Annotated in this window: 48 protein-coding genes and 1 tRNA gene (2 of these 49 running past the window's edge); 28 read left to right on the top strand and 21 right to left on the bottom strand. The window is 59.9% G+C overall.

Annotation, left to right across the window (positions count from 1 at the left end; all coding sequences use genetic code 11):
• The 4 genes from G6M89_RS11070 to G6M89_RS11055 all read right to left on the bottom strand — a co-directional run.
• Nucleotides 1-250 carry the 5' end (the start) of a DUF1508 domain-containing protein gene (locus tag G6M89_RS11070; RefSeq protein ID WP_165161834.1) on the bottom strand. Its footprint begins 2,708 nt before the window's first position, so only the first 250 of its 2,958 coding nucleotides appear in the window; its start codon is at nt 248-250; its stop codon lies beyond the left edge, outside the window.
• Nucleotides 251-672: 422 nt separating this feature from the next.
• On the bottom strand, nt 673-1,869 hold the full coding sequence (locus G6M89_RS11065) for a Cdc6/Cdc18 family protein (protein WP_165161833.1): 1,197 nt from the start codon (nt 1,867-1,869) through the stop codon (nt 673-675).
• Between the two features lie 647 nt (nt 1,870-2,516).
• Nucleotides 2,517-5,300: an RND family transporter gene (locus G6M89_RS11060; RefSeq protein ID WP_241175293.1), complete on the bottom strand. Its 2,784-nt coding sequence runs from the start codon at nt 5,298-5,300 to the stop codon at nt 2,517-2,519.
• Between the two features lie 67 nt (nt 5,301-5,367).
• Nucleotides 5,368-7,047, bottom strand: a complete 1,680-nt coding sequence (locus G6M89_RS11055) for a hypothetical protein (RefSeq protein WP_343162637.1) — start codon at nt 7,045-7,047, stop codon at nt 5,368-5,370.
• 301 nt (nt 7,048-7,348) lie between these two features.
• On the opposite strand from G6M89_RS11055, the gene G6M89_RS11050 reads away from it, so the two are divergent.
• The 3 genes from G6M89_RS11050 (at nt 7,349) to G6M89_RS11035 (ending at nt 13,658) form a co-directional block, all read left to right on the top strand.
• Nucleotides 7,349-7,939 (top strand): TetR/AcrR family transcriptional regulator, encoded by a 591-nt coding sequence (locus G6M89_RS11050; protein ID WP_165161832.1) that lies wholly within the window; start codon nt 7,349-7,351, stop codon nt 7,937-7,939.
• Between the two features lie 486 nt (nt 7,940-8,425).
• Nucleotides 8,426-10,858, top strand: a complete 2,433-nt coding sequence (locus G6M89_RS22130) for a PGF-CTERM sorting domain-containing protein (RefSeq protein ID WP_206335521.1) — start codon at nt 8,426-8,428, stop codon at nt 10,856-10,858.
• A 472-nt stretch (nt 10,859-11,330) separates the two neighbouring features.
• Nucleotides 11,331-13,658: a BGTF surface domain-containing protein gene (locus tag G6M89_RS11035; RefSeq protein WP_165161831.1), complete on the top strand. Its 2,328-nt coding sequence runs from the start codon at nt 11,331-11,333 to the stop codon at nt 13,656-13,658.
• Between the two features lie 211 nt (nt 13,659-13,869).
• Here the strand turns inward: G6M89_RS11035 and G6M89_RS11030 are convergent, their stop codons facing one another.
• Nucleotides 13,870-15,189, bottom strand: coding sequence for an FAD-dependent oxidoreductase (locus G6M89_RS11030; RefSeq protein ID WP_165161830.1), 1,320 nt, complete (start codon nt 15,187-15,189; stop codon nt 13,870-13,872).
• 179 nt (nt 15,190-15,368) lie between these two features.
• Here G6M89_RS11030 and G6M89_RS11025 point away from each other — a divergent pair, with 179 nt between their 5' ends.
• Entirely contained in the window at nt 15,369-15,656 is a 288-nt protein-coding gene (locus G6M89_RS11025; RefSeq protein WP_165161829.1) for a DUF357 domain-containing protein, read from the top strand.
• Between the two features lie 23 nt (nt 15,657-15,679).
• Here G6M89_RS11025 and G6M89_RS11020 read toward each other — a convergent pair whose 3' ends face one another.
• Complete coding sequence (locus tag G6M89_RS11020) at nt 15,680-16,417, bottom strand: fumarylacetoacetate hydrolase family protein (RefSeq protein ID WP_165161828.1); 738 nt, start codon at nt 16,415-16,417, stop codon at nt 15,680-15,682.
• Between the two features lie 300 nt (nt 16,418-16,717).
• Between G6M89_RS11020 and G6M89_RS11015 the strand changes: the two genes are divergently transcribed.
• Nucleotides 16,718-16,792 (top strand) — tRNA-Glu (locus tag G6M89_RS11015).
• 523 nt (nt 16,793-17,315) lie between these two features.
• Nucleotides 17,316-17,606 (top strand): PadR family transcriptional regulator, encoded by a 291-nt coding sequence (locus tag G6M89_RS11010; RefSeq protein ID WP_165161827.1) that lies wholly within the window; start codon nt 17,316-17,318, stop codon nt 17,604-17,606.
• Nucleotides 17,607-17,693: 87 nt separating this feature from the next.
• On the opposite strand, the gene G6M89_RS11005 is transcribed toward G6M89_RS11010, so the two are convergent.
• On the bottom strand, nt 17,694-18,437 hold the full coding sequence (locus tag G6M89_RS11005; RefSeq protein WP_165161826.1) for a proteasome assembly chaperone family protein: 744 nt from the start codon (nt 18,435-18,437) through the stop codon (nt 17,694-17,696).
• Nucleotides 18,438-18,506: 69 nt separating this feature from the next.
• The gene (locus G6M89_RS11000; RefSeq protein WP_165161825.1) at nt 18,507-19,205 is read right to left on the bottom strand and encodes a hypothetical protein; all 699 of its coding nucleotides are present in this window, start codon (nt 19,203-19,205) and stop codon (nt 18,507-18,509) included.
• Nucleotides 19,206-19,355: 150 nt separating this feature from the next.
• Here G6M89_RS11000 and G6M89_RS10995 point away from each other — a divergent pair, with 150 nt between their 5' ends.
• Nucleotides 19,356-20,264 carry an RsmB/NOP family class I SAM-dependent RNA methyltransferase gene (locus tag G6M89_RS10995; RefSeq protein ID WP_165161824.1) on the top strand — a complete coding sequence of 303 codons (909 nt, stop codon included), beginning with the start codon at nt 19,356-19,358 and terminating at the stop codon, nt 20,262-20,264.
• Nucleotides 20,264-20,791 (top strand): hypothetical protein, encoded by a 528-nt coding sequence (locus G6M89_RS10990; protein ID WP_165161823.1) that lies wholly within the window; start codon nt 20,264-20,266, stop codon nt 20,789-20,791. Before G6M89_RS10995 ends, G6M89_RS10990 begins: the two co-directional genes overlap by 1 nt.
• A 254-nt stretch (nt 20,792-21,045) precedes the next feature.
• Here G6M89_RS10990 and G6M89_RS10985 read toward each other — a convergent pair whose 3' ends face one another.
• Both G6M89_RS10985 and G6M89_RS10980 read right to left on the bottom strand, forming a co-directional pair.
• Nucleotides 21,046-21,969: a ring-cleaving dioxygenase gene (locus G6M89_RS10985; RefSeq protein WP_165161822.1), complete on the bottom strand. Its 924-nt coding sequence runs from the start codon at nt 21,967-21,969 to the stop codon at nt 21,046-21,048.
• 78 nt (nt 21,970-22,047) lie between these two features.
• A complete protein-coding gene (locus G6M89_RS10980) occupies nt 22,048-22,746 on the bottom strand; it encodes a hypothetical protein (protein ID WP_165161821.1) in 699 nt (232 codons plus the stop codon).
• Nucleotides 22,747-22,956: 210 nt separating this feature from the next.
• Here G6M89_RS10980 and G6M89_RS10975 point away from each other — a divergent pair, with 210 nt between their 5' ends.
• Both G6M89_RS10975 and G6M89_RS10970 read left to right on the top strand, forming a co-directional pair.
• Nucleotides 22,957-24,273, top strand: coding sequence for an MATE family efflux transporter (locus G6M89_RS10975; RefSeq protein ID WP_165162111.1), 1,317 nt, complete (start codon nt 22,957-22,959; stop codon nt 24,271-24,273).
• A gap of 93 nt (nt 24,274-24,366) precedes the next feature.
• Nucleotides 24,367-25,263 carry an acyl-CoA thioester hydrolase/BAAT C-terminal domain-containing protein gene (locus tag G6M89_RS10970; RefSeq protein ID WP_165161820.1) on the top strand — a complete coding sequence of 299 codons (897 nt, stop codon included), beginning with the start codon at nt 24,367-24,369 and terminating at the stop codon, nt 25,261-25,263.
• Between the two features lie 70 nt (nt 25,264-25,333).
• Here G6M89_RS10970 and G6M89_RS10965 read toward each other — a convergent pair whose 3' ends face one another.
• Nucleotides 25,334-26,869, bottom strand: a complete 1,536-nt coding sequence (locus G6M89_RS10965) for a DUF790 family protein (protein WP_165161819.1) — start codon at nt 26,867-26,869, stop codon at nt 25,334-25,336.
• Between the two features lie 104 nt (nt 26,870-26,973).
• Between G6M89_RS10965 and G6M89_RS10960 the strand changes: the two genes are divergently transcribed.
• Nucleotides 26,974-27,741: an SDR family NAD(P)-dependent oxidoreductase gene (locus tag G6M89_RS10960; RefSeq protein ID WP_165161818.1), complete on the top strand. Its 768-nt coding sequence runs from the start codon at nt 26,974-26,976 to the stop codon at nt 27,739-27,741.
• Between the two features lie 14 nt (nt 27,742-27,755).
• On the opposite strand, the gene G6M89_RS10955 is transcribed toward G6M89_RS10960, so the two are convergent.
• Entirely contained in the window at nt 27,756-29,180 is a 1,425-nt protein-coding gene (locus G6M89_RS10955; protein ID WP_394352364.1) for a DEAD/DEAH box helicase family protein, read from the bottom strand.
• A 135-nt stretch (nt 29,181-29,315) separates the two neighbouring features.
• Between G6M89_RS10955 and grpE the strand changes: the two genes are divergently transcribed.
• From grpE to G6M89_RS10925, 6 genes are all read left to right on the top strand, one after another.
• The gene (gene grpE, locus G6M89_RS10950; protein ID WP_165161817.1) at nt 29,316-30,575 is read left to right on the top strand and encodes a nucleotide exchange factor GrpE; all 1,260 of its coding nucleotides are present in this window, start codon (nt 29,316-29,318) and stop codon (nt 30,573-30,575) included.
• A 236-nt stretch (nt 30,576-30,811) separates the two neighbouring features.
• Nucleotides 30,812-32,719, top strand: a complete 1,908-nt coding sequence (dnaK, locus tag G6M89_RS10945; RefSeq protein WP_165161816.1) for a molecular chaperone DnaK — start codon at nt 30,812-30,814, stop codon at nt 32,717-32,719.
• Between the two features lie 322 nt (nt 32,720-33,041).
• A complete protein-coding gene (dnaJ, locus tag G6M89_RS10940) occupies nt 33,042-34,196 on the top strand; it encodes a molecular chaperone DnaJ (protein WP_165161815.1) in 1,155 nt (384 codons plus the stop codon).
• 88 nt (nt 34,197-34,284) lie between these two features.
• Complete coding sequence (locus tag G6M89_RS10935) at nt 34,285-35,067, top strand: hypothetical protein (RefSeq protein WP_165161814.1); 783 nt, start codon at nt 34,285-34,287, stop codon at nt 35,065-35,067.
• A 74-nt stretch (nt 35,068-35,141) separates the two neighbouring features.
• Nucleotides 35,142-35,714, top strand: coding sequence for an NAD(P)/FAD-dependent oxidoreductase (locus G6M89_RS10930; protein ID WP_165161813.1), 573 nt, complete (start codon nt 35,142-35,144; stop codon nt 35,712-35,714).
• Nucleotides 35,715-35,857: 143 nt separating this feature from the next.
• Nucleotides 35,858-37,873 (top strand): beta-galactosidase, encoded by a 2,016-nt coding sequence (locus G6M89_RS10925; protein ID WP_165161812.1) that lies wholly within the window; start codon nt 35,858-35,860, stop codon nt 37,871-37,873.
• A 226-nt stretch (nt 37,874-38,099) separates the two neighbouring features.
• On the opposite strand, the gene G6M89_RS10920 is transcribed toward G6M89_RS10925, so the two are convergent.
• Nucleotides 38,100-38,390, bottom strand: coding sequence for a hypothetical protein (locus G6M89_RS10920; RefSeq protein ID WP_165161811.1), 291 nt, complete (start codon nt 38,388-38,390; stop codon nt 38,100-38,102).
• 225 nt (nt 38,391-38,615) lie between these two features.
• Here G6M89_RS10920 and G6M89_RS10915 point away from each other — a divergent pair, with 225 nt between their 5' ends.
• From G6M89_RS10915 to mce, 5 genes are all read left to right on the top strand, one after another.
• Nucleotides 38,616-39,221 (top strand): GNAT family N-acetyltransferase, encoded by a 606-nt coding sequence (locus G6M89_RS10915; protein ID WP_165161810.1) that lies wholly within the window; start codon nt 38,616-38,618, stop codon nt 39,219-39,221.
• A 59-nt stretch (nt 39,222-39,280) separates the two neighbouring features.
• A complete protein-coding gene (locus G6M89_RS10910; RefSeq protein ID WP_165161809.1) occupies nt 39,281-40,963 on the top strand; it encodes a methylmalonyl-CoA mutase in 1,683 nt (560 codons plus the stop codon).
• Nucleotides 40,964-41,051: 88 nt separating this feature from the next.
• Nucleotides 41,052-41,891, top strand: a complete 840-nt coding sequence (locus G6M89_RS10905) for an aldo/keto reductase (protein WP_165161808.1) — start codon at nt 41,052-41,054, stop codon at nt 41,889-41,891.
• A gap of 145 nt (nt 41,892-42,036) precedes the next feature.
• Nucleotides 42,037-42,939 carry a DUF6159 family protein gene (locus tag G6M89_RS10900; protein ID WP_165161807.1) on the top strand — a complete coding sequence of 301 codons (903 nt, stop codon included), beginning with the start codon at nt 42,037-42,039 and terminating at the stop codon, nt 42,937-42,939.
• Between the two features lie 63 nt (nt 42,940-43,002).
• Nucleotides 43,003-43,392 carry a methylmalonyl-CoA epimerase gene (gene mce, locus G6M89_RS10895; protein WP_165161806.1) on the top strand — a complete coding sequence of 130 codons (390 nt, stop codon included), beginning with the start codon at nt 43,003-43,005 and terminating at the stop codon, nt 43,390-43,392.
• A gap of 432 nt (nt 43,393-43,824) precedes the next feature.
• Here the strand turns inward: mce and G6M89_RS10890 are convergent, their stop codons facing one another.
• Together G6M89_RS10890 and G6M89_RS10885 are read right to left on the bottom strand one after the other, a co-directional pair.
• Nucleotides 43,825-44,229, bottom strand: coding sequence for a hypothetical protein (locus tag G6M89_RS10890; RefSeq protein ID WP_165161805.1), 405 nt, complete (start codon nt 44,227-44,229; stop codon nt 43,825-43,827).
• 78 nt (nt 44,230-44,307) lie between these two features.
• The gene (locus G6M89_RS10885; RefSeq protein WP_165161804.1) at nt 44,308-44,979 is read right to left on the bottom strand and encodes an FAD-dependent oxidoreductase; all 672 of its coding nucleotides are present in this window, start codon (nt 44,977-44,979) and stop codon (nt 44,308-44,310) included.
• A gap of 159 nt (nt 44,980-45,138) precedes the next feature.
• Here G6M89_RS10885 and G6M89_RS10880 point away from each other — a divergent pair, with 159 nt between their 5' ends.
• Both G6M89_RS10880 and G6M89_RS10875 read left to right on the top strand, forming a co-directional pair.
• A complete protein-coding gene (locus tag G6M89_RS10880; RefSeq protein ID WP_165161803.1) occupies nt 45,139-46,893 on the top strand; it encodes a 2-oxoacid:acceptor oxidoreductase subunit alpha in 1,755 nt (584 codons plus the stop codon).
• Complete coding sequence (locus G6M89_RS10875) at nt 46,893-47,756, top strand: 2-oxoacid:ferredoxin oxidoreductase subunit beta (protein WP_165161802.1); 864 nt, start codon at nt 46,893-46,895, stop codon at nt 47,754-47,756. The genes G6M89_RS10880 and G6M89_RS10875 overlap by 1 nt, the downstream gene beginning before the upstream one ends.
• Nucleotides 47,757-47,786: 30 nt before the next feature.
• On the opposite strand, the gene G6M89_RS10870 is transcribed toward G6M89_RS10875, so the two are convergent.
• A complete protein-coding gene (locus G6M89_RS10870; protein WP_165161801.1) occupies nt 47,787-48,152 on the bottom strand; it encodes a hypothetical protein in 366 nt (121 codons plus the stop codon).
• 119 nt (nt 48,153-48,271) lie between these two features.
• A complete protein-coding gene (locus tag G6M89_RS10865; protein ID WP_165161800.1) occupies nt 48,272-48,925 on the bottom strand; it encodes a DUF6517 family protein in 654 nt (217 codons plus the stop codon).
• Between the two features lie 146 nt (nt 48,926-49,071).
• Here G6M89_RS10865 and G6M89_RS10860 point away from each other — a divergent pair, with 146 nt between their 5' ends.
• Nucleotides 49,072-50,193 (top strand): pyridoxal phosphate-dependent aminotransferase, encoded by a 1,122-nt coding sequence (locus tag G6M89_RS10860; RefSeq protein ID WP_165161799.1) that lies wholly within the window; start codon nt 49,072-49,074, stop codon nt 50,191-50,193.
• Nucleotides 50,194-50,264: 71 nt separating this feature from the next.
• On the opposite strand, the gene G6M89_RS10855 is transcribed toward G6M89_RS10860, so the two are convergent.
• Both G6M89_RS10855 and G6M89_RS10850 read right to left on the bottom strand, forming a co-directional pair.
• On the bottom strand, nt 50,265-51,140 hold the full coding sequence (locus G6M89_RS10855) for a hypothetical protein (protein ID WP_165161798.1): 876 nt from the start codon (nt 51,138-51,140) through the stop codon (nt 50,265-50,267).
• A 93-nt stretch (nt 51,141-51,233) separates the two neighbouring features.
• Nucleotides 51,234-51,893, bottom strand: a complete 660-nt coding sequence (locus G6M89_RS10850; RefSeq protein WP_165161797.1) for an HAD family hydrolase — start codon at nt 51,891-51,893, stop codon at nt 51,234-51,236.
• Between the two features lie 151 nt (nt 51,894-52,044).
• Between G6M89_RS10850 and G6M89_RS10845 the strand changes: the two genes are divergently transcribed.
• Genes G6M89_RS10845 through G6M89_RS10835 form a run of 3 tightly spaced genes read left to right on the top strand, consistent with a single transcriptional unit; the run spans nt 52,045 to nt 55,744 of the window.
• Entirely contained in the window at nt 52,045-53,811 is a 1,767-nt protein-coding gene (locus G6M89_RS10845) for a cation:proton antiporter (protein WP_165161796.1), read from the top strand.
• Nucleotides 53,804-55,510, top strand: coding sequence for a cation:proton antiporter (locus G6M89_RS10840; RefSeq protein ID WP_165161795.1), 1,707 nt, complete (start codon nt 53,804-53,806; stop codon nt 55,508-55,510). Before G6M89_RS10845 ends, G6M89_RS10840 begins: the two co-directional genes overlap by 8 nt.
• Before the next feature lie 39 nt (nt 55,511-55,549).
• Nucleotides 55,550-55,744, top strand: a complete 195-nt coding sequence (locus G6M89_RS10835; RefSeq protein WP_165161794.1) for a hypothetical protein — start codon at nt 55,550-55,552, stop codon at nt 55,742-55,744.
• Nucleotides 55,745-55,782: 38 nt separating this feature from the next.
• Here G6M89_RS10835 and G6M89_RS10830 read toward each other — a convergent pair whose 3' ends face one another.
• Nucleotides 55,783-57,483 carry a cation:proton antiporter gene (locus tag G6M89_RS10830; protein WP_165161793.1) on the bottom strand — a complete coding sequence of 567 codons (1,701 nt, stop codon included), beginning with the start codon at nt 57,481-57,483 and terminating at the stop codon, nt 55,783-55,785.
• Nucleotides 57,476-57,671, bottom strand: the final stretch of a protein-coding gene (locus tag G6M89_RS10825; protein ID WP_165161792.1) for a cation:proton antiporter. The gene runs 1,577 nt beyond the window's last position; the window shows 196 of its 1,773 coding nt (coding positions 1,578-1,773); its start codon lies off the right edge, out of view — the gene reads right to left on this strand; its stop codon occupies nt 57,476-57,478. Before G6M89_RS10825 ends, G6M89_RS10830 begins: the two co-directional genes overlap by 8 nt.

The raw sequence follows: 57,671 nt of genomic DNA, 5'->3' as shown, positions 1-57,671 counted from the left end.
TGCTGTCCTCGAGGTGGGTGGTTTCAGTCGATGACTGTCGTGTGAGTGCAACGACGGCGACGGAAACGCCCGCAAAGAGGACCACGCCAGTCACGATTGCAACCCACGGGGCCATCTCGAGTCCGCGGTCGCCCCACCGAATCTGACCGATTGGCCCGAGGTGGCCACTCGAGACCATCCCGAGCGATGTCGCCACTCCGATTCCGAGTTGCCATGCGCTTGAGTGCCGCCACAACTGCGAGACTCGCATTCGTATCCATCTCGAGAGCCGGATGCGCCATAATAATGGACTGCTTATTCGGTGGTGTGATGCGGCCAGTGGAACAGGGCCTACTATCGGTGTGCCCTCCTGTGGGGGGAGGCTACACTGATGAATAAGAGTGCGTGTAAGGGAGTGGATTTCGTGTGCTTTCCGCCCGAGAGAGTGTGGGTTACTGAACTGGAGTGGGGTCGGTTCGGTACGCAGGGGAGTCAGTTGACGGAGCTGACTCGACAGCCGGAAAACGTGTTACGTGAAAAGGGAGTGAGTAGATTTCGTGTGCTTTCGGTTGCGAGTGTGCTTTCGGTTGCGAGTGTGCTTTCGGTTGCGAGTGTGCTTTCGGTTGCGAGTGTGCTTTCGGTTGCGAGTGTGCTTTCGGTTGCGAGTCTGGTCTGTTGTGAGTAGCGTGTTGTTCACTCCCTTGGCTGGACAATCTCCTCTCGCGTCTCGAGAACGATCATCGGATCGAGATCGAGTTCGTACTCGTAGTACTGGCCGCCGCTGAGTCCCTTATTACGCTCGTGACGAACCAGAAAACCGAGCATGTGTAGGTCAGAGAGGTGATCCTGGATGCTCTTGAGCGTCGTCAGCGGCGTTGCACCGTATGCAGTCGCCACCTGTTCGTACCCCTCTTGGATCTCCTTCGACCGCGCTGGAACATCCCCACGCTTCTCGAGTTTGGCGATTGTCTCGAGGATGTACTGGGCGTGTTCGGTCTGATCGCGAATTTTGTTCCGGAGTCGCCCCCGCTGGACGAGCGTGCGAGCGTTTTCGATGTGCGTATCGTCGACTGTCTCGTCTCCATCTCGTTCGGCGACTTCCGCACCGACGCGGAGCAGGTCAATCGCCTGCCGTGCGTTCCCCATATCCTGCGCAGAGAGCGCGGCGGCTTTCGCGATTGCCGAATCGTCACAGGCACCGTCGACGAACGCACGATCAGCGCGGTCGTGCAAGATCGTTCGGAGTTCGCCAGCATCGTACGGACTGAACGAGATTTCGGTCTCCATGAGTGTGTCTTTGACCTTCGCCGAGAGCGACTGGCGGAACGTGTAGTTGTTGCTAATTCCAATAGTTCCGACTAAAGACTCCGTGATATGTCCGTTCGATCGTGCTCGAGGGAGTTCGTACAGTAAGGTATCGACGTCATCCAGATGGTCGATTTCATCGAAGACGATCAGATGGGTGCCGCCGTGTCGGTCCAGTTGGGTGTAGAGTTCGTCGAACGCGTCTCCGGTTCCGAGTCCACGTTTCGGAAACGGGTTGGCGTCCGGTGGTAATAACGTATTGACGAGCCGACGGACCACCATAAATAGTGTCTTCCCGTTACAGTTGATTTCGTGGACATATAGATCGTCGGCGTCTTCGCGAACCTCAACTTCGGTCTGTAGCTCGCCCATCATGTACGTCGTGACTGCAGTCTTTCCGAGTCCTGCCTTCCCGTAGAGAAAGATATTCTCGGGTTCCCGGCCAAACAAGACGTCCTGTAACGCGTGACTGAATGCGTCGATTTCCTCGTCTCGCTCGAGAATCGCTTCCGGCTGGTAGCTCTCGCTCAGGACGGACTTGTCGGCAAAGATGGTTTCCGTTAGATCACTAAACGGGCCAGACATTCAGTACTACTGGCTGCTCGCTAATACTATTTAAAACCACCTTTCGTCTGTTTCGCATGCTCCGTTTCCAGTCAGGGATACAACGACTTTTGCCGATGATGTTGGACTACACCGGCAGTTGCGCCACCTCGAGCACACGAAATGTACTCTCATTCAGTGCGTGTATACGTGCTCTCACATGCGTGGCCACACTCATCGGTCTCTCCGCTACACCCTCGAGCACGAAAGCACACGAAATGTACTCTCTCACACTGGCTCGTGACTGCACCGACTGCATGTGATCAGGGTACTGCGGGCAATATCTCGGAGTGTCTGTTCTCGAGTGCCGAGTGACATACGACCCGTGAACTGACGGCTTCGACGCACTTCGCGTATACTGGTTTTCACGTGTGCTGGTTCCTGAATTGATCGGTTTTCAACACAGTATGCTCAACGTCCCACCATGATACTCGAAAGCACACGAAATCCACTCTCACTCACCCGTCTCCACGGCATTCCGAGCTTACTTCGCTCATTTTGTTCACTCCAACTCGCTTCGTATTTCCCACCCAACGCACTCGTTCACCGCGTTTCCGATGAACCTGGTACGTACTCGAGTCCATTGAACCCAATCCCACCCACAAATCAACGGAGCAACGGAGGCTGGCTTATGACCGCGAACCGAGCAATCGATCCAACTCGAGCGAGTCGTAGCGCCGGTCCAGACGATCCCAGACGACGATTGTCGAGGGAAGGACAAGGATCGAGGCGAGCCAGGCGTAGAAGACTCCAAGCGCGAGGAGGAGCCCGAACTCCATGATCAGCGGAATCAGCGCCAGGTAGAGGACGCCAAGCCCGCACACAGTCGTCAGCATACTCCCGGTGAGCGCACCGCCAGTCCCACGGACCGTCACGAACAGTGCCTGTTCGAGGTCGTCAGAGTCTTCGTACTCATCGACAAATCGATGCATCAGGTGGACTGTGTAGTCGACGCCCAGCCCGATTGACACGGAGAGAATTGGTGCATTGATCGGACTCAATGGAATCTCGAGCAGGCGCATCGTCCCGGCGAGCAAGGCAACAGCGAGTAACACCGGTACGAGGTTGATCACGCCGTAGACGGCCCGCCCCTCAAGCCACCAGTACGAAAGCACGAGAAAGACCATCGTCAGCACGAACGCGACCATGAGGCTGGTGATCGACGACTCCGTCGTCTGCTCGATCACGCCCTCGAAGATGACGAGTTGGCCGGTTGGCGTTGCATCCAGTGTAAGGCTATTTGCGACATCGTCAGCAGCCGCAACTGCCTCGTCTTGTTCCGCATCGACGCTGACCGGAATATCGATCCGGGTTGCGCTCCGGTCGGTCGTCATCCGATCGATCGCTTCTGACTCGTGGTCCTCAAATAGGTGATCGTAGACTGCATCGACTTCACGATCCGGAACCTCGTTTCCGCTCGAGTCGTATCGCTTGACAGTCTGTGCAAATTCTGGATCGGCCGCCGCTTGCGAGTCGATCACCGAGAGGATACTATCTGCATCCGTGACCCGATTGTTCTCGCCCGTTTCGAACGCATCGGATGGATTCTCGAGGGAGCGGTCGATCTCGCTGAGCGCGCCATCGTCTCTGAGCCCAGGATCGTTGATGTAGACGGTGACTGTCCCCTCCATGCCCTGCTCGAAGTCCTCCTCAAGGTGGTCGAGGACGGTCATAAAGGTGTACTCGCCGGGTGCAAGTGGCCCGGGGAGCGATTCGTACTGCTCGATCCGGTCTTCGTCGGGGAAGAAGGCTTCGTCGTCGAACTCCGTATCCACGCCGGTACCGTACGCTGCAGCGCTGAGGCCAATGACGAGCATCGCGACAACGAAGACAACAGGGACAACGCGAGCGATGTGGACGCCGACCGGCAAGACTCGCCCCATGAGAGAGCCCTCACTCCCAAGCGGCGTCGAGCCGAACGTCGGGAATCGCGTTCCCTCGCGGAGGCGGTCGAACCCGACCTTGCCCGCAGGGAGGAACACACCGAAGATGAGGAACGTAAAGATCATCCCGGCTGCAGCGACGATCCCGAAATCACGCGTCATCTCGCTGACGAGGTTCGCTGCGAAGCTAAAGACGGTTGTTAGCGTGACAATCAGCAGTGCGGTCGTGAGTTGCCCGGTCGTAATCCCCATCGCATCGCCAATCGACGCCCCATCAATTCGCTCCTCACGGTAGCGATTGATGATGTGGATCCCGAAGTCGATCCCGACGGCGAGCAACAACGGGAAGACCGTAATTAACGAGTCCGAGAACGGGATATTCGCCAATCCCATGAATCCGAACGTCCAGATCATCGTCATCAACAGCGCAACCAGTCCGAGTCCGAGATCAACCGGATCGCGATAGGCAACCAACAGGAAAAAAAGGATCAGCAGTATCGCTGCCGGAAAGACCACGATCGAGGTATCTCCGAGTAGCTGCAGCATTTCTTCTTCGAGGATTGCATCACCGAAGATCACGACGTTATCATCCGTATCGAACCCGTCAATCTCGTTTGCAAGATCCTGGGTTTCGAACTGAAGCACCGCATGATCGTCAGTATCCGCATTCGGTGGCGTATCGTACGTAATCGCCAACTGCGCGACATCCGCGCTGGCCGATTCGCGGGTAAAGTCAGTACTCACCGGCAGCCCCGAGTTCTCATCTGCGTCCGCGATAGCCGTATTGAGTTGGCGCTGTGAGGCCGATGCAACGGTATGATGCTGTTGTTCTGCTGTCTCGGCCGACGGATCGAGTTCCAGTGCAACCAGCGAGGCCGGGCTCGTTGTCGACTCGACTCTTAGGCTATCTTCGTTCTCGAGGCGATCTTGGAACTCGAGCATTCGCAATAGATTCGGCTCCGAGAGAACGTTTCGATCGTCTGTAATGAACAACTGGGCAGTCGTGCCACCCGAATCACGCACGCCCCGATCGAAGTTCTCCTGCATGTCCTCGAACGCTTCTTGTTCCTCGGAGCCATCGGTGAACTGGTCGGTTCCGGCTTCTTGCTCGCCACCGCCAAGCATCGCTCCGCCGAGGAATAACCCAGTGAGCAGGATGAAGACGAGTACGACCGTCCACGGCCGATTCGTGATCAGCGGATTGATTCGACGGGTAAACGGATCGTCTCCGCGTCCGTCATTGCTATCGCGGCCACCAGCATCGCGGCCACGAGTACTCGCGTCCTGCCGGTCTGCGGTGCTGTTGGGAGCCGTTTCACTCGCCACGCCGTCATTGTTGCGTCCACGTTTGCGCCCGCGTCCAAACTTCTCGCGGAAGTCTATCGCAGCCAGTCGATCTGTGAGGCCACGTCTGCGGGGTCCGTCTGCTGTCGCCGAGTCCGACTGTGACCCACCTGACTCAGCGGTTGCGGGCTCGCCGTCGGACGACGACTCGCCCGAGTCGTACTCAGTGCGATCGGAGTCAGTCATCGATAGGTATCTCTGTATGTCACAAACCGCATGCTCGAGGCCGTTCGCTGTGGTGAACTGCGTTTACTCACGTCCGGCGCCACCACATCCCGATACCGAGTCCAGCAATCGAGAGCAGTGCCATGAGCCCGACAACCGTACCCGTAATACCGCCGCTATCGTCGTCTTCGCCCGCGACCACTTCGACCGGGTGCTGGTAGACATCGGAGACGACCGTGTCACCGCTTTCCGTATCGTACTGGAAGTCGAGTTCGACCGGGTGATACTCAGTTGTGGCATCCGCTCCCGCCGCCACGTCGAAGGTGATCGTCGTCGACTCGCCCGGCTCGAGGGCCGGGACAAACGCCTCGTCGTTCGATGTGCTGAGCGGGCTGTCGGTGTACAACTGCGCGTCGATGTTCGAAAGCGTCTCTTCGCGCTGGTTGGTGATCTCGAGTTCGAACTCCGTTCGGTCGCCTTGCTCGACGATGATCCCGTCATCACCGAGGGCGAACTCGTCAGTCCGTTCGTCGACCGTCACGCGATCGGTAAATGGCCCATCCTCGAGCGTGGCATCGCCGCTCGAGCCAGTGTACTCGACGGAGAACTGGAGCTGTCGCGGCCCGGCGTCGGCCTGCCCACTGACATCAGTCGGGTACGTAAACGCCGTCGTCTCACCGGGCTCGAGTTCTGGCAGCGCATACCGGGTATCCTCGATGTACAGCGATTCACTCATCGGCTCGACGACGAGAACGGCGTCGTCAATCGTTCGTGGCCCTTCATTTGTAATCTCGCCGCCGATGTGACCATCGTAGCCAACTGAGAGCGTATCCGTCACGTCGCCGATTGCAAAGGACTGTTCTGCACCAGGGGTCAGCGACGCGGTCCGTGATTCGCCCTCGCGTTCGACCCCGCCACTATCGCGGTAACTGAAGTCGATCTCGAGGGGGCGTTCACCCGAACTGAGTTCGCCGGCGACCGCAACGTCGACGAGCATTGTGGTGGATTCGTTCGGGGCGATATCGCCGATGATCTCCTCGACAGGTGCGTCAGCCGAGCCGCCATCGACGGTGACACCGCTCCCGCCGGCGATGCTTGCACGGGTTTCGTTTGCCCACTCGGTGCCGACGTTAGACACCTCGAGGGTTGCCGGCCCGCTCGCACCAGGTTCGACGTCAGTGTCGACATCGGTAATTTCGAACCGTGGCTCGTCTGGCACTTCGATCGTCACCGTCTCTGTCTCGGTAGTCTGTTCGCGTGTGTGGCTGCCGTCTGAGGACATGTAGCTGTTGTAGCTATAGCTCACTTCAACGCGAATGTCGTACTCGCCGGCCTCGAGGTCATCAGGTACTGCGAGTTGCTGGGTGGCAGGCACGGACTCGCCATCCTGAATTGGGCCGATTGCGACTGGTCCTGTCTCGCGTTCGAATGGCCCGCTGTCGTCGATTTCGACTGTCACACCACGTGCGGTTGTGACGCCATCGCCCGCACCCGTGGTGACCGTGGCATCGTTTTGGATGTCGAACTCGAGGCTTTCGATCGTTCCTGGCATAACTTCGGCATCGGAGAGGCCAACCGAGAGGTCGGGTTCGCCGCGGTCAGGTGGCACGTATCCTGAACTGCCACTCGAACCCATGTCCAGGTCTTCGTCACCACCAGCGTCGTTGGCAGCGACGGGCGTTGTCCCGGCGACGCCTATTGCGACAAGACTGAGCGCCATGAGTGCAGCCATCGTGATCGTCACAACCGTCTCACGGGTGTCGGTCATAACGACCACTCCGTTCGCTCGAGATCTGCCGGTCCAGATGCACCGACCGAAAACTGTTGTCTCGTCGAGATATATCTGGGAGGGGACCGGTTACTCATTGCCGACTATCTGTAAGGCTCCATTATGGGCTTTTCTATTGAACGTTCAGTCAATCAGTTTTTGATGGCTCCCTTCGTGTCAGCCTGTATGGGCAGTCGCATCGGACACAAGCGGTATACCGGGCCACCACGAGTGAGGTACCAGTGAGTTTCTCTCATTATCACTATCTCGGGTACCACCTACACGATAGCGGGGCAGCCAAATGACTGAACACCCGTTTGAAGACGTCTCTGGAACGCGCGAAGAGATTCTCGAGGCGACGTTCCGGTCACTCCGAGAATACGGCTACTCGGAGCTGACGGTCGACAAAATCGGCTCGAACTTCGCAAAGAGCAAATCGCTGATCTACCACCACTACGACGGCAAAGACGAACTCGTCCTCGAGTGTCTCGAGTACTTGCTCGAGACCTACGAAGGAGCCGTCACGGATATCGACGACGATCCACGCGGGTGCCTCGAGACCGTCCTCGAGTACGTGTTCGCAGTGGATTCTGCCGATCGCCAGGAGCGTGCTGCGACGTTGTTCGAACTCCGCGCGCAGGCAGTACACGACGAGGCCTACCGCGATCATTTCACGCGCAGTGATCAGCAGTTCGAGGATACGCTCGCGGGTATCATCCACGCGGGCATCGAAGACGGCGAGTTTCAGGCGTGTAACCCAGACGCCGTCGCGACAACGCTGGTCGCGATCATGACTGGCACCTCGCTTCGGCGCTCGACCACGACCGACCTGCCGGTCGCAGCGATTCGCGAGGAACTCGAGGCCTATCTCGAGGCGCGTGTCTATCGCTGAGCGCTGATTCGCCTGCACTGCGTCGTCTGGGGGAGCGCCACTGGGACGATTCGGTGTCAATATAGTTTGTTCGCGCGTGCGTTCTCAACCGTCTGTTTCGGTTCCTATTTCAGTGCTCCCCGTTCCTGCTGCGTCAGTGAACAGTCTCGGCTAAACGGGGGTTAAAACGCTATTACTGCGTGGAAACAAGGGATAACGGGCTCGAGGGTGTAGCATACAACTAGTGTACTCGTAGTTTCTTGGTTTCAAGATAAAGCCGAATACAATCTCGAGAATCAGGCGTTTCAGCGGGTCACAGCAGGAGTATAGCTCCATTACTGGGCATCTCGTGGTTCCAGAAAGCTTATTACACATTGCCTAATAGGTCGGGATACCCCTACCCGGAAGGCTGAGTCGGTCTGTGATGATCTGTCGGACGAATGTCGGCCATCGCCTCCGGTGAATCGAACACTAACCAACGCGAAACACAACAATACACAACATATAATGACAAACGAAACTTCATATCGCGAGAAGGGACGTGCACTGTTCCTTGCTGCGATGATGGTCCTCTCGGTTGTTGCCATGTCCGCTGCGTTTGCGGGCGGTGCGGCAGCAGCAGTCAACGAGGACAACTACGACGAAGGTGTTACCTTCAATGACGGCGTAATTGATGAAGATGTATGGGTCGGTCAGGAACTAACTCTCATTAGCGATGACGACGACCACCATAGTGGTCTCGTTTCCATCGTTGAGGGTCCAGAACTTGACGAGGGAGACACCGTTGAAACCGAATCGGTTGATGGTGACACAGTAACCTTCGAGACCGACGACCTCGAAGAGGATGAGTACTACCACATCCGTGTACACAACGGAGACAATGACGACTTCAACTTTGAAGGGCAGACCTTCGAAGCAGTGAGCGAGAATCTCGAGACCGAATTCACCGACGACACCGTCGCTGAAGAAGGTTCTGTTGACCTTGAAGTTGAATCCGATCGTGACTACCAGCACCTGAACGTCACGGCCGATGACCTCGACGAAGAGCAGCTCGAGGATCTCTTCAATGTTGACACCCACCCAGCTGAGCATGATGACGCCATCCTCCTCGAGGATGTCGAAGACGACGACGCCCTCGAAGCAAACTTCAGTAATGCATCCATCGATACGGGTGAATACGAGTTCACCTTCGAAGTCTCTGACTCGATCGATTACGACACCGCGACGATCGAAGTGACGGACGCGTCTGAAGATTACTACTTCGCAGATGTTGATCAAGTTTCCGAGGGTGAAATCGGAAACATCACCATCGGTGTTGAAGAATCCAGCACGGCCAGTGTCGTGCTCGGTGACTACAACGAGACCAGCCACGTAACTGGTATCGACCTCTACGATATCGATAGTGATGAGGTTGTTCTCGAGTACAACACCCACGGTGCAAACAACTCCGATATCGGTGAGGAAGGCTACGGTTGGGATGTCCATGAGGACTACGAGGACAACGCATCCATCGATAATGTCGAGATCCAGAGCGGACTCGATGAAAACCAGCCACTCCCAAGCCACAACTGGGACCTGTCGATTGGTGAAGGTCTCGAGCAGAACGGTGACAACTGGGAAGTCTCTGACGAGCGCGACCGCGACGTCTTCTCCGTTGGAGACCGTGAAGCGATCGGCGACGCATCGCTCTACACCGCACCGTACGATGATGGACTCGACAACAGCGGCGTCGACTTCGACGATTACAACGACTCCACCATCACCCCAACTGATACAGTTGCAGACGATGACGCTCTCATCCTGACCGTCGACGACTTCGGTGTCGAAGGCGCAATTGATGATGACACCGAAATCGGTCACCTGAGCGGCGTTAACATCTCGATCGAGGAGCAGGACTCTGGTCCGATCGGTGACGCTGCCTACTGGAACACCTCTGATGAGTATGACGGAGAGGACGAGGAACTCGACGCATACCTCATTGGTGACGAGTACGACGGCGACCTGACCTTCGTTGTCGATTACGCAGGCGCTGACGGCCTCGACGCTGACGAAGACTACTACGTCACGTTCGAAGTCACTGAGGACAACGAGTACATCGACGATGAGGACGACGAAGTCGAAAGTGAACTCGAACTCAGCCTCGAAGACCGCGAAGTTGACTGGGACACCATCTCGGGACTCCCAGCTGACGAAGACGCAACCGCAACCGGTGTGACGAACATTGCACCAGGTTCGGAGCTTGACGCTGACATCGACTCTGACGAGGGTAACTTCGTCGATATTACGACTGCTGATGTCATTGATGGCGAATACGGCGAATACACCTTCGAAGCTGAATTCGACCTGAGTGGAGAGGCTGACCAGGAAGGTGTCTTGTTCGACATGACTGTTGAGGACCCACACAGCGACGCTGATGACGATCTCAGCGACGTTGAACTCCTCCCAGCTGGTGAAGAAGGCGAGCCAGCCGCATTCGATGTCGACGCTGACGCACCATCGAGCGTTGAAGTCGGTGACGACGCAACGCTTGATGTTGTCGTCGAAAACACCGGCACTGAGTCCGGTGAGACCAACTACTCCGTCGTAATCGATGGAGAGCAGGTTGACGAAGACACCATCGAACTCGACGGTGAGGAGTCCACGGACACGATGTCCTACGACTTCGACACTGACGCTGAAGGTGACATCGAGTGGGAAGTCGCAACTGACCACGACGATGCCTCCGACACGCTGACCGTCGAAGACGGCACTGACGACGGCGACGACGGCGTTGACGACGGCGTTGACGACGGCGACGACGGCGTTGACGACGGCGACGACGGCGTTGACGATGAGGAGCCAACCGATGACGATGACGACGGCACGCCTGGCTTTGGCGTCGCAGTCGCTCTCTTCGCACTCCTCGCAGCCGCCATGCTTGCACTCCGCAAGCAGGACTAACTCGGCGTAGAACCACCGAACTTCGTTCGGTTTGACGCACTTTCACTTTCTTTCGACCGCTACACCACAAGCGGCAGCACTACAAGACGACCCAGTTACAGCAACTCATACTCCGAGGCACCCATACTGAACACGGCACCGTAGACTGCTTCTGCTGACTGGCACCGACAAGAGAAACAGCACACAGTTTCCACCTCGCTATTGAGTGTCCGTTCTCGAGATCGGACCACTCGAGGTCCATCTATTTCGACCGCTATCTCGAGTAAATCTGTTCACCAACGAAACCTATCAATTCGTCTGTTCCACTTCAGCAGAAGACTTATTACACGATAACAATGACAGCCGGATACTCGAGACAGAGTCGCGACGAGACCGAACGATCCGGTACTCAGATTGGGGGGATACAATTCAGGGGTTCTCGGACGTCTGGCGACTCTTCGCTACAACGCACAACATGATACCAAACAAATCGATGGCTCGCGGGGTAGGCACGACGGTACTCATTTGTATCGTCCTCGTCCTGTCTGTCGTTGCGCTCTCTCTCTCAGGTGCGGGGGCACTCTCGCCCACTGCAGACAGCTACGACGATGGACCAACCTATACTGGCGAGTCGTTCACAGAAGTATGGATCGGGCAGGAACTAACTCTTCATGATGGCACCTTCGATGGAGACTTCATTTCGATTGCAAAGGGACCAGAACCCTCGGACGACACCGATGCCGTCGTCACCGAACGGTACAATGATTCCGACAACACGGTAACCTTCGAGACTGACGAACTCGAGGACGACGAAATCTATCACATCTACGCCTACGGCGACAGTGACAACTTCGACTTCCACGGCGAAGGATTCCGTGCAACCAGTGAAGACCTCGAAGCCGAGTTTAGCAGCCCAACCGTCAACGAAGATAGCACCACGTCGCTTTCGATTGAGTCGGAGCGCGACGAACAACATCTAAACGTCACTGCAGACGATCTCGACGCTGATGAACTCGAGTCAATCTTCGGCGCTGAACACACCCATCCTGCTGCGTATGACGATGCAATTCTTCTCGAAAACGTCAGTGATGGCGACTCCTTTGATGCAGACTTCACTGATATCGACATTGGCGACTACGAGTTCACATTCGACGTGGCCGATAGTAACGCGACAGCGACCACAACGATCGACGTGACTGATAGCGCAGACTACGCCTTCGGCGACGTCTCCCAACCCGAACAGGGCGAGATTGCCACGATCGATCTCGAGGTCACAGATACGGACACGGCGGCTGTCGTCCTCGGCGACGAGCAAGACCACTTCGAGTCTTCAGTCGCCCTCGAGGAGATCGACGACGACGAGATCACCCTCGAGTACAACACCCACAAAGCGACCAGCACGGACGCGTGGCGCGTCCACGAGGATTCGAACGCGAGTGTCGACAGCGCCGAGGTGGACACGGATCTGGATACGGATGAGCCACTTCCAGCACACCGTTGGTCGCTCGAGGTCGGCAACGAATTTGAAGATGAAGACACGCATGAACTCGAGACGGCGTTCGACCGCGACGTGTTGAACGTCCGCGAGCGAACGACGATCGGCGAGACGGCATTGGCTACCGCTCCAGCGGACGCAACGCTTACCGACGGCGACTCGCTGGAGGAAGCAACCGTGACGAACACGGAGACCGTTGCTGAAGGTGATGCCTTCCTGGTCACGATCGAGGACTTCGGAGCAGCTGGCCTCCTCGAGACGGTTGGGAGCGGCGCCTCACTCGAGGAGCTTGGGCTTGAACTCGAGATCGAAGAACAGGATAGCGGCCCAGTCGCGTCGACACACGTCTGGAACACCTCTGCAGACGCCCAATCCGAGGCGGACCCGCTCGATGTCGAGATCCTCAATGCAGGTGACGCATACGACGGCGACCTCTCAATGCTCGTCACGACGGACTCACAGGCCGAGTCGCTCGAGTCTGGCGAGGACTACGACGTGCGTATGCTGACGACCGAGGATAATGCCTACATCGACGACGATGACGCGATCGAACAGGAACGTGACCTCTCGGTCGTCGAGCGCGAGTTCGAGTGGGAGTCACTCGAGGCGATGCCGGTCGCGTCGAATGCCACTGCGACAGGAACGACGACTGTTGCGCCCGGAACTGAGGTGCGCGTGACTGCGGACTCACCGGTTGAGGAGGGTGGATTCATCCAGATGAGTGATGCAGTCGTCACAGAAGGCAGTGCTGGCGAGCACACGTTCGATGCCTCGTTCGACTTCGAGGAGATGGAACCCGGCATTACCTTCGATCTGTTCGCTGAAGATCCATATGATACGTCCGACCCTGCTGCGGTACACGAAGAGGTCGAATTTATCGAAGTTGGCGAACCAGCCTTCGAAGTTGCTGCTGAGGCTCCGACGAGTGCTGTGGTCGGTGAATACGCCTTACTTGAGGTGACGGTGACGAATGCTGGGTCGGCCACTGGCGAGTCGACGTACGCAGTTACTGTCGACGGTGAGACAGTCGCAAACGAGACGCTGGAACTCGAGACAGACGAGTCGAAAACAAAGACCTACGAGTTCGAGACGGACGCTGAAGGCACTCTCGAGTGGGAGGCGATGACGGTTGATGATTCCGAGAGCGGAACTCTAGATATCGAACCCGACGAGGCAGAGAATGGAGAGACCAACGAGTCTACAAGCGATGATGCGGATGACCAGGCCGAGACGACAGCGAGTGACGATGGGACGCCTGGGTTCGGTGTGGCTGTTGCTCTTGGCGTTCTCATTGCTGTCGTTCTGGCCGCTCGGCCCCGCTCGTAGCACTACTCGAGACCATTTGGTGCCTGAGACCGACCGTTTGTTTTGCTGCTGGAGAATTGAGTGCGACCTCGAATAGCCCCTGCCATCGCGAGTGGACGATGTGCAACCGATGGGTGCTTTGGTGGACACTCCAGAGTGACCACAAAATCGCCAAGTAACACACAATACCGATACAGAATCAGCGACAGTCAAACCGAACAGAGATTCTCGCTCAGTCGTCGGCCGCGGCCGCTTCAGCGTCGGTGGTCGCTTCTGCACGGTCTACGTCCTCGAGGTATTCGTCGGCGTCGAGTGCGGCCTTCGAACCCATCCCTGCAGCCGTCACGGCTTGCTGGTAGTGGTAGTCGACGACATCGCCAGCGCCGAAGATACCGGGAACGTGGGTTTCGGTCTGGCCGCCGCCGGAGCCACCTTTCGTCTTGAGGTAGCCGTCGTCGTCCATTTTCACGCCGGTGTCCTCGAGATAGTCGGTGTTTGGCGTGTGACCAATTGCGAAGAAGACCGCCCCGACGTCGAAGTCGAACTCCTCGGTTTCGGGGTCCTCGAGGCGGTCGGTGGGGTGGCCCTTGTCGTTGCGGACGAGGGTTGCGTGGTCGATGCCCTCGGCCTGGGAGCCGTGGAGTTCGGTGACTTCGGTGTTTTTCATGATCTCGATCTCGCCTTCTTCGACCTTTTCGTGGACGCGGTTGATCCAGTACTGTTCGGCGCGGAACTCCTCGCGGCGGTGGGCGATGTAGACGGTGTCTGCGAACTTCGTGAGGAAGGTTGCTTCCTCCATGGCGGCGTCGCCCCCGCCGACGACGAGCATGTCCTCGCCGCGGAAGAACGCGCCGTCACAGGTCGCACAGGTCGAGAGACCGTAGCCCATGAGTTCCTCTTCGCCGGGGATGCCAAGCGTACGAGCGCTTGCGCCCGAGGCGGCGATGACGGCATCTGCGGTGTAGACATCGCCGTTGGTGAGTTCGACACGGAACGGCTGCTCGTCGGCATCCACGGAGTCGATAATGCCGTTTTTCAACTCGGCACCGAACTGGCGGGCCTGCTCTTTCATGTTGTTCACGAGCTCAGCGCCGCCGATTCCCTCAGGGAAGCCGGGATAGTTTGCAACGTCTGTCGTGAGCGTGAGCTGCCCGCCGGGTTCGTCACCTTCGATGACGAGTGGCTCGTTGTCGCCACGACCGGCGTAGATCGCTGCCGTGAGGCCAGCGATTCCGGTGCCGGCGATGATCAGTTTGCGGTGTTCAACGTCGACGTTACCGTCGTCTGCAATGCCCAGTTTCTCGTCGAGTTCGCCCGTCTCGTCGAGTGCGCTCGTGTCGTCCCAGCCGCCGATGAGTTCGTCGTCGATGAAGACTTCTGGAGCAGTTTTGCGGCCGTCTGCGCGCTCGACCATCTCCTCGAACAGGTCGTCGTCGCCAGTGACGTTGTAGATCTCGTACTCGATTCCTTTCGCATCAAAGAGGTCCTTGGCCTTGTCGCAATACGGACAGTCTGTTTTGGTATAGATCTCGACGCGTGGCTGGTCGCTCATAATCCATTGTTGGGACAGATTGCCTAAACCGCTTGCGTTCTCAGCAACTCGAGGGCGTCTCCTGTGACGCAACTACCCGTCCAACCGCTCGAGATGGCAGTCTCGCACACATTGTTTGAGCAGCCGTGCTCTCCCACCACTGTCGACGGCTTTACGACCACGCCAGCGGACACTCGAGTATGGCTGCAGATCTCGAGGAGAAAACTGACCGCTACGGCGCGTTACTGGCAGAGGCACTCGAGGAAGCGACAATCGCCCCTCGAGAGGGGAGCCCAATGGCCGACGCTGCGGCGGAGTGTTACGAGATGGCGTCGTCGTATCTCGACGACGGCCAGCACTTTCGCGAAAATGACGACCCAGTCAACGCGTTAGCATCGTTTTCCTACGGGCACGCGTGGCTCGATGCAGGCGCACGCGTTGGACTATTCGATGTGCCGACTGACGGGCATCTCTTCACCGTCGAGTAACGCACGACGCTCCCGCACCCGGGTTACGGACGCCGAACCGTGTTCTCGAGCGTGCCGACCCCGTCAATCTCGATTTCGACGGTGTCGCCATCCTCAAGCGGGCCGACGCCTTCCGGCGTCCCAGTTGCGATTACGTCGCCCGGCTCGAGCGTAAGATAGCTCGTGATTTCGGCGATGAGTTCGGAAATCGGGAAAATGAGCTGATCGGTCGAGCCGTCCTGTTTGAGGTCGCCGTTGACGCGTGACTGCACGGACGCGCCGTCGGGGACTTCGTCGGGCGTTGCGAGAACCGGGCCGAGTGGCGCTGCGCCGTCAAAGGCCTTGCCGCGGATCCAGTTCTGTTCTTGTTCCTGGTCGTCCCGGTTCGAGATGTCGTTGACGCAGGTAAAGCCCTCGACGACGTCCATCGCATCGGAGACGGGGACGTGCCGGCACTGTTCGCCGATCACGACGCCGAGTTCCGCTTCGTAGTCGATTCGGTCTTTGCCCGCGGGCGCGGTGATGGTATCGCCATGGCCTGCGACCGCGTTTGGCGGCTTCAGAAAAAGCAGCGGCCGGTCGGGTACATCGTTGCCCATCTCGTCTGCGTGGTCTGCGTAGTTGCGTCCGATACAGACGATCTTCGAGGGGTCAGTCGGTGCTAATACGTCGATTTCGTCGCTATCGAGTGCATAGGTCTGGTTTCCGAATCGAACACGGTCATCCTCGAGTGTGCCACGTCGGACTGCCCCAGCGGGGTCACGGAATCGGACGTATTTCATACTCGAGTGATGGGATTCCGGCGGCAAAAACGTTGAGATGTCGGCGTCCCTCGCTGCAAGGGAGACATCTCTGGTATAGATTACTGTTCTCGAGTGAGGATTTCGAATTGCGCCGTCTGGTATCGATTTTTCGAACGAGAGCAGTCACAGACCAGCAGAACATAGGTACGTCAGCATGTGGCAGTGTCGCCGCGGAACGGAAGTCTTTTTACTAGGCCTCGGCAAGCAATGAATGCGTAGCACGCCCCGTTGGTGAGACGGACGCAGTCCGTCGAGGCTCGGAGCGTGAACGACGTGAACGCTCCGTTGGTGTAGTCCGGCCAATCATTTCGGCCTTTCGAGCCGATGACCTGGGTTCAAATCCCAGACGGAGCATTTCTCAGCGAACAACTTCGTGAGGTGAGAATGCGACCCTGGATTTGAATTAGACCAGTCGCGCACAGCGTAGCGAGCACGTCTGGGCGTAGTTTAAATCCCAAAGGGAGCACTCCTCTGAGGAACGACGTAACGAAGAAGGAAGCACACGCTCTGGGATTTGAGGGAGAGAAGTCGCTGCCAACGAGGGATCGGAGATCCTCAAGCAGTTGGCGCTTTACGCCGACGACCGCGGAGCGAACGAAGTGAGTGAGCAGGATCGTCTTCGCGTGGTTCAAATCCCAGAAGAGCAGTTTTGCGGACGCACTGAACCGAAAGCGAGCTTTGAGCACTCTTCTATGAACTCGCCGCTGTGAGTCACACGTCCTCCGTCTGAACTCCTCTCCGCAAGACTAGTCCTGCATCGTCGGACTGCCAAAGAGCCACGTACTGGTGACCGTTCAGACAAAATGTGCCAGCCGACTTGATATAGCAGCGCCAAGACCAATAACTAACAATAGTGGATGGTCTGCTGGAGCGACTTATGGCACTCTTTGACCTCACCGGCTTCCAACGCGACTTGCTGGTCGTAATCGCCGGACTGGATCGGCCATCGGGACAGACAATCAAATCGAACATCGAGCGCGATGCTGATATCGATATCAACCACGGGCGACTGTATCCAAATCTGGATACGCTTGTCAATCGCAATCTCGTGGAAAAAGGCCAACTCGATCGTCGGACGAACTACTATGCAATTACCGACGACGGGAAAGCAGCGCTGCAAGAACGGGAATCCTGGGAACAGGAATATCTTGAGGCGGTTGTCAGCTAAACGTTCGGAGGCCTGTACCAACACGATAAACTGAATATCGCTATATAGAAGACGCACGCGCTGCTGGCTCACTGTGGTTTGGGTGTGTTACTGATACATCCGCAGGGGCTGGGCCTGAGAACTCTCGTCCTGTGCCAGCGCCTGCATCTGTTGGGCGAACTGCTCACGTTTTGCGCGAATCTCTTCGGCGCGCTCGAGCAACTCGTCAACGTCGATCTCGAGGCCCGAAATCGGTGCGATTGCCTCCTCGAGGAGGATGCCGGCGGCTTCGGGATCGGGAAACTGTGGGTTACACTCGACGACCAGCCCGAGGGTGTCGTAGCCGAGTTGTGCACCGCGGTTGATCAACGCGCCAGTCGGACCGGTGATGACGCCGTCTTCGGGTGGCTTGTCGACTGCGTGGTCCTCGAGCAGCGAGCCTGCGTTGCCGGTTGCAACGCCATACACGCTCGGATCGCCGTCCTCGCGCTCAGCAGGCAGGCCGCTCAGATACAGCGGCGTGGCGTCTTGGTCGACGATCCAGTTCGTCACGCAGTTGGCGACGCTGCCTGCTGCCTGTGCACCGATTGGGGCATCACTTTGTAGCGCCAACAAGTTGTGTTCTTCGGAGACGTAGAGGCGAACCGGCGGTCGGACGGTTCGGTCACCGCCGCGATAGACGCCGATCCGGGGGAGGCCTTCGCAGTGGACGCTCGCGTAGTATCGCATCTCGAGTTGGTCGACGAGGTGGTCCGTGGCGATTTTTCCGACGAGGCCGACGCCCGGAAAGCCCTCGATGAGTGTGGGGTTCTCGAGGTCGACTGGCGCTCCCTGCGTGTTGATCCGTGCCATATGTGAAACGAGTCTCGGTGACGGCATAAAATTGCGGCTGGGAAGGAGACTGCCGGTGTATGGGCCAAGTTACGGCGACAGCACGAGCATCTCCGTTGATCCACGTTGGAACTCGAACGGAACAGGGACGATTTCGGGGTCGTATCCCTCGGACTCGAGCGTCTCGATGACATCCTCGAGTCGGTCGTACGGCTGTGCATCGAGTCCCTGCAGCGGAAAGAGTCGTACCTCGTCGGCGGCGACGCGAGCGAGTTCTCCCAGCGCCTCGAGGTGGAACTCGTAGTCGAAGCGGTCGCCGTACAGAAACAGCAAGTGCGCCGAGAGCACGACCGAAAACGTATCGCGGTCGAACGGGAGGGTTGGTAACGCAGCAGCGACGTATCTTCCCTGCCGAACGCCATCGGCGTAATCTGTGAGAAACCGTTCGGATGCCTGTCGCAGGTACTGTCGGCGCTCGGCGGGCGAGTCGTAGAACGACCACGCGAACAGATCCGACTTCTCTGTAACCTGTGCTGCAACCGACTCGCGGTCCGTTCGACAGCGCCGGGCGAGTGCAGCCGGTGACTGTTCGTAGACGACATCCGCACCAACGGCGTCGATACCGTACTCGGCGGCTGTCGCAACGAACGACGCAACACCCGACGGACAGTCAAGCACTCGGTTTCCCTCGAGATCGGTCGGTTCGAGGTCGAACATCGCGACGTACTCCTCGAACGTTCGGCCAATGATCGCACAGTCGGTGACCTCGAATCTCGTTGTGTCGCTCATGTTGTCAACTGCTGGTACTGTTATCCTGAATAGTGTATAAATCCATGCACTAGAGTACAATAAAGTACACTGGTGTATTTAATTTCACCTCCGATCCTCGAGCCACGCGCTTCGAAACCCACAAGCGCCGGGCCCCCGAACGCGTCGCTAATGGAGCCATTCGAGCGGTATCGACCGATTATCGACGATTTCGACGCCTTTCTCGAGGCCTGCGAGCGCCCGCTTGGCAACGCCGTGCGGGTGAACACGATCAAAGCCTCTGTCGAGCGCACGCTTGCGACGCTCGAGGACGACGGCGTCGCCTACGAGCAGGCCGACTGGAACCCCCGCGTGTTGCGCCTCGAGACGGATTCGCCGGGGTCGACGTGGACCTCGTTTCACGGCTTTACGCACGGCCAGGAGGAGGTATCGGCGGTGCCGCCGGTCGTCCTCGATCCCCAACCCGGCGAGCGCGTCTGGGATTGCTGTGCCGCACCGGGCGGGAAGGCAACCCAACTCGCGGCGCTGATGGACGACCGCGGAACCGTGGTCGCAAACGATAGCAACCTCGGGCGCATCTCGGCGCTGCGATTTAACGCCGAACGGCTGGGTGCGACCAGCCTGGCAGTGACGAACGACGACGCGCGCAACTACTCGCTCAAGCGCTTTTCCTTCGATGCGTTCGACCGCACGCTCGTCGACGCGCCCTGTTCCTGTGAGGGGACGATCCGAAAGAACCCCGATGCACTCGAGAACTGGTCCGAAGGCCACATCGACACCATTGCGGGCATCCAGAAGGGCATTCTCCGGCGCGCGGTCCAGGCGACTCGCGAGGGTGGCCAGATCGTCTACTCGACGTGCACGTTCGCACCCGAGGAGAACGAAGCTGTCGTTCAGCACGCCCTCGAGACCGAATCGTGCGAGGTCGTCGACTTCGATCTCGGCCTCGAGCACGCGCCTGGACTCACCGAGTGGGACGGCGAGGCGTTCGACGACTCGCTCGAGCAAGCGGCGCGAATTTACCCGCATCAGAACGATACGGGCGGCTTCTTCGTGGCAAAAATGGAGGTGACTGCCTAATGGGCGATGCTGAGAACTCACTCGAGCAAAACGACGGCCAGCGATTCGGTCGGCTGCCGGCGACAGCCGCCGAGCGAACCGTCGAGGGCCGCGCCAGCCGCGCGGAGGTCGTCGACTACTTCGCGGACCGATTCGCTATCTCCCCTGAAACGTTCGACGAGCATACGTTCTGGGAGAAAGGCGCTGGGAAGATCTGGGTTTACGCAGGCGAAGCGCCCTCGCCCCTCGAGATCGAGGCGATTGGGATGACTTGCTTGCGAACCCGACAGGAACACTGGAAGCCGACGACGGATTTCGTCCAGCGGTTTGGCCACCACGCCGACGCCTGCGTGATCGACCTCGAGCACGAGGAAGCGACGGCGTTTGCCGCAGGCGAGGATCAGGAGATCGAGCGCTGGGACGGCGACTGGGGCTACTTGATCGCCGCCCATCAGGTGGCTGGCGAGCGCGAACCGCTCGGCATCGGCCTCTATGTTCATGGCGAACTACGCTCGATGGTTCCGAAGGGACGCCAGCGAGACCTGTAATCTCGCGCGCTGCTCACTCGTTCCATTGATCCGTCCGCGTTCAGGCTGAGACACGAAGTGTCACAATGCTCTCAGCGTCCTGTTGGCGGGCGTCTTCGTCGCCACGCTGATACTGATTTAGGTTGATCTGGTCATACCCACCGAGGCCGGAACGCTTCCTGATCGCGACGGACTGCTAGTGAGTCGCGGTTCCAGCACAGACAGCAAGACAGACAGACACGCATACGACAGACACGAACACACTCGAGGCTGTGCTATCGTGACAACGCCGGCAATCCGGCTTCGATCTCCCCGCGTCGGTCCTCGAGCCAGTCCGGGAGAACGAGTCGGTCGCCCAGATTCTCGAGGTCTTCGTCGACGGTGTACCCTGGCGATTTGGTTGCGAATTCGAAGAGCACGCCGCCGTACTCGCGGGTGTAGACCGAGTTGAACCACTTGCGGTCGATGATTTCTGTGGGCCGCAGCCCGCGGTCGATCAGGAACTCGCGCCACGTCTCCTGCTCGTCGTCTCCGACCTCGAATGCGACGTGGTGGACGGTACCCGCGCCGGGCACTCCCTGCGGTGCCTGCGGATCTTCGTCAACGTCGACGACGGACCCGAGTTCGCCGCTACTCTCGTATCGCCGACGCGTGCCTTCGGTGCCAGTCGCCTCGTAGCCCATCGCCTCGAGCAGTTCTGTCGTCGGCTCGGCACTCGTCAGTGAGAGCGTCACACCGGCAAAGCCGCGGATGGCGTGTGTCTCCGGAACGGGACTCTCCGGCAGGTTCGCGTCGGGCACGTCTGCGCGGACGACCAACTCGAGCGGGAGTCCGTCGGGGTCTTCGAACGGTAGGACCGTCTCGTCGAAGCGCTCGAGTGGCTCCGCGGGATTCGCGCCTGCGCTCTCGAGGCGGTCACGCCAAAACTCGAGGGAGTCTTCGGGAACAAGAAACGAGACGGTACTGACCTGGCCGGTACCGACCTGGCCCGGTCGGGCGTCAGTGTAGGGAAAGAACGTCATGCTCGTCCCCGGCGAGCCCTCATGGTCGGCGTAGAAGAGGTGATACACTGATACATCATCCTGATTGATGCTCTGTTTGACGAGCCGCAAGCCGAGCGTTTCGGTGTAGAACTCGTGGTTTTGCGACGGGTCGCTCGCGACGGCGGTGACGTGGTGGATGCCGGGCGTCTGAGGCATGGAATTCGTACGTCGCCGACAGGAATAAACGTGCCCCGGCAGTCACACAGCTGCCGACCGCTGGCTCGCCCCATCTGGTTACTCAGACAGTGCGCCGGCGATTGATCGCACCGTCGCCGGCCCGTTTTCGAGAAGTGCCCGTGGAAACCGCCGCCTGCCGCCCGCCAGCGCATCCTCGAGTGCGCGCGTCGCGTCCTCGAAGACACCCTCACCGTGCCCGACGAGCACGCGATCAGGCTCGAGGCGGCGAAGCGACCGCGGCGGATCGAGTCGTCGCAGGAGTTCCAGACCCAGCCGTTCCTCGTCGACGGTAAACGGCGCTATTGTCCCCATCGAATCGGGAACGTACAGCGTTCCGTGGGGCTCGGCGTGGAGGATTGCCTCGGTCCACGTCGGCATCGGCTCACAGCGCATCACCGGGATCGCGGGTTCGAGTTCACTGTCGTAGTATCGGATTGGCGCCTCGACGCGCTCCGGAACGCGCCCCATCCACGTCGGCACGGAGACGGGCACGTCGTAGGTCCGGGCGAACCAGTCGGCATCGCGGGTGTGCCAACTCGAGCAGACGGCGACGCCGGCGACAGGGTCGTCGACCGTCTCTATGAGGTCGGTCACGCCCGCGGCTCGCAACGGATCGAGTAGCCAGAGCCCCTCCGAACCGCAAACAGCGTGGCTGGCTCGCAGTCCGTCCTCGTCGGGATGGGCGATCCAGCCGACGCCGTCTGTCCAGCGATCAATCTCACGGAACGACGCTGATTGGCGTCGTGAATATGTCATACCAAAGAACGGAATCGGATCGGTATAAACCTCGGTGTCACCGAGACGCTCGTCATTAACGCACTCGAGAAGCAGTCACCGGTTTCTGAAAGTACAAGGGTCCCGGACGAAATTCCGCATACGTACGTGTCGTCAGACTCAGCGACGCCCGCCCTTCGACCTCGAGTGCTTGCCCTCTGGCGACGGGTCTTCGACCTGTCCTGGCCCGTCATGGCCGAGCAGGTGCTCCGAACACTGATGCGGACGACCGACCTCATCGTCGCCGGCTTTTTCTCGCCCGCCGCGGTCGCTGCCGTCGGTCTCGCAGACATCTACGGCCGACTCCCGCTGTGGTTCGGCCTTGGTGTTGGCGACGGCGCGATTGCACTCTCGAGTCAGGACACGGGCAGCGGCAGCGTCGCGAACCGGGACGAGGCGGTGAGTCAGGCGCTCTTGCTCGGCGTGCTCGCGGGGATTCCGTTCGCGCTCTTTGGAATCGTCGGGAGCTTCTGGGCTATCGAAATTCTTGGCGCGGAGGCCGAAACGGTCCGCTGGGGCGGTATCTATCTGGCAATTATCCTGGTGACCGCACCCGCATTTCATGTGACGATGATCGCGGCGCGTTCGATTCAGGGGACGGGCGACACCCGGACGCCGATGTACATCAACGCCGCGGCGAACGCGTTCAACATCGTCCTCACTGTGACGCTTGCGTTCGGGCTGGGCCCGTTTCCGGAACTCTCGGTCGTCGGCATCGCCATCGCGACGGCAATCGGCGACACGCTCGCGGCGATCACGTTCGTCGCCGTCATCTACAGCTCCTGGAGCGAGCTTACGCTGGTCCGGCCGACTCGGCTCGTCATCATGAAACAGCTGGTCGTCATCAGTGCGCCCCGAATCGCCGAGGGAATCACCGAACTGATCGCCGAGTTCCCGTTCAACGCCATCCTGCTCATGTTCGGCACCGAGGTCAACGCGGCCTACCACATCGGCCGGCGGGTCTACCAACAACTCTCCTCGCCGCTCTCGCGAGGCTACGGCACGGCCGCGAACATCATCGCCGGACAGTCACTCGGGCGGGGCAAGCCCGACGAGGCCTATTTCAACGGACTCGCGGCCGCAGGACTTGCCGTCCTCACCGTTGGCGGCCTCGGCGTCGGCATCTTCGCGACGGCCGAGTGGGTCGTCCTCGTGTTCACCCGCGATGCGGAGACGATTCCCTACGCCGTTGACTTCGCCCGCGCGTACGCGGTCTCGACGTTCCTTATCGCGCTCTTTACCGTCCTCGCAGGCTCGCTGCGGGGCGGCAGCGAGACCCGTCCGCCGTTCGTCGCGAAGCTCACCGGGGCCGTCTTCTTCCTGCTCGGGATCACCTACGTCTTCGGCGTCCACCTCGAGTACGGCGTCGTCGCCGCCTACGTCGCCATTGTGGCCGACTGGGTCTGGCGAAACCTCGTGGTCGGCATCGTCTACGCGCGAAAGGGCTGGCTCGAGCGCGGGACACGGATGATGCACGAGCGCGGGAGTTTAGCAGAGGATGAAGACTAACGGGATGTTGGGCGCTCACTCCTTGTGGTCGCAGCGTCATCGACGGATCAAAACATGTCTTGGGTTTAACCACTTCCTCTTCGAAGCGCCGGTATGAACGAGCGATTCCTCTCGGGGACGACCATTCGGACCGAGGACGTGAACGGGCGACTCTTTCAAGGACTGGGTGATGGGCCTCGACCGGGTGTCCTCGTTCTTCACGGTGCCGGTGGTGCACGGGGGTACGAACAGGAGTATGCCGCGTTGCTCGCCGAACATGGGTATACCGTGCTGTGCGTTGAGTACTTCGGCGCGTCGGGCGTCCGTGATCGACTGTTAGAAGTGCCATTAGAGGAGTTCAACCATGCCGCCGAGTGGTTGTTACAACGGCCCGACGTTTCGGGTGATCAAGTCGGAGTTGTCGGCTTTTCCAGAGGCGGCGAGGCATCTCTTCTAGCCGGATCGACGTTTGACACCATTGGTTGCATCATCGCCTACGTGCCGAGTTGCTACGTTTGGCCCGCACCATCGTGGATGGATGGGGTCGGCGAGGACCAGCCAACGTGGCTGCTCGACGGAGAACCGTTACCACACCTTCACGTTGACAAATACGTGGACGAGAGCGAGGAGGATGAGCCGTTCCCGGACGAAGAACCGATCTCATCGACACCGGCAATTGATCAGCCGACGCCTAAAGAGCGGGCACGAGCCGAGATTCCCGTCGAAGACATCGACGGTCCAGTGTTGCTCATCTCTGGCGAACAGGACACTATCTGGCCGTCAACACGCATGGCGGAGTGCGCCGTCGAGCGACTCGAGAAACACGAGCACCCATGGCAGTTTGAACACTGTTCATTTCCCGAGGCCGGACACGCGATCCGAGTTCCGTACCGGTTCAACGCTGATACGTCTCCGGCCGACACGCACCGGTTCGGCGGAACGCATGCCGCGAACGCTCGTGCGTCCGCTCGAGCCTGGCAGGCGATGCTCGAGTATCTCGACCGCCTCTAATGTGACTGCTATCGGAGACCTCAATGGACAAAAACAGCGTCAACGCAATGTATAGCCGCGTTTCGTCTGGTTACCGTTCGACGAGCGTGCCGCCCGCAAGCCCCTCCCACTCGACGCGATAGCCAAGTTCCGAAAGCAACGCACTCGAGTCGTCGATCCCGTACGCCTCGAGTTCGTCTTCGGCGCCAGCCAACGACATACCGGCCGAAATCCCCTCCGAGAGTTCCTCGAGCACGCCGGGTCGAACCAGCGTTCGCCCGACGCGCTCGTGCTCGGGGAAGACCACGTCCGCGAGCGCGTCCTCACTGACACCGTGGCGGTCGGCGAGCGCCTCGAGCGTCACGGCGTCATCATCGGGACGCAGTTCCGCGGGCAGGTCGGCAGCGCTCGCGGCGACGAGGTCGCGTTCGTACGCTCCCAATACGTCGACCACGTCTTTCACCCGTACCGTGCCGGTGTAGGGAATCGCCCGGAAATCCCGCGCGGCGATCTCCTCGCCGACACCCAGCGATTCGTCGACCGCGACGATGAGTTCCACGTCCTCGAGGCCCTCGAGTTGCGAGAGCTTCTTTGCGACGTACTCTGGCGTCCAAAAGCCCATGATCTCGAGATAGACGCGAAAGTTCGAATGCGCGTACTCGAACGCAAAATCGGGGATCATCACGCGCGTGCCCGTTGCGAGCGGTTCTGGTTCACGTACGAGGTCCCACTCGAGGTCGAGAGTCCCGATTCGGGCCGCGAAGTCCGCTTCGACGCCGCTGTCGAACGTCACCTCGGCGACCGGGTCGGCGTCGGGGACGGTGATCGGATCCTCGTGTGAGAGGGTGAGTGTGCGCTCTGTCCCGCGGTCGTCGATGGTCGCCTCGAGGTGCCACTCAGCTGCGCCCGCGACCGTCCGCAAGAGTCTGGCAAAGCGAGTGCCGTAGCGCCGGGTTGCCCGAAAGAGGTGTGTTGGGCCGGTGACGATCACCTCGCGCTCGCTTGCGCCGTCGTCGGATGCGAGCAGGTCGTCGCTGTTCGGCGCGTGAATCTCGTACATCAGCCGCAGTCGTTTGATCGCCGAGATGAGCGCCTTCGGATCGCTCGAGCGAACCCGAACCTCAGTCGCGTCGAACAGCGCCGTTTGCGCCAGCGAGAGGTTGTACTGCGCCAGCAGGTCGTCTGGGTCCCACCGCGTCTCGACTGCTGTGAGACGCTGGCGGTCCTCAAGATCGGCATAGAGCCCCGCCTCGAGGGCGTCTGCAGAAACCGAAAGCGGTTCGGCGGCGCGGATGAGCGCCATCGCCCGTTCGTCTTCGCTGACGACGCCGACGGCTTCGGCTGCCTCGAAGACCGCTTTCCGGGCGCGTTCGGGCTCGAGTTCGGCGTCGGTCTCGAAGGTTGCTTCGCGCTCGAGCAAGGCGGCGATTCCGCGGACGAGTTTGAAATCGTCCGCCTCGCGCTCTAAGCTGGTTAGGGCTTCCTCGAGATCGCCTCGAGACTCGCCGACGTGACCCTGGAACGTCCCGATCACTTTCGCGGCGAGTGGGCGGTGTGCGCGGTCGGAAAACTGTGGGTGGTAGCCCCCGCCGGCTCTCGAGACGCGCAGCAGATCCTTCGTCAGCATTCGGGTTGGACTCGACGGGCAGCGTTCAAAAATCGACCGACGCCGTCTGCGGATGGTCGCAGTAAATCGAAACCATCACCACACCATGCCCGAGAGAGCCATGCATGACTGAGGAATCAGGAGCGATCAGTGTCGAAGACAAGACAGCCGTCGTGATCGGCGGCACCAGCGGTATCGGACTCGAGATCGCCCGCGCGTTCGCACGCAACGGCGCGGATGTCGTCGCGACGAGCCGGAGCGAAGAGAGCGTCGCCGACGCGGCAGCCGAACTGCGCGATCTCGGTGCCGAGACGACCGAAGTCACCTGCAACGTCCGCGACCTCGAGTCGCTCGAGACCCTCAAAGACGAGGTCGAAGCGGCCCTTGGCACGCCCGACGTGCTCGTCAACTCTGCAGGCTCGGTCGCGGCCGCGCCAGTGACTGAGATGACCGAAGACGAGTGGGACCAGGATATCGACATCTGTCTCTCGGGCGTCTTCCGCGCGATCAAGGTCTTCGGGAACGCGATGGACGAGGGAAGTATCGTCAACATCTCCTCGATGTCCGCAGACCAGTCCCGCGAGGCACGCGCGGGCTACGTCTCCGCGAAGGCCGGCCTCAACGGGCTGACTCGAGCGACGGCAGCCGATCTCGGCCCAGACATTCGCGTCAACGCCATCTCGCCCGGCTTCGTCAAAACGGAACTTGCCGGCCCGAAACTCGAGGACGGCTCGGAGTTCCGCGAAGGCGTCGACGAACGAACGCCGATGGATCGCGTGGCGACGCCGAACGAGATCAGCGGCGCGGCGCTGTATCTGGCCAGTGACGCAGCCTCCTTTACGACTGGCGAGATCATCACGATTGACGGCGGCTACAACAACTTCTCGGTCTAATTTCACAACGAATTTTACCGTCTGCGGGCCGCAACCCGCTCTTCTGAGGTATCTGCGGTCACGATTTCGTACAGCAGCGCCCGGCTGCCGTCGTGTTTCGGGCGCAAAATACGCCCCAGCCGCTGGGTAAACTCTCGCTCGCTGCCGCTGCCCGAGAGGACAACGGCAACCGACGCGTCGGGCACGTCAACACCCTCGTCTAACACGTTCGAGGTCGCAATCCGGCTATAGGTGCCCTCGCGAAACCGCTCGAGAATCTCGCGTCGCTCTGTGGCACCCGTTTGATGCGTGATTGTCGGGATCAAAAACCGCTCGCTGACGTCGTACGCGAGGTCGTTGTACGCCGTAAAGACGAGTGTGCGCTCGCCCCGGTGGTCCTCGAGCACCCCCTCGAGTGCATCGATTTTTGCCGCGCTGCCGCGAGCGATCTCGCGGGCGCGCTGGCGGGCAAGGAGGGCCTCGCGCGCTCTCGGATCCGATCCAGAGCGTTTGACGAGTTCCTGATAGTCCGAGCCGCTCTGCATTCGGATGTTTGACGTGGCGAGGTAGTCAGTGAACGTCTCCTGTGCGCGCTCGTACTCCTCGCGTTCGGCCGGTGTGAGGGCCACCTCGAGTCGTTTCACGTCGTAGGGGGCGAGATGCTCGCCAGCGAGATCGTCGACGTTGACGCGGTGGACCAGCGGGCCGACGATTTCTTCAATAATCTCGTGTGCACCGTCGGGACGCTCGAACGTCGCGGTGAGGCCGAGTCGCGCGGGCGCGGCGAGCAAGCGGGCAATCTCGCGGTAGCCCTCGCCGCCCAGATGATGGACCTCGTCAAAGACGACGCAGCCAAAGCGGTCGCCCACGGAATCGGCTTTCAGATACGCCGAGTCATAGGTTGAAACCGTAATCGGCTCGAGGCGCTGTTCGCCACCGCCAAAGCGCCCGATGGGGATGTCGAACTCGGTCTCGAGTTCGTCGATCCACTGCTCGAGGAGGTCGATGGTGGGGACGACGACGAGCGTCGGCACACCGAGGCGTTCGATGGCTTTCAGCGCGATGACGGTCTTACCGCTGCCTGTCGGGAGTTCGAGAACGCCCGCAGGCGCACGCTCGAGGCCCGCGATGTCGAGTTGGTGGCCGGCCCAGCGATCCGTCTCGAGCCATGCCGATAGCGCCTCGTGTTGATACTCGCGGAGTTCGTACGCCGACTGCAGGTCGGGAACTGGCTCGCACTCGAGAACGGTGTCAGCAATGGTCAGGTCGGCAGTCGCTGCTCGGATGGCTGCGTAGCGAAACGCCGGTACGCGCCAGCCACCCGTTCGCGAATCTGGCTGTAACTCGAGTTGCGGGGTAGAGTCGCGCAGGGACCGGACCTGCGATTCCTCGAGGCCATCGAGATGGATGGTGCCGTCTTCGAACCGACACTCGGGCGGCGAGTCACCAGCGGGTGTCACTATCCCGTTCTCGGGCCAGCGGGCACATATACTGTCGGGATCGGTTCCCAACGCTGTCTGCCACGCAGTGTCGCCAATCGGGGGCCAGACGGCCGGACCTCAACCCTTTTATTATCGCTGTTCGTTGACCCGGATATGAGTGAAGACGAGGGCACGGATTCGTCCGGCCAGGGTGTCCCGTCCGCAGACGACCACGACAGCACCGGCAGCGGCGACGGCACGGAGACTGCCGACTCCGACGCTGTCCCTGTGGACGCCCCGGCCGAAACAGAATCGGAATCGGACGCTCGAGTGACCACCGAGGACGACGCATCGGCGTCACCCGTCAACGCAGGCGTCGAGACCAGCGAAGACGTCCAGCAGGTACTCGACCAGATCACCGAATACGACGACGACCTCGCACGCAAGGTCAACTCAATCGTCGACCAAACGCGAGAGCTCTCGGGAACGGTTGCCCACCAACGCGAGGAACTCGAGGATCTGACCGAGCGCGTCGAATCCCAGGCCGAGACCATCGGCGACCTACAGGACGAACTCGAGGCCCGCGAGCAGGCCATCGCCGAGCGCGACGAGCAACTCGAGGAGTACCAAGAGCAGGTCCAAGACCTCAAGAGTCGACTCAAACGTAAACAGGCAGACTTCCAGAACTACAAAAAGCGCGCGAAAAAGCGCCAGGACCAAATCAAAGACCGCGCCACGGAGGACCTGGTCGGCCGACTCGTCGACGTTCGCGACAACCTCAAACGCGCACTCGAGGAAGAAAGCAGCGACGTCGAGAGCCTTCGTGATGGCCTCGAGATGACCATGCGGGAGTTCGACCGCGTGCTCGAGGATGAGAACGTCTCAGAGATCGACCCCGAACCGGGCACCAAGACCGACCCACAGCGTCACGAAGTGATGATGAAAGTCGACAGCGACCAGCCTGAAGGGTCAATTGCAGATGTCTACACGTCCGGCTACGAGATGGGCGAGAAGGTCATCCAGACCGCGCAGGTGACGGTTTCGAACGGCGAACTTGCTTCTGAGTCGGATACGGCTGACGCGGCCGACGCTGATACGGAGTCTGCAGACGGTGACGCACCGATTGACGACGCAGATGACACCGAGGCGGAATCGACTGAACCCGAGACAGACGACTCGGGTGCGAACGGAGACGCCGACGATGCATCTGCAGAAGCTGACGCCGATGCCGATACAGCGGCTGAGGCCGAGAGCGCAGATGACGCCGATGCCGATGCTGATACGGAGGCGGCTGGTGATGGGACTGCTGATGCAGACGGCGAGACAGAGAACGACACAGCGCCCGCCGGCAATGATGACACATCAGCAGCTGAAACTGACCAGGCCGACGCTGATGCCGACGCAGACACTGATTCGTCGACGTCTGATTCGTAGCCGTTTGCATATTTCATCTGTTTTCCCACAACTCGAGTGCAGCGAGCGCCACCGAATGTTCTGCCAGACACGGAGGCAGTCGAATGTGTCCCGGAGGGCCAAATCGGCCTGTGCGACCAGTCGTCCCGTGTCTCACTCGAGTCGAGAGCCGTGAATGCGGTCTCGAGGTCGAATTTTATTCGGTCCGTCGATCGGCCTAGTAACGTTTAAACCAAAGTGCGCACAATGGCCTCGTAATGGCGAGTAACAAGATTCTCGGTATCGACCTCGGGACGACGAACAGCGCGTTCGCGGTGATGGAAGGGGGCGATCCGGAAATCATCGTCAACGCTGAAGGTGACCGAACGACGCCCTCGATTGTCGCGTTCAACGACGAGGAACGACTCGTTGGGAAACCAGCAAAGAATCAGGCCGTCCAGAACCCAGAGCGGACGATCCAGTCGATCAAACGCCACATGGGCGAGGACGACTACACCGTCGATATTGACGGCGAGGAGTACACGCCTGAGGAAATCTCGGCGATGACCCTCCAGAAGATCAAACGCGACGCCGAAGAGTACCTCGGCGACGAGGTTGAAAAGGCCGTCATCACGGTCCCTGCGTACTTCTCTGACCGTCAGCGACAGGCGACCAAAGACGCCGGCGAAATCGCTGGCTTCGAAGTCGAGCGCATCGTCAACGAGCCAACGGCCGCGTCGATGGCGTACGGCCTCGACGACGAGTCCGACCAGACCGTGCTCGTCTACGACCTCGGTGGCGGGACGTTCGACGTCTCGTTGCTCGACCTCGGCGGCGGCGTCTACGAGGTCGTCGCAACCAACGGGGACAACGACCTCGGCGGTGACGACTGGGACGAAGCCATCATCGACTGGCTCGCTGACTCGTTCGAGGACGAACACGGCACTGACCTCCGCGAGGATCGACAGGCTCTCCAGCGGCTCAAAGACGCTGCCGAAGAGGCCAAGATCGAACTCAGTAGTCGAAAAGAGACCGAGATCAACCTGCCGTTCATTACGGCAACTGACGACGGTCCGATCCACCTCGAGGAATCACTCACCCGCGCGAAGTTCGAATCCCTGACGTCAGATCTGATCGACCGCACCGTCGAACCGACCGAGCAGGCACTCGAGGATGCTGGCTACGAGAAAGACGACATCGACGAGGTGCTGCTGGTCGGTGGCTCGACGCGGATGCCACAGGTCGCAGACAAGGTCGAGGAACTGACGGGGCAGGAACCACAGAAGAACGTCAACCCGGACGAGGCCGTTGCACTCGGTGCAGCGATTCAGGGCGGCGTCCTCGGCGGCGAAGTCGACGACATCGTCCTGCTCGACGTGACGCCACTCAGCCTCGGTATCGAGGTCAAAGGCGGCCTCTTCGAGCGCCTGATCGAGAAGAACACGACGATTCCAACCGAGGAATCCAAGATCTTCACGACGGCAGCGGACAACCAGACCACGGTGCAGGTCCGTGTCTTCCAGGGTGAACGCGAAATCGCCGCCGAAAACGAGATGCTCGGCGAGTTCCACCTGACGGGCATCCCGCCAGCGCCGGCGGGCACGCCACAGATTGAAGTCACCTTCTCGATTGACGAAAACGGCATCGTCAACGTCTCCGCCGAGGACAAAGGCTCCGGCGAGACCGAAGAGATCACCATCGAAGGCGGTGCTGGCCTCTCCGACGCCGAGATCGACCGCCTGCAGGAAGAAGCCGAGAAACACGCCGAAGAAGACGAGCAGAAACGCCAGCGGATCGAAGCTCGCAACACCGCCGAGGCGACGATCCAGCGTGCAGAAACCCTGCTCGAGGAGAACGACGAGCAGGTCGACGATGATCTGCGTGCAGATATCGAGGCATCGATCGAAGACCTCGAGGCCGTTATCGACGACAACGACGCCGACGCAGATGATATCGAGGCTGCAACCGAAGACCTGAGCACGGAACTACAGGAGATCGGCAAGCAGATCTACCAGGAAGCAGGCGCTGGTGCAGCAGGTGCGGGCGCTGGTGCGGCTGGCGCCGGCGGAATGGGTGGTATGGGCGGTGGCCCGAACCCTGGCCCAGGCGGTGGCGCGGGTGGCGACGACGGCGAGGAGTTCGTTGACGCCGACTTCGAGGACGTAGTTGACGACGACGAGAACTAACGCTCCAGCCGGTTCCGTTCTCGTCAGCAACCGAGACGGACCCCATCCAATTCGTTGTATTTGGGACCTTTCTCGAGTATCGGCGGTTCAGAGTGCTGCCGCAGCTGTATCACAAATGTTGCACCCGCGAGCGACCAGCGGGAGCGAGCGCCCTGCTGATGAGTGAAGCACGCGAGCGTTCGGAAGCGCGCAGCGCTTCCGGTTTTTCATCGAAGTTTTTGCGTTGAGTGGTGAGTGAGCGAAGCGAGCGAACCCGAGACGGAAAAAGTTCGTATCGGAACGTTCGTTTCAAGTGGCGCAAGCGAGTATCGGTGGCTAACGAATGAGCGAGGACTTTTACGACGCACTCGGTGTGAGCAAGGATGCCTCCGCCGATGAGATCAAATCGGCCTATCGGGAGAAGGCCACAGAGTATCACCCGGACGTAAGCGATGATCCCGACGCGGAAGAGAAGTTCAAGAAGATTCAGAAGGCAAAGCAGGTCCTGACTGACGAGGAAAAACGCCAGGCCTACGACCGGATGGGTCACGACCGCTACGAGCAGGCCGAAAAACACGGCTATGACGCTGGCGGTGGCGGCGCTGGTGGCATGGGAGGCGGTCCGTTCGGCGGTATGGGCGGTGGCGGTATGGGCGGCGGCCTCGGGGATATCTTCGAGCAGATGTTCACTGGCGGGGCTGGCCGCGGTCGTCGCCAGCGAAAGGGACAGGATCTGCGAACCGAACTCGAGATCGATCTCGAGGAGGCGTTCGACGGCGCAGAGAAGCAGTTTACGATCGAGCGTCCGGAGGCCTGTGAATCGTGTGATGGCGAGGGTCATCCGCCGGATGCGGATTCCCAGACGTGTCCGGAGTGTCAGGGACGAGGCCAGACCCAGCAAGTTCAACAGACACCGCTCGGTCGGGTCCAGCAGACGACGACGTGTCGCCGGTGTGAGGGTGAGGGGACGCTATACTCTGACAGTTGCAGTGAGTGTCACGGCGATGGCTTCGTTCGGACCGAGACCACGCTTACGATCGAGGTGCCGGCGGGTATTCAGGACGGCCAGACGCTGCGGATGGAACGTGAGGGAGCACCAAGTCCCGAGGGTGGTCCACACGGCGATCTGTTGATTGACATCACGATCCGCGAGCACGAGGAGTTCGAACGCGAGGGTGATGACCTTCAATACCGACTCCCGATATCGTTCCCGCAAGCGACCTTTGGCGATACGGTCGAGGTGCCGACGCTCGACGGCGCAGTCGAGTTCGAGGTACCGACAGGCACCCAAAGCGGCGAGACGTTCCGCCTTGGGGGGAAGGGAATGCCTCGTCTCCGACGGCGCGGACAAGGCGACCTCTACGTACAGATTCAGGTCGTCACGCCCGAGCAACTCAACGAGGAACAGCGTGAGGCTCTCGAGGCGTTTGCCGAAGCAGGCGGTGACGAAATCGAGATCAAGGAAGGCTTCTTCGAGAAGATTAAGCGGGCGTTCTGAGCAGCAACCTCCTCACATACGGGTCGTTGACAACGGGGGAAACGATGGTATCGGCGGTCTTTTTTCGTCGCACTGCTGAGTGTGGTGTATGACCGTCGCGACAGTCGATGAGTTGTTCACGCGCGAGCGCCGCGAACGTGCTGGCGATCGAACGGCACTCATCGACGCAACTGGTCGGGAGTACGACCTCCACTGGCTCTGTACCACCTCGTGGAAGGCGGGCAACTTCCTGCGACACTCGGGCGTGCGAAACGGAGTAACCGTCGGCGTCGTCGGCACCGGTCCGATCGGCTTGCTCGCGTTTTTCGGAACGGCGCTACTCGAGGCCCGAACCCAGTTCGACCCACCGACAGATCGAGCCGCGGACGAGTCGTTTCGGACACTTGTCGCGCCTGTCGAGGTTCTCGAAACTGGGGGTTATGAGCTTCCACCGGGGGCTCAGCGGGTTGGGTACGGTGACAAGCCAACGGACCCGGACGTGCACAACTTCGATGCCGGCCTCTGGAGTGAGAATCCGTCGTTCCCACCAGTGTCTATCGACCCAGACACCGCGTTGTTGACCGACGGCGATCGAACGTTGTCTCATGCCGATGCGCTCGCTGCGGGTCGAGACGTGATCACAACGTACGGCCTCGAGCACGGTGATCGAGTCGTTGTTCGCGAGTCGTTCTCGGACCTTCGCGCAGTCATTGCGGGCGTGCTTGCGCCGCTGCTCGCCGACGGTGTAATCGTACTCGCAGCGGACGACACCGAGGAAAACGAGGAGTCGTCGGTCGAGTCCGATCGTGGCGGGTACGTCGTCTCGAGTGAGGACGAGTCGGAGTTGGCGGCCGAACAGATCGCCCTCGAGCGGGTTTCACTGTCTGAGTGACATCGAGTCGACTGCGATGACACTCTGTGAGCGAGTGGAAACCGTTTATTTCGGCGGTCGTGGTGGCTCGAGACATGCCCGATGTTGCGATTATCGGCGGTGGCCCCGCCGGATTGAGTGCAGCACTGTTTACGGCGAAAAACGACCTCGAGACGGTTGTGTTCGACACAGACGAGACGTGGATGCACAAGGCCCATTTATTCAACTATCCGGGAATTCGAAGCATTAGTGGCAGCGAGTACGTGGAACTGACGCGCGGACAGGTCCGTGACCGCGGGGCAGACCTCCATACGGGCGAGGAGGTAACGGGACTCGAGACGATTGCCGATGGTTTCCGGATTGAAACAAGCGATGCGACGTACAAGACTGAGTATGCTATCCTCGCGACTGGTGCAGACCGCTCGATTGCGGACGATCTGGGCTGTGCGTTCGACGACGATGACACGGTCGATGTCGATCTAAATATGCAAACGAGTGTTGCGAACCTGTACGCGACGGGTGCAATGGTCCGCGCCGAAGAATGGCAAGCTGTTATCGCCGCGGGTGATGGGGCAACAGCCGCACTCGACATTCTCAGCACTGAGCGTGGAGAGCACTATCACGACTTCGATACGCCCGGTGACGTGCCGGCGTTTACCTCGAGCTAACCGGCGCTGTCACGGGCCGCTCGTGCTCACAGACCGCGCAAGGTTCGAGACTCGACTCGAAAACCCAACCGAACCCAAACTCGAGTCGGTGCACCCTGCCGCGGCCCGTGGCTTTATTGGCCTTTCAAGGCGTGTTCACGACGATGCACACTGGCGTCTGTTACTTTCCTGAACACTGGCCGCGCGAGCGCTGGGCGGACGATATCGAGCGAATGGCCGAGGCGGGCATCGAGTACGTCCGGATGGCGGAGTTCGCTTGGAACCGCATGGAGCCCAACCCCGGCGAGTACGACTTCGAATGGCTCGAGACGGCTGTCGGCCTGATCGGCGAGCACGACATGCAGGCAGTGCTGTGTACGCCGACGGCGACGCCGCCGAAGTGGCTGCTCGATGAGTACCCCGAAATCCGACAGAAACAACCGGATGGGACGCCACTCGAGTTCGGTAGCCGTCGCCATTACTGTTTCAACTCGGCTGTCTACTGGCGCGAAAGTCGTCGTATCATCGAGAAACTGGCCAACCATTTCGCAGGACACGACCACGTTGCTGGCTGGCAGACCGACAACGAGTACGGCTGTCACGAGACCGTCCGCTGTTACTGTGAGGACTGTGCGTCGGCGTTTCGCGACTGGCTTCGCGAACACTACGACTCGATTGACGACCTCAACGAGGCGTGGGGTAACGCCTTCTGGAGCCAGGAGTATCGGAGCTTTTCCGAGGTCGATCTACCGGGGTCGACGGCGGCGAATCATCATCCATCTCGACTGCTCGATTACAACCGCTTCGCCAGTGACAGCGTCGTTGAGTACAACCGCCTGCACGTCGATATTCTTCGAGAGGCCAACGACGACTGGTTCGTCACCCACAATTTCATGGGCGATTTCGATCCCCTGAATGCCTTCGACGTGACCGAAGACCTCGACTTCGCGGCGTGGGATTCGTACCCGACGCTGCACACACAGGAGGTTCCCGACACCCCCGCGCCCGAGGAGATGGGCGACGATCTCCAGCGAGCCGGCGACCCCGACGTGACGGGAATGAACCACGCCCTCTACCGCGGCGCGAGCGACGGCCCGTTCTGGGTCATGGAGAACCAAGCCGGCGACATTCGGGCGTTTCCCTACTCGGCCGAACCCGACGACGGCATGATCCGGCTCTGGACCCACCAGGCCGCCGCCCACGGAGCCGACGTGGTCTCGTACTTCCGCTGGCGGCGTTGCCAGTTCGGCCAGGAGCAGTACTGGGGCGCGCTGAACAACTACGATGGCGCACCTGATCGGGGCCTCGAGGAGGCGACGGACGCCGCCGTGGAGTTCGAGTCCTTGCCCGACCTGGACGCCCCAAGCGGCGATGTTGCGATGCTCGTCGATTACGACAGTCTCTGGGCGACGCATGCTGAGGCGCACTCGCCCGACTTCGACTACTGGGCACACCTGCGTGCGTACTACCGTGCGCTCCGCCGCCGCGGCGTGACCGTCGACCTCGTGTCGACGAGCGCAAATCTCGGGGCGTACGCTGCGCTCGTCGCGCCGTCGCTCCATCTCGTTGACGACGGCCTTGCGAGCAGACTGGTAGCGTACGCAGAGAACGGCGGCGAACTCCTGTTGACGATTCGCTCGGCGATGAAAGACGAACACGACCACCTGCGCGACGAACTCGCACCCGGCCCGCTCGCTGAGACTCTCGGCGCACACGTCGCACAACACGAGAGCCTCTCACCAGGCGTCGAGACGCAGGTGAGCTACGACGGTGACTCCTATGCATATCAGACGTGGGCCGAGTGGCTCGAGCCAGCCGACGGGGCAGTCATCGGCCACCTCGAGTCCGGTCCCGGAACTGACGAACCCGCCATCGTTCGCAACGCTGTCGGCGATGGCCACGTCGAATACGTCGGCGTCTGGCCCGAAGTGGACCTCGCCGACGCGATTTCGGTGGGTCTGCTCGAGCGTGCGGGCGTCTCATTCGGCGAGCGCTTGCCCGAGCGGGTCCGACTCACTGAGCGCGACGGCTACACGTGGGTCACGAACTTCGGAACGGACGCCGTCACGGTCGACGCTGGCTCCGGCACGCTCGTTCTCGGTGAGGAGACGGTCCCCGGTCGCGACCTCGCAGTAGTTGACGTTCCTGCCCACGAACTCGAGATCGACCTCGAGAACTAGTCACGTTTTGGCACGGAGGCTCGTCCACATCGTGCTGTTTCCTGTTTCAGACACGCTTGAGCCACAGCGAGAGCTGTGTTTGTGTGTCCGACTCGAGATGCTGCTGCTGATATCTGCTGATTTGATATAGCGACAATCAATATATCGGGTACGGTTGAGGAGTACCAGTCGCTCGAGAGAAATCAAGTACAGAATCCGTGTCGGCCGAAAACAGCGCGTTCGTACGTTACAGTCGTTCTGACCAGGACAGTGAGAACCGAGCGTGGTACTCCCGCGGGGTCCACCCACAGTCGACGCAGGTGAGTGGGCCGTCGGTATTGACGGTTGGTCCCGAGCAGGTCGGACAGTCAGCCGTCGTCGTTCCGCCGTCGGTGACCAACTGTTTCGACGTACTCGGCAGCGATGGGTGACAGTCCGCGCAACTGCGTTGTGTTCGTTGGTGTGTCATCGTCTCGGACCGCACGCGGTGTTCAAAGAGTTGGGGCACGTCATCGCCACACGTGTCACACTCGGCCATGGTATGTCACACATACACACGAGAGCACATATAGGTTACGTGCTTGCGCGACAAACTGCGCGCACTCGAGACGGAATGACTACTGTTTCGAGTGTTTGGCAAACACATGAGACACAGACCGACGCGAGTCTCCACAGTTCGCAACGTGTGTACGGAGGGGTGGCGTACCTTCCTTGCACCTGGCAACCCACAAATGCTTTTGGCCGTCATCACCTATAGTGGGCCATGTACGTGCGGGACGCGAAAAACAGAGAGGAGGTCTGGCTACTCGATCATATCGAGTCGATGGGACTCGACGAGACGGCGTTCCGCTCGCGCGACTACGTGATTGCCGTCGACGAACTCTCGAACGAAAAGGCCGGCTTCGGGCGGATTCGGATTCACCGCGTCAGCGCCGACCATGAGGAGAGCGACGAGCCGTCGGAATACTGCGAACTCACCAGTATCGGCGTCCTCGAGCACTGGCGCGGACAGGGCGTCGGTGCCCACGTCGTCGAACGACTCATCGAGTACGCCAGTGACGAGGGCTTCGACACTGTCTACACGGTGACCGGTACAGGTAGCTATCTCGCACAGTTCGGTTTCCGACGGATCGACGAATCAAAGCTTCCCGACCCGCTCCAAAAGCGCCTCGCAGACAAACGGGAGGGCGTCGACCCTGATGCGGTGCCGTATGCCATCGATGTCGACCGGTTCCGGATGCCGCCAGCGCTTCGTGAGGCGTTCAAACGAGCACCCGAGCAGCCAGAGGAGGTTTCAACCGACGACACACCCGAGGATTTCGGCATCGATCCCGACTCGGCGACGTACAAGTACGACACCGGCCGGTAACGACCAGCGTGGTCCGCTCGCGGTCGACACTTTTCACTCGTGGCCCCCTATGAAGGGGTATGTTCGATGATGACGACCTCGAGGCAATCCGCGAGGGCCGCGAGCAGTGGCGTGAGGAGACAGTCGGACCGGTCCTCGAGCGGTTTGGCGAACGCCAGGAGACGTTCACGACGGATACGGGCGGACAGGAGGTCGACCGACTCTATACGCCCGCAGATATTGCGGAGACAGAGTACGAAGCCGACCTCGGCTATCCCGGTGAGCCGCCGTACACGCGCGGGGTCTACTCAACTGGGTATCGCGGGCGGCTGTGGACGATGCGCCAGTATGCGGGCTTTTCGACGCCAGAGGATACGAACGAGCGGTATCACTATCTGCTCGAGGAGGGCCAGACGGGACTCTCGATGGCGTTTGACCTGCCGACGCAGATGGGCTACGACTCGGACGACTCGATGGCAGCGGGCGAGATTGGGAAAGCCGGCGTCGCAATCGACTCACTTGCGGACATGGAGACCGTCTTCGAGGGCATTCCGTTGGACGAAGTCTCGACGTCGATGACGATCAACGCGCCCGCATCGGTGTTGCTCGCGATGTACATTGCGGTGGGCGACCAGCAAGGTGTCGACCGCGAGCAGTTGCGCGGAACGATCCAGAACGACCTGTTAAAGGAGTACATCGCGCGCAACACCTACATCTACCCGCCGGAGCCGTCGATGCGAATCATCACAGATATCTTTGAGTTCTGTGCCGCAGAGACACCGAAGTTCAACACCATCTCGATTTCGGGCTATCACATCCGCGAAGCCGGTTCGACGGCCGCACAGGAACTGGCCTTTACGCTCGGAAACGGCATCGAGTACGTCGAGGCCGCCATCGACGCCGGACTCGATGTCGACGAGTTCGCACCCCAACTCTCCTTTTTCTTCAACGGGCACAACAACATCTTCGAGGAGGTCGCGAAGTTCCGCGCGGCACGCCGGATGTGGCACGACATCATGACCGAGCGATTCGATCCGGATGACCCCAAGTCGAAACAGCTCAAGTTCCACACCCAGACTGCGGGGTCGATGCTCACCGCCCAGCAGATCGAGAACAACGTGGTGCGCGTCGCCTACCAGGCGCTCGCCGCGGTGTTGGGTGGGACACAGAGTCTGCACACGAACGGCAAAGACGAGGCACTTGCCCTCCCAACCGAGGAGTCCGTCCGCACCGCCCTGCGAACCCAGCAGATCCTCGCACACGAGTCCGGCGCGGCAGACACCATCGACCCGCTCGCAGGCAGCTACTACGTCGAATCGCTGACGGACGACGTCGAAGCGGAGGCCTACGACATTCTCGAGGCGGTCGACGAACGGGGTGGGATGCTCGAGGCGGTCGAACAGCAATGGGTCCAGCGCCAGATTCAGGATACGGCCTTCGACCGCCAGCGAGAGATCGAGGAGAAAGAACGCATCATCGTCGGCGTCAATGAGTTCGAAGTCGACGAAGACCCCGAGATGGATGTCGAGGAAGTCACCGACGAGGACCAGCAACGCCAGATCGACCGCCTCGAGTCGGTGCGGGACGAACGCGATGCGGAGGCAGTTGAGGCGACACTCGAGGCGCTGCGGGAGGCGACACGGGGCGACGACAACCTGCTGCCGTACATCGTCGACGCCGTGAAAGCGTACGCGACGGTCGGTGAGATCTGTACCGTGATGCGGGACGAATTTGGCGAGTATCAGCCCGGCAGTGCGGTCTGAGACGAGTCGCTGAGATATCCGTTGATACTGGCCGACGCGACGCAACAGGGCCTCGGGTTTGAAGACGCGAGACAGTGATACTCCGGCTATGACGCACCCGACGTCAGCAGCGTCGTCCACCGTCTCCGCTGGCGACGCTGTCATCCCGAAACTCGGCTTCGGAACGGCTCGCATGACTGGCAAGGACTGTCAACGCGCGGTCGAAACCGCTCTCGAGTGTGGGTATCGCCACATCGATACGGCGCAGATGTACGACAACGAGGCGGCGGTCGGCGACGCCATCGCCGCAAGCGACGTCGACCGCGAGGATGTCTTCGTCGTCACCAAGGTCCATCCCGACAACGCCGCCTTCGACGACGTGCTCGAGTCGACTCGCGAGAGCCTCGAGCGACTCGGGCTGTCGACTGTGGACCTGCTCCTGTTGCACGCACCGAGCGAGGAGGCACCGCTCGAGGAAACACTCGCGGCGATGAACGACCTCCAGACCGACGGCGCGGTCGACCACATCGGCGTCAGCAACTTCTCGGCGACCCAACTCGCGGACGCGACGGAGCTATCTGAAACACCCATCGTCACCAATCAGGTGAAGTATCACCCGTACTATCACCAAGACGACCTGCTCGAGTTCTGTGCCGAGCACGATATTTGCCTGACAGCGTACAGTCCGCTCGCAGAGGGTGCGGTGGCGGGTGACGACCGCCTCGCCGAGGTCGGTGACGCTCACGGCAAGTCCGCGACACAGGTCGCACTCCGATGGCTGCTTCAACAACCACCAGTCGCCGCGATTCCGAAGGCCTCGAGCCGGGCACATATCGAGGCCAATGCGGACGTATTTGAGTTCGAACTCTCAGAGGAGGAGATGGAGGCCGTCACCGCGGTCGGCGACGGCGTCTGGAGTCGCCTCGCTGCGAAGTTGGGGCTTCGCTGACGGGAGGTTCACGTAACGCGCGACTCACTCGAGTTCGGCAGTTCAGAGCGCCAACTCGAGCACAGGTCGTCCCAGATCCTCACACCAATTTCTTCCTCAGAAACCCATCGTATATTTTAACACAAGACACTCACATAGAGCACCCATGCTATCGAACGCAAACGGAACGAAGATCGGCTTCTTCGGTCGGCTCAAAACCGGCTGGACGTTGACCAAAGACAGTATCAACGTTATTCGACACCATCCACGACTCCTGATCCTTCCCGCACTCGCAGGTGCCTCGAGCCTGCTCTTTTTCGTGCTCTTCTTTGGCCCACTGTTGATCGCTGACGCCTTCGGAAGTGGCCTCGAGTACGTCGTCCTCTTCGTGTTGTACCTGCTGACGACGTTCGTCAGTACGTACTGTTCAGCTGCGCTGGTCTATGGGACGAACGAAGCGTTCCACGGGCGCGAACCGTCAGTGAGAGACTGTCTCAGCGCAGTCAGTGACCGAACCGGTCCAATCCTGGTCTGGTCGGTGATCGCTGCAACAGTTAGCGTGATCCTCAAGAGTCTCGAGGGCTCGGACAACCCGGTCGCCTCGCTGCTCGGGGCGTTGTTCGCCGTGGGCTGGTCGATTATGACCTTCTTCATCGTGCCGGTGATCGTCTTCGAAGACGTCGCGGTCACGTCGATGTTCACACGCAGCGGCTCGACGTTCAAAGAGACGTGGGGCGAAACCCTGGGTGCCGGCTTCGGCATCACGCTCATTACGACACTCATCGGGTTCGTGTTCGTCGGTGGCGCACTCGCGATTTCGCTGGCCGTCGCCTCGGTCGTCCCCGCACCGGGAGTCGTCCTCGGTGTCGTCCTCGTCGGCGGCGCACTCGCACTGACGTACGTTCTCGGCCAGACGATCTGGGGCGTCGCAAAGACCGCGCTGTACGTCTACGCCGTCGAAGGCACCGCTCCCTCGGAGTTCGACAACTTCGACTTCGAGACGCTCGGCGGCCGCACTGAACAGTCGGCGTCGACTGGCTCTCGAGAACTCTCGCCTCGAGCGGACTAACTGCACGTCTGGCGAGAGCCGGCTCGCCCAGCGATTTTTGAGGGCTGTCCGCGAACGGACAGTATGAACACACAGTTCGACCACGCCGGCATCGCAACCGACGACGCAGTCGGGCTCGCAGAGTTGTACACGGACCTGCTCGACCTCGAGATCGCCCACGAGGAGACATTCGACGGCATGCGCGTCGTCTTCCTGGACTGTGGAAACGGCTATTTCGAACTGCTCGAGCCACTCGAGGACGGAACAATTGCGCAGTATCTTGACTCACACGGCGCGGGGATTCACCACCTCGCGGTCGCGACTGGTGATATCGATGGCGCGCTCGAGCGTGCGCGCGCGAGTGATGTTCGACTGATCGACGAGGAGCCACGTCCCGGTGCGTGGGGCCACACGGTCGCCTTTCTCCACCCGGCGGATACGGGCGGGGTGTTGCTCGAGTTCGTCGAGCACTGACAGTAGTTGGTAATACGGATTCTTTATTCAGAGTGGTTCGTGAAACTCGCGTTCAGTATAGAGCACGAATGTTCCACGGCATGTGACTCGATTTGTGGGGGTGGTAACCACTCAATGCGGGCCAAGCAATCAACTCACAACACATATATTGGTGAAAAGTTATAAATTTGAAACAATGAGCGAAAACCCGGTCGTCTTCCGCCTCAATCTGATTATCGCGCTTTTGATTAGCATCCTTGTAGTGATGCTCATTCCTTTCTTCTCTTTAGACATACTGTATTTTATTGGAATAATCTTGCTTGCCTTTCTCCTTCCATTGCCGCTTCTGTTACTCCTGTTTCTCCGGTAAGTGCGCACGCGTAGTGACCGAACCGCCCGATTCAGTTTAGCCCCCGATTCTGAAACCGCGCTACAACCTACTGCTACTGGGCGTTAGCTGGGGGGTTCGTCCTCGTCGTCGAGACTTCCTTCCTCGATGTTGATGCGGTGGGGTTCGGGCGGATCCTCAGGCACACGTTGTTGCTCGCTGTTTCCGCCGCCGACTGGCAGTTTCGTCCGTAGATCGGCCGCGAACGACTGGACCTGATCGACGAGCGTGGCAACTTCCTCTTCGAACTGCTCGACGGAGCGTTCGACGTAGTGCACTCGCTGGGCAGGGACCCGGCGAACGATATCGTGACCCTCCTCGTCCTCGTCAGTCTTGATTATCCAGTGGTCCTGAAAGTAGGCGATGTGTTCGTTGGGGACCGTCTTTCTGACTGTTCCTTCGTCCGGTTCGTCGTAGACAATCGTTGCCTGGCCGATATCACGCTCGAGTTCGAGATCGTCATCCACCATGTGGTGCGGTTCGTCCCGCGCGAGCGTAGGCACTGTGCTTGCAAGTATCACGCTGCGACGAAAGAACGCTCGAGCCGATCAGCCGAAGTTCTCGATGTGTGCACCGTCGGCGTCGCCGCCAGCGTCCTCAATCGTCTCGGCGACAGTCGTGACGAACGCGTCGAAGCCGAATGCGTACACCTGCCCCTCCTCGAGATGGGTCTCAATCGCGTCGGTAAGCGCTGCAGTGTCGTCGCCCGCGACGAGTTCGACCGGGACACCCTCGTTCGCGAGGTCCTCGAGTCGGTCCTCGTGTGCGGGCGCGTCATCCTGGTAAATGACGACAGCGTCGTGACCGCCGTCGTGGGCTGCCTCTGCGATGGCGATTGCAGGGCCAACGCCTGGTCCGCCTGCAATTGCGACCACGTCTCCATCTTCGTCGCCGTCGTAGGTAATCGTCCCGAACGGGCCGTCGATGTGGACGGTTTCGCCGCCCTCGAGGTCGGCGAGCCACGGTGAGAGATCGCCCTCGGGGTCGACACCGACGGTGATCTCGAAGGTGTCGCCAACGGACGGCGAGGAAAGCGTATAGTGGCGTTCGACGACCTCGTCATCGTCCGGATCGTCGACTGCGCCCTCGCCGGGAACTGCACGCAGCAAGACGAACTGCCCCGGCGCGGCATCGAACTCGGCTGGTGTCTCGAGATCGAGTGCAACGGTGTCTGGGCCGACTTCGCGTACCGATTCGACGGTGACTGGAGTTCCGTCCATATCGAAGCGCTTCGGTTGCTGCGCGAAAAGGCGTTCCGTTCTGGCTGTCGAAAACTGGATGCGTTCGTCTGTGCACGTGCGCATCAGTGTCACAACGCAGGTGACCTGGTAGGGGTTTCAGAAGCCTTTTCATTTACTGGGGGCAAGGTCCGGCATAACATGGCTGAGGACCTCAACTGGGCGGTCGGAGGCGAAGCCGGAGACGGCATCGACTCGACCGGGAAAATCTTCGCACAGGCACTTTCGCGTGCTGGCCGACACGTGTTCACGTCGAAAGACTTCGCGTCACGTATCCGTGGCGGCTACACAGCCTACAAGATCCGCACGGCTGTCGATGACGTCCAGAGTGTCGTCGACCGACTCGATATTCTCGTTGCGCTGACACAGCGCACAATCGACGAGAATCTGGACGAACTCCACGAGGGCAGCGCTATTATCTACGACGGTGAGCGCTCGTGGGAAGCCGAAATCCCCGACGAGATCACTGCCGTTGACGTACCACTGAAATCGCTCGCCGAAGAAGCCGGCGGCGCAATCATGCGCAACGTCGTCGCACTCGGTGCGGCATGTGAAATCGCCGACTTCGATGTCGAGTATCTCGATGAATCCCTCGAGAAACGCTTCGGTGGGAAGGGATCGAAAATCGTCGAGAACAACAAGGAAGCCGCTCGACTCGGCCAGGAGTACGTCCAGGAGAACTACGACCTGGATCACCTCGGCTACAGCCTCGAGACGACGGACAACGACTACGTCCTCCTGAACGGAAACGAAGCGATTGGCATGGGTGCGATCGCCGCTGGCTGTCGCTTCTATGCGGGATACCCAATCACACCCGCGACCTCCATCATGGAGTACCTGACGGGCCGTATCGAAGAGTACGGCGGGCACGTTGTCCAGGCCGAAGACGAACTCTCGGCGATCAACATGGCGCTTGGCGGTGCACGCGCTGGCGCACGAGCGATGACGGCAACCTCCGGTGCCGGGATCGACCTGATGACCGAGACGTTCGGGCTGATCGCAACCAGTGAGACCCCGCTTGTCATTACTGACGTCCAGCGATCCGGTCCATCGACCGGGATGCCAACGAAGCAAGAACAGGGCGATCTCAACATGGCGCTGTACGCCGGTCACGGCGAGGTGCCACGATTCGTCGTCGCACCGACGACGATCACCGAGTGTTTCTGGAAAACCATTGAGGCATTCAACCTCGCCGAGAAGTACAACACGCCGGTGTTCCTGATCTCCGATCTGGCAATGTCCGTCACCGAACAGACGTTCCCGCCAGAAGCGTTCGATATGGACGCAGTCGAGATCGACCGCGGCAAACTCGTCGACGACGACACCGTCGGCGAGTGGCTCGACTCACAGGGTCGCTTCCGCGCTCACGCCGCCACCGAGGACGGCGTCAGCCCGCGTGCCATCCCCGGCACAACCGACGGCGCACACATGTCGACTGGCCTCGAGCACGACGAACTCGGTCGCCGAACCGAAGAGACCGACGTGCGCGTCCAGCAGGTCGACAAACGCAACCGCAAGGTCGAGACCGCGAAAGAAGAAGAAGGCTGGGAGTACCGCGAGTTCGGGAACCCAGACTCGGACAACCTCGTCCTCTCGTGGGGATCGAACGAGGGCGCACTCGTCGAAGCCCTCGACTATCTCGAGGAAGACGATATCGACCTGCGCGTCATTTCGGTGCCGTACATCTTCCCACGGCCGGATCTGACCGATGAGATCGAGTCGGCAGAGGACGTTATCGTCGTTGAGTGTAACGCGACGGGACAGTTCGCCGATCTGATCGAACACGACGCCCTTACCCGCGTCAAGCGCATTAACAAGTACACCGGCGTCCGCTTCAAGGCGGACGAACTCGCCGAACAGATCACCGAGAAACTCTCCGCAGAGGTGCCAGCATAATGAGCTCCGACGTTCGATTCACAGACTTCAAATCCGACAAGCAACCAACGTGGTGTCCCGGCTGCGGTGACTTCGGGACGATGAACGGCATGATGAAAGCCCTCGCCGAAACCGGCAACGACCCCGACAACACGTTCGTGGTCGCCGGAATCGGCTGTTCCGGGAAGATTGGGACCTACATGCACAGCTACGCCCTTCACGGGGTCCACGGCCGTGCGCTCCCGGTCGGACAGGGTGTCAAAATGTCCCGCCCCGACATCGAAGTGATGGTCGCTGGCGGTGACGGTGACGGCTACTCCATCGGTGCCGGTCACTTCGTCCACGCTGTCCGCCGCAACGTCGACATGACCTACTGTGTCATGGACAACCGTATTTACGGCCTGACGAAAGGACAGGCCTCGCCAACGTCGCGATCCGACTTCGAGACCTCGACAACCCCAGAAGGACCAAAACAGCCGCCAGTCAATCCGCTCGCGCTCGCACTGGCATCCGGCGCGTCCTTCATCGCACAGTCCTTTGCCTCCGATGCCCTGCGCCATCAGGAGATCGTTCAGGAAGCCATCGAACACGACGGCTTTGGCTTCGTCAACGTCTTCAGCCCGTGTGTCACGTTCAACGACGTCGACACCTACGACTACTTCCGCGACAACCTCGTCGACCTCGAGGAAGAGGGCCACGACCCGAACGACTACGAGGCCGCCAAGGAAGTCATCCTCGACAGCGAGAAGGAGTACCAGGGCGTGATGTATCAGGACGAAAACTCGGTGCCGTACAACGAACAACACGGCGTCACCGAAGACATGTCCGAGATTCCAGACGGTGCGCCTGAGGACGCGATGGACCTCGTCCGCGAGTTCTACTAACACAGCGCCTCCGGCGCTGTTTGCAGTTTCTTATCGCAGATCGATACACGTCACCAGCAGGTCGCCTCCCCACCGCTCGAGGTCCTCGAGAAGTACCTGAAAGTCACTCGGAACTGGCCGGCAGTTCTCGAATTCGGTATCGAGGTGAATCGAGAACGACGTGCGTTGTGACGCTTCGGAACGATGAATATCGATTGCTTCGATGCCGTCGACACCAATACACGTGGTACTCCACTCGAGGAGCCACGCTTCGTGCTCGGGCCGGTGGTCGGCAACGCCGTGTGTGAGTTCGTACTCGAGGACGTACCGCGGGTGTCGGTCGAACTCCATCGTGGCATCAGATGGCTGTCCATCCGGGCCAGATGGCGACCGTTCGGTCTGCCACGTGACGGTCATATACGTGCTACGTACTCGAGGCCCATGATTCTGGTACCCAACACTATCGGTATCACCCATCGACAGGATTATTCCGGACCTGTAAACACCAGTGATTAGCTGTGCGCTCGTCCGTAGTCTCAGACCGGGTGCTCGACTGATTCGAGGAGGTGCTCGATGTTTGCCGACTCCTCAGCGAGTAATCGAGGGTAGGTACCGAGCAGGACGAGTAAGTCATCTTCGTGTATAAACGAAGTGAGCATGATTTCGACCTCGAGTGTTTCGCCGCCGTACTCGGCCTCGCCGCCGAAGACATCGACCTCGCGACCGTCGCCCAGGATTTCGAGGCCAAAAGAGTCCTCGTGAGCGATGTTTTCAATCTCTTGTCCGTCGTCGAGTTGTGACATGAGTTCCTCGAGTAGTTCCTCGCCATCCAGGTCCGCGAGCGGATTAAACGAGCGACCGAGGACTTCGATCCCAGGGATCGATACTGCACCAAAGAAGCCGGCTTCTTCCGTCTGGCCCTGCAGTTCGCGCTCTTTCGTGTAGAGGCTTGCCCACAGCGACGCGCGAACTTCGCGCTCGATGCCAACATCGACTTCCTCGTGGATCGCTTCGTGTTCGATTGCCGATTCTTCGTAGCCGGTGTCTGCGAGCGCGTCCGCGCTCGGAGCTGCCTGGTTGGCTTCGAACTCGAGTGGCCCGTCGCCTGTCACGAAGTCGAGACAGCCGGCTGTCAGTGCAATTGCCCCAGTTGCCCCCGCACCAAGGAGCGACCGCCGAGAGAGCGTCATCACTCCATAGTTCGACAGGACCCGTATATTAGTTGCGGCTTGCTCAATTTCGGAGACAAGAGTGTCTGTACTGACTGACTATTCGGTCGGCGGTATGGCTCGTAGAACCATCAAGAGTTATCGGGATCGACTGCGCTCATACAGGCATGACAGAGTTCTCCCAGCGGGTCGAACAGGTGTCGATCAGCGGCATTCGTGAAGTGTTCGAAGCCGCCGGTGACGACGCAATCAATCTCGGACTCGGCCAACCCGACTTTCCGACGCCGGCTCATGCCCGCCGCGGCGCAATCGAGGCTATCGAAAACGGACTGACGGACGCCTACACGTCGAACAAAGGCACCGAAACCCTGCGCGAAGCTATCGCAACGAAGTACGATCGCGACTACGGCCTCGAGGTCGATCCGGCCGACATCATCGCTACCTCGGGCGGCAGTGAGGCCCTGCATCTCGCACTCGAGGCCCACGTTGACCCTGGACAGGAGGTCATCTTCCCCGATCCGGGCTTTGTCTCCTACGACGCGCTGACGAAACTCGCCGACGGGACGCCGAAGCCAGTCGGACTTCGTGACGATCTCACGCTCGATCCGGCCACCGTCGAGGAGGCGATCACGGACGATACTGCCGTCTTCATCGTTAACAGCCCCGCCAACCCGACTGGAGCCGTCCAGAGCGAAGCCGACATGCGCGAGTTCGCGCGCATTGCCGACGAACACGACGTACTCTGTGTCTCCGACGAAGTCTACGAGAAAATCGTCTTCGAGGGAACCCATCGCTCGCCGCTCGAGTTCGCCGACTCGGACAACGTCGTCGTCGTCAGCGCCTGCTCGAAGACATACTCGATGACTGGCTGGCGACTTGGCTGGGTCACCGGCTCGAATCGACGTATCGAGCGCATGCTTCGGGTCCACCAGTACGGTCAGGCCTGTGCGTCCGCCCCCGCCCAGTACGCCGCCGAGGCCGCCCTCACTGGACCGCAAGACCCTGTCGCGGAGATGGTCGCCGCGTTCGAAGACCGCCGCGATGTCGTCGTCGACGGCCTCGAGGATGCCGGCCTCGAGGTGCCGACGCCCTCGGGTGCGTTCTACGCGATGCCGAAGGTGCCTGAGGGCTGGTGTGATGAGGTAATCGACCGTGGCGTGGTTGTCGTCCCCGGCGATGCCTTCGGCGCGAACGGCGCGGGCTATGCCCGACTCTCGTATGCGACTGGCATGGAGGAGTTGAAGGAAGCACTCGAGATTATGGCCGACGCGACGGCAGCGCTTCGCTGATCACGGTCTTGTCCGTCTTCGACGGGGTAGATTGTGACTCGAGGCAGTCGTATTTTGGAGTGAGGCGTTCACTACCCGATATCGATATCAATATCGACGGAATCGCCATCGTCGCCATCATCATCTAATCCCGGAATATCGTCTGGCGGGCCAGCGTCATCGGCTGGTCCAGCATCGTCCGGTGGTCCCGCGTCATCTGACGCCGGCACATCGTCCGGTGGCCCTGCGTCATCCGGTGGTCCGGCATCATCCGCTGGCGAGTCGTCATCGAACGGCGAGCCGGCATCATCCGCTGGTGAGTCATCATCGAATGGCGAGCCAAAATCGTCAACTGGTGACGCAGAGTCGTCATCGCCATCACTTTCGTCGTCTGATTCACCGTCATCGTCGCTCTCATCATCTAATTCGGCGTCATCATCGCCCTCACTCTCATCGTCAAATTCAGTGTCGTCATCATCGCTCTCACTTTCATCGTCTGATTCACCGTCGTCGCTCTCGTCGCCTACTCCGCCGTCATCATCGCTCTCGAGTTCATCCTCGAGTTCGGCGTCGTCATCACCATCACTTTCGTCATCCGATTCAGCGTCATCGTCGCCATCACCCTCATCGTCGGATTCGTCCTCGTTATCATCATCATCGTCATCGCTCTCGCTGTCACTCTCGTTTGCCTCGGCTGCAACGTCGTCCCCAAGTTCCTCGAGCGCCGTCGACTCCTCATCGTTGTCTTCGCCGGGACCGGCACTGCCACCGGGGATCATCTCCGGTGTCAAGAGCCATGTCATCGCGAGCATCGCAGCCGCGATAAGCACGACCAGCCCGAGCACCTGAACGCCAGACGGGCCAGGATCTGCACTGTTTCCCGTGTTCGCGCGTGGATCTGGGTCTGCATCCGGATCAGGTGCGGCCTCCGATTCCGGTCGCTTCTCGGGCGGCTCTCCAGCAGACATTATACCCGACTCTCAACCGCAGTCGGCTTTGTTAGTCGTCAGGTACAACTGCAGCCAGGCTCCGCCTCGAGGAGTCGTTGCAGCCCCGCTCGGTCACTCGAGGTCAGCAAGAATGTCCGGCAGCGCTGTCGCAATCTCTGCCTGTTCGACGTGGGCCACAGCCCGCGAATCGGGCTCGGGGCCGTCCTCGAGCAGGACCTGTATGACCGCCATTCCGGCGTTGGTCGCGCCGTAGACGTCGGCGTCGACGTCGTCGCCGACGTAGACCGTTTCCGCTGGTTCGACGTCCAGTTCGGTTGCAATCGCCTCGAACGCACGCGGATCGGGTTTACCAGCCTCGAGTTCGCCGGTGACGAGTGCGGCGTCAAATCGGTTGTCCCAGTCGAGCGTCTCGAGTTTGTCTCGCTGTGCGCGGACGGGGCCGTTGGTCAACAGCCCAACGCGGTAGTCGGCTTTGAGGTCCTCGAGCATGGATTCGACGCCCGGCAGCGCCTCGAGTGCGTCTGCGATTGCCTCGCGGTAGGCTGTGGCAACGGCGGCCGGGTCAGCCTCCGTTTCGTGCTCAGCGAGCAAGTCGGTGAAAATCGGCTCGCGCGAACGCTGGGTGAGGTGGTTTCCGTGGGCCTCGAGATAGTCCTCGCGCGTGAGCGCGGGTGCGTCGGCGGCGTCGACGGCCTCCTGTAACAGCGTTTCGCGGTCCCGCGTCGGCACCGCAAGGGTATAATCGAGGTCGAAGACGACCGCCTGTGTCATAGCAGTCAAGGCGGACTCGAGGGGGTTGAAACTATCCCTTCTGGCTGCACCGATTCTTATTGGTGTCGCGTGGGTGTGTTCTGACGATACCACGACGTATGGATGCCAGGTTCGACACCGTTAATTCAGTCGACTAGGAAGCATCGCGCAGATGGTTACCGAAACAGCGCTTACTGTTGATCTCGCTGTTATTTTGTTTTGTGCGACATTTGCTGGATTTCTCGCCAAACAGACTGGCCAGCCAACGATCATCGCGTACATTCTCGCCGGCGTCGTGATCGGGCCAGCAGCGCTCGGGATCGTTGAGGTTAGCGAACTGACCGAACTGCTCTCGGAACTTGGTCTCGCATTCTTGCTGTTCTTACTCGGGATCAAGATGCGCCTCGAGGAGATTCAACACGTCCTCTCGCCAATCGTCAAAATCGCGCTTCCACAGATGGCGCTTGTCTTTCTCGCGGGTGCGGGAATCGCGTATGCGTTACCCCCGTTCGGTCTGCTCGAGGCGTTTCTCATCGGTCTTGCAGTGATGTATAGTTCGACGGCGGTCGTCATCAAGATGCTAAACGACAAGGACGAAGCGACCTCGTTACACGGCAAAATCGATGTTGGCATCCTGCTCGTCCAAGACGTCGTCGTCGTTATTATTCTGGCCGTGCTTGCGGCCGGTCAACCGGATAGCCTTACAGAGGTCGCAACCACGCTCGCCGTTGTCCTCGTGCTCGTTGCACTTGTGACAGTCGCGGCGCTTGTTGCTTCCCGAACACTCCTCCCGGTTGTCTTCCGCCGGATTGCAGACAACAAGGAAATCTTCTTCCTCGTCGCCATTGCGTGGGCGTTTCTGTTCGTCTTCGTCTCTGACAACATCAACCTCTTTCTCGAGCCGTTTGGCATCGAAGCCTACCTCTCGATTGAGATGGGGGCGTTCATGGCTGGCGTCGCCATCGCCCAACTGCCCTACAGCAAGGAGTTACAGGACCGGGTTAATCCACTGACTGACCTGTTCGTCATGGTCTTTTTTGTCTCCGTTGCGCTCGACCTCGAGGCGGCGCAACTGTTTGCCTACACCCAGGAAGCGATCATCGCTGCGCTGGTGTTGATGCCAGTAAAGTTCGTGATCTTCTTCTACCTGCTCGACTGGCAGGGCTTCGGATCCGAGACGACGTTCCTCGGCAGCCTCAACATGATTCAAGTCAGCGAATTCGGGATTATCGTCACCGCTGTCGCAGTGACAGGTGGGTTCATCGAGGCGGAAGTGCTTGGCTTCATGACGCTGCTTGCCATCTTCACGATGGCCGTCTCGGTGTACTTCATCGAGTTTAGCCATACGCTGTTCGAGCGATTCGAGTCGACGATCACGCGCTTCACCGGCGAGGGTGCATTTGAGGGCGATAAACAGGAGTACCGCGACCATGCAGTCGTCATCGGTTACGACGACGTAACGCGAAATGTCCTTCCGTTGCTCGCAGATCACTACGAGGATGTAGTCGTCGTTGACCGAACCGTCGAACACGTCGAAACACTCAAAGAAGAGGGGTACAACGCCGTCTACGGTGACTTCCGAAATGCAACGATCCGAAAGGATGTCGCCGCGAAACGGGCTGATTTCGTCCTCTCATCGTCGGTCGATCCGGCGGTCAACTCGGTATTGCTCGAGTCGGTCAGCGAGGACGCGACAGTTCTCGTTGAAGCGGATCGAATCGAAGACGCACGTACCCTCTACGAGAGCGGCGTCCACTGTGTACTGATGACCCCATATCTTGCCGCCGACAGACTTGCTGCGTACCTGCACACGTATCTCGAGGCTGGTCGCGTTGAAGACCACCTCGAGCAAACGCTCGAATCGGATATTGAGTTGCTGAGCAGTGATGAGCCGTTCCCAGAACCTGACGGTGGCGTCGGAGGTGGTCTCAATGAGTGAGTTACTCACTGCCGTCTCGATCATGTTCATCATCACCGGGCCGCTCTTGCTGGTAGCAAACCGGTACGATCTACCAACGGTGCCGTTTTTCATCCTCGCAGGCGTCATTGCCGGCTTTGCGATGGAAGGCTTTGGGCTTGACGAGCAACTCACCCTCGAGATTGCCCAGTACGGGATTGCGTTGCTCGTGTTCTCGTTTGGTGTTGGAATCGATTTCACTGCCGTTCGGTCGGTGCTTGGCGACAGCGAAATCGCGGCGCTTGGCCAGATTTTCGTCGTTGGCTCGCTCGGTGTCGGGATCAGCATCGTCCTCGGCGTTGCCCCCACTGAAGCGATCTATCTGGGGATTGCGGCCGCACTCTCCTCGACAATCGTCGGCCGAGCACTGCTCCAGACTGAGATCGACCTGCGGCTAATCCGTGGTCGACTGGCGAGTACGATCCAGTTCGTTCAAGACCTGCTCGCAATTGTCTTCGTGCTCATCCTGGGGACGGGAACGCTCGAGGTCGGCCCAGTTGCGGCCGCTATCGGCTACGGTCTGGCCTTGATCGCCCTCGCGTACCTCGTCAATCGGTACCTGTTCGATCTCATTGGTCGGCTTGCTGGAGAGTCGGACGAACTCATGATTCTGGGCGTCGTCTCCTTGCTCGCGGCATTTATTGGGGCTGCTGAGTACGCTGGCATCTCGATCGTCGTCGGTGCATTCGCTGCTGGACTCGCAGTTCGACACGATCCAATCGAGTATCTCGGTCTGTTCAACGGCCTCGAGTCGATCAGGGACTTCTTTGTCGCGATCTTCTTCGTGACAATCGGCGCGCTCATCACGTTCCCGTTCCTCGAGACGGGCCAAGCCGAGTCCATCGAGAAGGTGGTGCTTGCTGGCGCTCTCGTTGTGCTTACAGTCGTCGTAAAACCAGCGCTAACGACGGCGATCTTGCTGGCGAAGGGCTACGAACGACGCACGGCAACGTTGACTGCCCTCAGCGTCGATCAGGTCAGTGAGTTCGCGCTCATCATCGCGATTCAGGCACTACTGATAGGCGCAATCTCTCAGACGGTGTTTGACGCGATCATCCTCGCTGCAGCCATTACGATGATCACCTCGAGCCTCAGCCAGCGGTACGACGAGCAGCTGTATCGCTGGGTAGTCGCACGCGGACTCCTCCCACGTGCACACGGCAAGATTGATGCCTGGAGTGACGTGCCAGTGGACCTCTCCGATCACGTCGTCATCGTCGGCTACGGGCGACAGGGGAAGCGACTGGTCGAAACCTGTGAAGATCTCGATCAGCCCTACGTCGTCATCGAAAACGATCCGGCTCGCCGTGAAACCGTTCGTGAGGAGTGCAACGCACTCGTCGTTGGCGACGCGATGGAACAGTACACCTGGGAGAAAGCAAACGTCGAGCAAGCACGGCTGGTTTTCTCGACGATTGAGTCTGATTCCGTCTCGAGACGGATCCTCTCCTATGACTTCCGCGCGGATTGTATCGTCCGTGCGCGTGAGCAGCAAACCGCACTCGAGTTGCTCGAGGCAGGTGCGCTGTACGTTGCCCTCCCCGAACTTCTCGCCGGCCAGCAACTCGTCGAACACGTTGAAGACTTACTCGAGGGTGACTTGACTGCCGAACAACTTCGAGCAGCACGCCAGCAGGATCTGCAATTACAAGCTGATTCGATGCAGCCACATTTACAGTGAATCAGCAAGCCTTTGGTCTGTCTGTGCGAAGAAATCGCTGTGTTTGAACTCGGGCAAGTGCTTCGGATTGGTCGAAATCTCGCCGTCTACACCGTTGGTGTTGGACTGCTGGTCGTTGCCGCACTTGGACTTGCAGATGCCATCGAGCTCGAGGCACTCGTTGCAGCCCCCTTATTTGTCGTTGGACTTGCCCTCGTGTTTGTCGTCCACGAATTCTTCAATGGTCCAGTTTGAGGTCTGGTTTCACACCATCTGTTGAGACAGATACGTGTTTAGAGCCGTTCGTCACGACTTGCAAACCCGTCCTGTTCGAGCGTTCGGAAGTATTCCATGTGCTCTTGCTCGAGCGTTTCAGGATTCGTCTCGCCGGCAGCCAGCGCCTCGACGGTCGAAACGAGTTGCTCGCCAGCGAGGACGTCCGGCACAGCAACGTGCGTTGCGCCCGCCTCAAGGTACGATTCTGCATCGCCGGTTGACTCCGCTCGAAGGACAATATCGGCGTCAATCCCGCGCTCGAGGATTGTTTCCGAGACGCCCTGATGATCCACGGTCGAGCAGACGAGCGCGGCGTTTTCGACCCGAGCTTTCTCCCAGGGATAGTCAGATAGCGCATCGCCGAGGACGTAGTGTTGACAGGAGGTATCGAGTTCGTCCCAGAGAACAGGATCGTTTTCGATGACGACGTAGGGTTGGTCGAGTGTCTCAAGCGTTTCGACGAGTTGGCGGCCAATCCGACCGTAGCCGACGATAATGATGTGATCGTCGAGGTCACCGACGCTGCTTCGGTCGTCGACTTTCCGTGTTCGCTGGCTGCGAAACAGCCGCGCGACGACAGTCCGGTAGACAGCGTCTTCGGTTCGTCGACCGAGGAACGTCAGCACCATCGTTGCGGCGGCAGCGAGGATAATCGCGTCGAACAACGGTTCGGCTATCGTTTGCATCAACAGCGCCTGAATCGCGATGATGAGTGCGAACTCACTGACCTGATTGAGGCTCGAGCCTGCCAGAAACGCCGTTCGAGCGTCGTATCCCTCATAGATGAACGAGGCAATGTGGACGATGGGGTTCACAACCAGTACGAGCAGCGTAATCGCACCCGCAATGACGAGGACCTCGAGTGATGGAATCGCGACGAGCGCACCGACAGTGACGAAGAAGATTGCGACGAAGAAATCGGTGATCGAACTGATTCCGTTTTGTACCTCGAGAGCCTGCGTCCCGTCGCTGCGGATTGCGATGCCGGCGGCGAACGCGCCGACGACGAGCGAGAGACCGACGTACTCTGCGGCAGCGATGAACGCGATGAGAATCGAGATGCTGCCGACGAGTACGAGTTCGCCATCACCGTCAGCGAGTCGAACGAGGAGCGGGAAGCCATGGCGGTAAATCACCAGTCCTGCGATGACGAACAACACGCCGTAGCCGATCTGTGCAGCGATGCCGTCCGCTGTGACGACTTCCGTACTGAGGATCAACAGGAGCGCAATCGCGACCAGATCGTCGAAAAAGTGAATCGACGACGCGAGTCGACCGTGAACGAGGTTCGCCCGAATTTCAGAGCCAAGCAAGACGCCGCCGACGAGTGACGAACTCAGAACGACAGCCGCAGCGAAGTAGGCCGCGTTTCGAAGCTGGTATTCGAAGCCAAACAGTTCGCCAAACAGATAGCCAACGCCAAACGCAATCGGCGCGACGATAATCAGCTGTGTCAGTGCTGCGACTTCCGCATCTCGGAGTACTGACTCGAGATCTCCGAAATCGATACGAATCGCAAAGACGAACACGAGGAACGCGATTCCCCATTGTGCGAGGACGATAATCTCAGATTGCGTTACGGACTCGAAACTGCCGGCGATCAATCCGGCGATGATGTAAAACGGAATCGGCGAGAGGCCGAAGTGATTGGCGATCAGCGAGAGCACGCCAGCGGCAACGAAAACGACCGCCAGCGTAATGACGAGTTCCTCAGCCATCGGACTCACCTCCCTGGCGCTGATCGCCGTCCTCGAGTGTTTCGGTGTCATCTTCGGCGTCGTCGCCGAATCGTCTGACTGCTCGGTGTTGTCGTGCTTCAATCGCGTCGATATCACGGCTGATTGCCTCGTCGAACGACGTCTGGTCGGTGACGTACAACTCAACGTACTCGCTGAGCTTTTCGGCG

It is taken from the genome of Natronolimnobius sp. AArcel1 (genome assembly GCF_011043775.1).
Classification (GTDB): domain Archaea; phylum Halobacteriota; class Halobacteria; order Halobacteriales; family Natrialbaceae; genus Natronolimnobius.
Note: the sequence above shows the minus strand (reverse complement) of the source record. Positions and strands in the feature narration are given on the sequence as shown.

Coding starts and splice junctions, on each gene's coding strand:
- G6M89_RS11065 (WP_165161833.1), bottom strand. CDS start 1,869: ATGTCTGGCCCGTTTAGTGATCTAACGGAAACCATCTTTGCCGACAAG.
- G6M89_RS11060 (WP_241175293.1), bottom strand. CDS start 5,300: ATGACTGACTCCGATCGCACTGAGTACGACTCGGGCGAGTCGTCGTCC.
- G6M89_RS11055 (WP_343162637.1), bottom strand. CDS start 7,047: ATGACCGACACCCGTGAGACGGTTGTGACGATCACGATGGCTGCACTC.
- G6M89_RS11050 (WP_165161832.1), top strand. CDS start 7,349: ATGACTGAACACCCGTTTGAAGACGTCTCTGGAACGCGCGAAGAGATT.
- G6M89_RS22130 (WP_206335521.1), top strand. CDS start 8,426: ATGACAAACGAAACTTCATATCGCGAGAAGGGACGTGCACTGTTCCTT.
- G6M89_RS11035 (WP_165161831.1), top strand. CDS start 11,331: ATGGCTCGCGGGGTAGGCACGACGGTACTCATTTGTATCGTCCTCGTC.
- G6M89_RS11030 (WP_165161830.1), bottom strand. CDS start 15,189: ATGAGCGACCAGCCACGCGTCGAGATCTATACCAAAACAGACTGTCCG.
- G6M89_RS11025 (WP_165161829.1), top strand. CDS start 15,369: ATGGCTGCAGATCTCGAGGAGAAAACTGACCGCTACGGCGCGTTACTG.
- G6M89_RS11020 (WP_165161828.1), bottom strand. CDS start 16,417: ATGAAATACGTCCGATTCCGTGACCCCGCTGGGGCAGTCCGACGTGGC.
- G6M89_RS11010 (WP_165161827.1), top strand. CDS start 17,316: ATGGCACTCTTTGACCTCACCGGCTTCCAACGCGACTTGCTGGTCGTA.
- G6M89_RS11005 (WP_165161826.1), bottom strand. CDS start 18,437: ATGGCACGGATCAACACGCAGGGAGCGCCAGTCGACCTCGAGAACCCC.
- G6M89_RS11000 (WP_165161825.1), bottom strand. CDS start 19,205: ATGAGCGACACAACGAGATTCGAGGTCACCGACTGTGCGATCATTGGC.
- G6M89_RS10995 (WP_165161824.1), top strand. CDS start 19,356: ATGGAGCCATTCGAGCGGTATCGACCGATTATCGACGATTTCGACGCC.
- G6M89_RS10990 (WP_165161823.1), top strand. CDS start 20,264: ATGGGCGATGCTGAGAACTCACTCGAGCAAAACGACGGCCAGCGATTC.
- G6M89_RS10985 (WP_165161822.1), bottom strand. CDS start 21,969: ATGCCTCAGACGCCCGGCATCCACCACGTCACCGCCGTCGCGAGCGAC.
- G6M89_RS10980 (WP_165161821.1), bottom strand. CDS start 22,746: ATGACATATTCACGACGCCAATCAGCGTCGTTCCGTGAGATTGATCGC.
- G6M89_RS10975 (WP_165162111.1), top strand. CDS start 22,957: ATGGCCGAGCAGGTGCTCCGAACACTGATGCGGACGACCGACCTCATC.
- G6M89_RS10970 (WP_165161820.1), top strand. CDS start 24,367: ATGAACGAGCGATTCCTCTCGGGGACGACCATTCGGACCGAGGACGTG.
- G6M89_RS10965 (WP_165161819.1), bottom strand. CDS start 26,869: ATGCTGACGAAGGATCTGCTGCGCGTCTCGAGAGCCGGCGGGGGCTAC.
- G6M89_RS10960 (WP_165161818.1), top strand. CDS start 26,974: ATGACTGAGGAATCAGGAGCGATCAGTGTCGAAGACAAGACAGCCGTC.
- grpE (WP_165161817.1), top strand. CDS start 29,316: ATGAGTGAAGACGAGGGCACGGATTCGTCCGGCCAGGGTGTCCCGTCC.
- dnaK (WP_165161816.1), top strand. CDS start 30,812: ATGGCGAGTAACAAGATTCTCGGTATCGACCTCGGGACGACGAACAGC.
- dnaJ (WP_165161815.1), top strand. CDS start 33,042: ATGAGCGAGGACTTTTACGACGCACTCGGTGTGAGCAAGGATGCCTCC.
- G6M89_RS10935 (WP_165161814.1), top strand. CDS start 34,285: ATGACCGTCGCGACAGTCGATGAGTTGTTCACGCGCGAGCGCCGCGAA.
- G6M89_RS10930 (WP_165161813.1), top strand. CDS start 35,142: ATGCCCGATGTTGCGATTATCGGCGGTGGCCCCGCCGGATTGAGTGCA.
- G6M89_RS10925 (WP_165161812.1), top strand. CDS start 35,858: ATGCACACTGGCGTCTGTTACTTTCCTGAACACTGGCCGCGCGAGCGC.
- G6M89_RS10920 (WP_165161811.1), bottom strand. CDS start 38,390: ATGGCCGAGTGTGACACGTGTGGCGATGACGTGCCCCAACTCTTTGAA.
- G6M89_RS10915 (WP_165161810.1), top strand. CDS start 38,616: ATGTACGTGCGGGACGCGAAAAACAGAGAGGAGGTCTGGCTACTCGAT.
- G6M89_RS10910 (WP_165161809.1), top strand. CDS start 39,281: ATGTTCGATGATGACGACCTCGAGGCAATCCGCGAGGGCCGCGAGCAG.
- G6M89_RS10905 (WP_165161808.1), top strand. CDS start 41,052: ATGACGCACCCGACGTCAGCAGCGTCGTCCACCGTCTCCGCTGGCGAC.
- G6M89_RS10900 (WP_165161807.1), top strand. CDS start 42,037: ATGCTATCGAACGCAAACGGAACGAAGATCGGCTTCTTCGGTCGGCTC.
- mce (WP_165161806.1), top strand. CDS start 43,003: ATGAACACACAGTTCGACCACGCCGGCATCGCAACCGACGACGCAGTC.
- G6M89_RS10890 (WP_165161805.1), bottom strand. CDS start 44,229: ATGGTGGATGACGATCTCGAACTCGAGCGTGATATCGGCCAGGCAACG.
- G6M89_RS10885 (WP_165161804.1), bottom strand. CDS start 44,979: ATGGACGGAACTCCAGTCACCGTCGAATCGGTACGCGAAGTCGGCCCA.
- G6M89_RS10880 (WP_165161803.1), top strand. CDS start 45,139: ATGGCTGAGGACCTCAACTGGGCGGTCGGAGGCGAAGCCGGAGACGGC.
- G6M89_RS10875 (WP_165161802.1), top strand. CDS start 46,893: ATGAGCTCCGACGTTCGATTCACAGACTTCAAATCCGACAAGCAACCA.
- G6M89_RS10870 (WP_165161801.1), bottom strand. CDS start 48,152: ATGACCGTCACGTGGCAGACCGAACGGTCGCCATCTGGCCCGGATGGA.
- G6M89_RS10865 (WP_165161800.1), bottom strand. CDS start 48,925: ATGACGCTCTCTCGGCGGTCGCTCCTTGGTGCGGGGGCAACTGGGGCA.
- G6M89_RS10860 (WP_165161799.1), top strand. CDS start 49,072: ATGACAGAGTTCTCCCAGCGGGTCGAACAGGTGTCGATCAGCGGCATT.
- G6M89_RS10855 (WP_165161798.1), bottom strand. CDS start 51,140: ATGTCTGCTGGAGAGCCGCCCGAGAAGCGACCGGAATCGGAGGCCGCA.
- G6M89_RS10850 (WP_165161797.1), bottom strand. CDS start 51,893: ATGACACAGGCGGTCGTCTTCGACCTCGATTATACCCTTGCGGTGCCG.
- G6M89_RS10845 (WP_165161796.1), top strand. CDS start 52,045: ATGGTTACCGAAACAGCGCTTACTGTTGATCTCGCTGTTATTTTGTTT.
- G6M89_RS10840 (WP_165161795.1), top strand. CDS start 53,804: ATGAGTGAGTTACTCACTGCCGTCTCGATCATGTTCATCATCACCGGG.
- G6M89_RS10830 (WP_165161793.1), bottom strand. CDS start 57,483: ATGGCTGAGGAACTCGTCATTACGCTGGCGGTCGTTTTCGTTGCCGCT.